The organism is Halorhodospira sp. M38 (genome assembly GCF_022227985.1).
GTDB classification, from domain to species: Bacteria; Pseudomonadota; Gammaproteobacteria; order Nitrococcales; family Halorhodospiraceae; genus Halorhodospira; species Halorhodospira halophila_A.
Genome location: NZ_JAJNQP010000003.1, coordinates 1 through 55,404, shown reverse-complemented (window position 1 = coordinate 55,404; position 55,404 = coordinate 1). Strand labels below are relative to the sequence as shown.

56 protein-coding genes and 1 riboswitch (1 of these 57 only partly in view) are annotated in these 55,404 nt (G+C 69.7%); of the genes, 24 read left to right on the top strand and 32 right to left on the bottom strand.

All coding sequences use genetic code 11. The features are described from left to right. The 5 genes in view from LRA98_RS03025 to LRA98_RS03005 are tightly spaced (at most 60 nt apart) and all read right to left on the bottom strand, a layout consistent with a single transcriptional unit that may run on beyond the window. Positions 1–1,166: the 5' portion of a cobyric acid synthase gene (locus LRA98_RS03025; protein WP_338018540.1), read on the bottom strand. The gene continues 283 nt to the left of window position 1, outside the view; only the first 1,166 of its 1,449 coding nucleotides appear in the window; its start codon is at positions 1,164–1,166; the stop codon falls past the left edge of the window. Next, positions 1,163–1,771: a cob(I)yrinic acid a,c-diamide adenosyltransferase gene (gene cobO / locus LRA98_RS03020; protein WP_201171838.1), complete on the bottom strand. Its 609-nt coding sequence runs from the start codon at positions 1,769–1,771 to the stop codon at positions 1,163–1,165. The genes LRA98_RS03025 and cobO overlap by 4 nt, the downstream gene beginning before the upstream one ends. Positions 1,772–1,831: 60 nt before the next feature. Continuing rightward, positions 1,832–3,112, bottom strand: coding sequence for a cobyrinate a,c-diamide synthase (locus LRA98_RS03015; RefSeq protein ID WP_238632737.1), 1,281 nt, complete (start codon positions 3,110–3,112; stop codon positions 1,832–1,834). 11 nt (positions 3,113–3,123) lie between these two features. Then, a complete protein-coding gene (locus LRA98_RS03010) occupies positions 3,124–3,975 on the bottom strand; it encodes a universal stress protein (protein ID WP_238632739.1) in 852 nt (283 codons plus the stop codon). Positions 3,976–3,997: 22 nt separating this feature from the next. Then, positions 3,998–5,491, bottom strand: coding sequence for a SulP family inorganic anion transporter (locus LRA98_RS03005; RefSeq protein WP_238632741.1), 1,494 nt, complete (start codon positions 5,489–5,491; stop codon positions 3,998–4,000). Positions 5,492–5,851: 360 nt separating this feature from the next. Here LRA98_RS03005 and LRA98_RS03000 point away from each other — a divergent pair, with 360 nt between their 5' ends. Beyond that, positions 5,852–6,643, top strand: coding sequence for a ParA family protein (locus LRA98_RS03000; RefSeq protein WP_238632743.1), 792 nt, complete (start codon positions 5,852–5,854; stop codon positions 6,641–6,643). A 14-nt stretch (positions 6,644–6,657) separates the two neighbouring features. On the opposite strand, the gene LRA98_RS02995 is transcribed toward LRA98_RS03000, so the two are convergent. The 14 genes from LRA98_RS02995 to LRA98_RS02930 all read right to left on the bottom strand — a co-directional run bounded on the left by LRA98_RS02995 (position 6,658) and on the right by LRA98_RS02930 (position 19,746). Continuing rightward, the gene (locus LRA98_RS02995) at positions 6,658–7,113 is read right to left on the bottom strand and encodes a YaiI/YqxD family protein (protein WP_238632745.1); all 456 of its coding nucleotides are present in this window, start codon (positions 7,111–7,113) and stop codon (positions 6,658–6,660) included. Beyond that, entirely contained in the window at positions 7,110–7,550 is a 441-nt protein-coding gene (locus LRA98_RS02990; protein WP_238632747.1) for a fluoride efflux transporter FluC, read from the bottom strand. The genes LRA98_RS02995 and LRA98_RS02990 overlap by 4 nt, the downstream gene beginning before the upstream one ends. After that, positions 7,547–7,954: a CrcB family protein gene (locus LRA98_RS02985; protein WP_238632749.1), complete on the bottom strand. Its 408-nt coding sequence runs from the start codon at positions 7,952–7,954 to the stop codon at positions 7,547–7,549. Before LRA98_RS02985 ends, LRA98_RS02990 begins: the two co-directional genes overlap by 4 nt. A gap of 170 nt (positions 7,955–8,124) precedes the next feature. Continuing rightward, positions 8,125–9,330: an efflux RND transporter periplasmic adaptor subunit gene (locus LRA98_RS02980; protein ID WP_238632750.1), complete on the bottom strand. Its 1,206-nt coding sequence runs from the start codon at positions 9,328–9,330 to the stop codon at positions 8,125–8,127. 1 nt (position 9,331) lies between these two features. After that, positions 9,332–11,695 (bottom strand): ABC transporter permease, encoded by a 2,364-nt coding sequence (locus LRA98_RS02975; protein WP_238632751.1) that lies wholly within the window; start codon positions 11,693–11,695, stop codon positions 9,332–9,334. Continuing rightward, positions 11,692–12,351, bottom strand: coding sequence for an ABC transporter ATP-binding protein (locus tag LRA98_RS02970; RefSeq protein ID WP_443134938.1), 660 nt, complete (start codon positions 12,349–12,351; stop codon positions 11,692–11,694). Before LRA98_RS02970 ends, LRA98_RS02975 begins: the two co-directional genes overlap by 4 nt. Positions 12,352–12,494: 143 nt before the next feature. Further along, complete coding sequence (locus LRA98_RS02965; protein WP_238632754.1) at positions 12,495–13,205, bottom strand: TVP38/TMEM64 family protein; 711 nt, start codon at positions 13,203–13,205, stop codon at positions 12,495–12,497. After that, complete coding sequence (locus LRA98_RS02960; RefSeq protein ID WP_238632757.1) at positions 13,202–13,777, bottom strand: methyltransferase domain-containing protein; 576 nt, start codon at positions 13,775–13,777, stop codon at positions 13,202–13,204. The genes LRA98_RS02965 and LRA98_RS02960 overlap by 4 nt, the downstream gene beginning before the upstream one ends. Beyond that, positions 13,768–14,544 carry an ABC transporter ATP-binding protein gene (locus LRA98_RS02955; RefSeq protein ID WP_238632759.1) on the bottom strand — a complete coding sequence of 259 codons (777 nt, stop codon included), beginning with the start codon at positions 14,542–14,544 and terminating at the stop codon, positions 13,768–13,770. The genes LRA98_RS02960 and LRA98_RS02955 overlap by 10 nt, the downstream gene beginning before the upstream one ends. Before the next feature lie 10 nt (positions 14,545–14,554). After that, on the bottom strand, positions 14,555–15,616 hold the full coding sequence (locus LRA98_RS02950; protein WP_238632761.1) for a FecCD family ABC transporter permease: 1,062 nt from the start codon (positions 15,614–15,616) through the stop codon (positions 14,555–14,557). Further along, positions 15,616–16,470 (bottom strand): cobalamin-binding protein, encoded by an 855-nt coding sequence (locus tag LRA98_RS02945; protein ID WP_238632763.1) that lies wholly within the window; start codon positions 16,468–16,470, stop codon positions 15,616–15,618. The genes LRA98_RS02950 and LRA98_RS02945 overlap by 1 nt, the downstream gene beginning before the upstream one ends. A 23-nt stretch (positions 16,471–16,493) precedes the next feature. After that, positions 16,494–17,069, bottom strand: coding sequence for a Uma2 family endonuclease (locus tag LRA98_RS02940; protein ID WP_238632764.1), 576 nt, complete (start codon positions 17,067–17,069; stop codon positions 16,494–16,496). Between the two features lie 158 nt (positions 17,070–17,227). Next, a complete protein-coding gene (locus tag LRA98_RS02935) occupies positions 17,228–17,797 on the bottom strand; it encodes a cob(I)yrinic acid a,c-diamide adenosyltransferase (protein WP_201171870.1) in 570 nt (189 codons plus the stop codon). 140 nt (positions 17,798–17,937) lie between these two features. Next, positions 17,938–19,746, bottom strand: a complete 1,809-nt coding sequence (locus tag LRA98_RS02930; RefSeq protein ID WP_238632766.1) for a TonB-dependent receptor domain-containing protein — start codon at positions 19,744–19,746, stop codon at positions 17,938–17,940. A 133-nt stretch (positions 19,747–19,879) separates the two neighbouring features. After that, positions 19,880–20,117, bottom strand: a riboswitch (cobalamin riboswitch). Positions 20,118–20,216: 99 nt separating this feature from the next. Here LRA98_RS02930 and LRA98_RS02925 point away from each other — a divergent pair. Beyond that, the gene (locus LRA98_RS02925) at positions 20,217–20,993 is read left to right on the top strand and encodes a cobalt-precorrin-6A reductase (protein ID WP_238632767.1); all 777 of its coding nucleotides are present in this window, start codon (positions 20,217–20,219) and stop codon (positions 20,991–20,993) included. Between the two features lie 9 nt (positions 20,994–21,002). Continuing rightward, entirely contained in the window at positions 21,003–22,124 is a 1,122-nt protein-coding gene (locus tag LRA98_RS02920; RefSeq protein WP_238632768.1) for a cobalt-precorrin-5B (C(1))-methyltransferase, read from the top strand. A gap of 3 nt (positions 22,125–22,127) precedes the next feature. On the opposite strand, the gene LRA98_RS02915 is transcribed toward LRA98_RS02920, so the two are convergent. Further along, entirely contained in the window at positions 22,128–22,823 is a 696-nt protein-coding gene (locus tag LRA98_RS02915; RefSeq protein ID WP_201171883.1) for a hypothetical protein, read from the bottom strand. Between the two features lie 188 nt (positions 22,824–23,011). Here LRA98_RS02915 and LRA98_RS02910 point away from each other — a divergent pair, with 188 nt between their 5' ends. The 3 genes from LRA98_RS02910 (at position 23,012) to cysG (ending at position 26,723) form a co-directional block, all read left to right on the top strand. After that, entirely contained in the window at positions 23,012–23,713 is a 702-nt protein-coding gene (locus LRA98_RS02910) for a ZapG family protein (protein WP_238632770.1), read from the top strand. A 210-nt stretch (positions 23,714–23,923) separates the two neighbouring features. Beyond that, positions 23,924–25,135 carry an MBL fold metallo-hydrolase gene (locus LRA98_RS02905; RefSeq protein ID WP_238632772.1) on the top strand — a complete coding sequence of 404 codons (1,212 nt, stop codon included), beginning with the start codon at positions 23,924–23,926 and terminating at the stop codon, positions 25,133–25,135. 100 nt (positions 25,136–25,235) lie between these two features. Next, on the top strand, positions 25,236–26,723 hold the full coding sequence (cysG, locus tag LRA98_RS02900) for a siroheme synthase CysG (protein ID WP_201171891.1): 1,488 nt from the start codon (positions 25,236–25,238) through the stop codon (positions 26,721–26,723). A gap of 106 nt (positions 26,724–26,829) precedes the next feature. On the opposite strand, the gene LRA98_RS02895 is transcribed toward cysG, so the two are convergent. From LRA98_RS02895 to LRA98_RS02875, 5 genes are all read right to left on the bottom strand, one after another. Beyond that, on the bottom strand, positions 26,830–27,765 hold the full coding sequence (locus LRA98_RS02895; RefSeq protein WP_238632774.1) for a dimethyl sulfoxide reductase anchor subunit family protein: 936 nt from the start codon (positions 27,763–27,765) through the stop codon (positions 26,830–26,832). 14 nt (positions 27,766–27,779) lie between these two features. Then, positions 27,780–28,493, bottom strand: a complete 714-nt coding sequence (locus LRA98_RS02890; protein ID WP_238632775.1) for a 4Fe-4S dicluster domain-containing protein — start codon at positions 28,491–28,493, stop codon at positions 27,780–27,782. Further along, the gene (locus tag LRA98_RS02885; protein WP_207189778.1) at positions 28,493–31,414 is read right to left on the bottom strand and encodes a molybdopterin oxidoreductase family protein; all 2,922 of its coding nucleotides are present in this window, start codon (positions 31,412–31,414) and stop codon (positions 28,493–28,495) included. Before LRA98_RS02885 ends, LRA98_RS02890 begins: the two co-directional genes overlap by 1 nt. 74 nt (positions 31,415–31,488) lie before the next feature. After that, on the bottom strand, positions 31,489–31,719 hold the full coding sequence (locus LRA98_RS02880; protein WP_201171901.1) for a sulfurtransferase TusA family protein: 231 nt from the start codon (positions 31,717–31,719) through the stop codon (positions 31,489–31,491). Between the two features lie 12 nt (positions 31,720–31,731). Further along, on the bottom strand, positions 31,732–31,923 hold the full coding sequence (locus LRA98_RS02875) for an Alvin_2107 family globule sulfur oxidation protein (protein ID WP_201171903.1): 192 nt from the start codon (positions 31,921–31,923) through the stop codon (positions 31,732–31,734). Positions 31,924–32,213: 290 nt separating this feature from the next. Here LRA98_RS02875 and soxB point away from each other — a divergent pair, with 290 nt between their 5' ends. Genes soxB through soxZ form a run of 4 tightly spaced genes read left to right on the top strand, consistent with a single transcriptional unit; the run spans position 32,214 to position 35,783 of the window. After that, on the top strand, positions 32,214–33,959 hold the full coding sequence (gene soxB, locus LRA98_RS02870; protein WP_238632777.1) for a thiosulfohydrolase SoxB: 1,746 nt from the start codon (positions 32,214–32,216) through the stop codon (positions 33,957–33,959). Further along, the gene (locus LRA98_RS02865; protein ID WP_238632779.1) at positions 33,934–34,890 is read left to right on the top strand and encodes an MBL fold metallo-hydrolase; all 957 of its coding nucleotides are present in this window, start codon (positions 33,934–33,936) and stop codon (positions 34,888–34,890) included. Before soxB ends, LRA98_RS02865 begins: the two co-directional genes overlap by 26 nt. Before the next feature lie 57 nt (positions 34,891–34,947). After that, a complete protein-coding gene (gene soxY, locus LRA98_RS02860; protein WP_201242247.1) occupies positions 34,948–35,433 on the top strand; it encodes a thiosulfate oxidation carrier protein SoxY in 486 nt (161 codons plus the stop codon). Positions 35,434–35,489: 56 nt separating this feature from the next. Further along, positions 35,490–35,783 carry a thiosulfate oxidation carrier complex protein SoxZ gene (gene soxZ / locus LRA98_RS02855; RefSeq protein WP_201242248.1) on the top strand — a complete coding sequence of 98 codons (294 nt, stop codon included), beginning with the start codon at positions 35,490–35,492 and terminating at the stop codon, positions 35,781–35,783. A 79-nt stretch (positions 35,784–35,862) separates the two neighbouring features. On the opposite strand, the gene LRA98_RS02850 is transcribed toward soxZ, so the two are convergent. Genes LRA98_RS02850 through LRA98_RS02830 form a run of 5 tightly spaced genes read right to left on the bottom strand, consistent with a single transcriptional unit; the run spans position 35,863 to position 39,809 of the window. Beyond that, positions 35,863–36,369, bottom strand: a complete 507-nt coding sequence (locus LRA98_RS02850) for a DsrE family protein (protein WP_201242249.1) — start codon at positions 36,367–36,369, stop codon at positions 35,863–35,865. A gap of 27 nt (positions 36,370–36,396) precedes the next feature. Next, positions 36,397–36,960, bottom strand: a complete 564-nt coding sequence (locus tag LRA98_RS02845) for a DsbC family protein (protein WP_238632781.1) — start codon at positions 36,958–36,960, stop codon at positions 36,397–36,399. A 14-nt stretch (positions 36,961–36,974) separates the two neighbouring features. Beyond that, positions 36,975–38,282 carry an NAD(P)/FAD-dependent oxidoreductase gene (locus LRA98_RS02840; protein WP_238632783.1) on the bottom strand — a complete coding sequence of 436 codons (1,308 nt, stop codon included), beginning with the start codon at positions 38,280–38,282 and terminating at the stop codon, positions 36,975–36,977. A 13-nt stretch (positions 38,283–38,295) separates the two neighbouring features. Next, complete coding sequence (locus LRA98_RS02835) at positions 38,296–38,622, bottom strand: c-type cytochrome (protein WP_201171919.1); 327 nt, start codon at positions 38,620–38,622, stop codon at positions 38,296–38,298. Between the two features lie 50 nt (positions 38,623–38,672). Continuing rightward, positions 38,673–39,809 carry a porin gene (locus tag LRA98_RS02830; protein ID WP_238632785.1) on the bottom strand — a complete coding sequence of 379 codons (1,137 nt, stop codon included), beginning with the start codon at positions 39,807–39,809 and terminating at the stop codon, positions 38,673–38,675. A gap of 312 nt (positions 39,810–40,121) precedes the next feature. On the opposite strand from LRA98_RS02830, the gene soxA reads away from it, so the two are divergent. Continuing rightward, positions 40,122–41,567, top strand: coding sequence for a sulfur oxidation c-type cytochrome SoxA (gene soxA / locus LRA98_RS02825; protein ID WP_238632786.1), 1,446 nt, complete (start codon positions 40,122–40,124; stop codon positions 41,565–41,567). Between the two features lie 109 nt (positions 41,568–41,676). Here the strand turns inward: soxA and LRA98_RS02820 are convergent, their stop codons facing one another. Further along, positions 41,677–42,255: a hypothetical protein gene (locus LRA98_RS02820; protein ID WP_238632787.1), complete on the bottom strand. Its 579-nt coding sequence runs from the start codon at positions 42,253–42,255 to the stop codon at positions 41,677–41,679. Positions 42,256–42,257: 2 nt separating this feature from the next. Next, entirely contained in the window at positions 42,258–42,914 is a 657-nt protein-coding gene (locus LRA98_RS02815) for a type I-MYXAN CRISPR-associated protein Cas6/Cmx6 (protein WP_238632788.1), read from the bottom strand. 212 nt (positions 42,915–43,126) lie between these two features. On the opposite strand from LRA98_RS02815, the gene dsrA reads away from it, so the two are divergent. From dsrA to LRA98_RS02750, 13 genes are all read left to right on the top strand, one after another. After that, complete coding sequence (gene dsrA, locus LRA98_RS02810; RefSeq protein ID WP_238632790.1) at positions 43,127–44,386, top strand: dissimilatory-type sulfite reductase subunit alpha; 1,260 nt, start codon at positions 43,127–43,129, stop codon at positions 44,384–44,386. Between the two features lie 48 nt (positions 44,387–44,434). Beyond that, a complete protein-coding gene (dsrB, locus tag LRA98_RS02805; RefSeq protein ID WP_201171949.1) occupies positions 44,435–45,523 on the top strand; it encodes a dissimilatory-type sulfite reductase subunit beta in 1,089 nt (362 codons plus the stop codon). 13 nt (positions 45,524–45,536) lie between these two features. Continuing rightward, positions 45,537–45,896 (top strand): sulfurtransferase complex subunit TusD, encoded by a 360-nt coding sequence (gene tusD, locus LRA98_RS02800; protein WP_201171952.1) that lies wholly within the window; start codon positions 45,537–45,539, stop codon positions 45,894–45,896. 49 nt (positions 45,897–45,945) lie between these two features. Then, entirely contained in the window at positions 45,946–46,326 is a 381-nt protein-coding gene (gene tusC / locus LRA98_RS02795; protein WP_201242286.1) for a sulfurtransferase complex subunit TusC, read from the top strand. An 11-nt stretch (positions 46,327–46,337) separates the two neighbouring features. After that, positions 46,338–46,637 carry a sulfurtransferase complex subunit TusB gene (gene tusB / locus LRA98_RS02790; protein ID WP_201171954.1) on the top strand — a complete coding sequence of 100 codons (300 nt, stop codon included), beginning with the start codon at positions 46,338–46,340 and terminating at the stop codon, positions 46,635–46,637. A gap of 66 nt (positions 46,638–46,703) precedes the next feature. Then, on the top strand, positions 46,704–47,036 hold the full coding sequence (locus LRA98_RS02785) for a TusE/DsrC/DsvC family sulfur relay protein (protein ID WP_011814742.1): 333 nt from the start codon (positions 46,704–46,706) through the stop codon (positions 47,034–47,036). A 49-nt stretch (positions 47,037–47,085) separates the two neighbouring features. Further along, the gene (locus tag LRA98_RS02780; protein WP_238632792.1) at positions 47,086–47,832 is read left to right on the top strand and encodes a respiratory nitrate reductase subunit gamma; all 747 of its coding nucleotides are present in this window, start codon (positions 47,086–47,088) and stop codon (positions 47,830–47,832) included. A 7-nt stretch (positions 47,833–47,839) separates the two neighbouring features. After that, complete coding sequence (gene dsrK / locus LRA98_RS02775) at positions 47,840–49,393, top strand: sulfate reduction electron transfer complex DsrMKJOP subunit DsrK (RefSeq protein WP_238632794.1); 1,554 nt, start codon at positions 47,840–47,842, stop codon at positions 49,391–49,393. 48 nt (positions 49,394–49,441) lie between these two features. Further along, a complete protein-coding gene (locus tag LRA98_RS02770) occupies positions 49,442–51,385 on the top strand; it encodes an NAD(P)-binding protein (RefSeq protein ID WP_238632796.1) in 1,944 nt (647 codons plus the stop codon). 12 nt (positions 51,386–51,397) lie between these two features. After that, positions 51,398–51,814, top strand: coding sequence for a sulfur reduction protein DsrJ (locus LRA98_RS02765; RefSeq protein ID WP_238632797.1), 417 nt, complete (start codon positions 51,398–51,400; stop codon positions 51,812–51,814). Next, positions 51,804–52,541 (top strand): sulfate reduction electron transfer complex DsrMKJOP subunit DsrO, encoded by a 738-nt coding sequence (gene dsrO / locus LRA98_RS02760; RefSeq protein ID WP_201171969.1) that lies wholly within the window; start codon positions 51,804–51,806, stop codon positions 52,539–52,541. The genes LRA98_RS02765 and dsrO overlap by 11 nt, the downstream gene beginning before the upstream one ends. Positions 52,542–52,554: 13 nt before the next feature. Beyond that, the gene (gene nrfD / locus LRA98_RS02755; protein WP_238632799.1) at positions 52,555–53,808 is read left to right on the top strand and encodes an NrfD/PsrC family molybdoenzyme membrane anchor subunit; all 1,254 of its coding nucleotides are present in this window, start codon (positions 52,555–52,557) and stop codon (positions 53,806–53,808) included. Between the two features lie 8 nt (positions 53,809–53,816). After that, positions 53,817–55,217: a cobyrinate a,c-diamide synthase gene (locus tag LRA98_RS02750; RefSeq protein ID WP_238632801.1), complete on the top strand. Its 1,401-nt coding sequence runs from the start codon at positions 53,817–53,819 to the stop codon at positions 55,215–55,217. Positions 55,218–55,404 lie beyond the last annotated feature (187 nt).

The window sequence follows — 55,404 nt, the reverse complement described above, 5'->3', positions numbered from 1 at the left end:
CCGGTGACGGCCACCGGCGCCGGCCACTCGGCGTGGCCGTGCACCTCGGCCAGCTGCTTGGTCGCCGCCAGGCGGGTGCGCACCGGCAGCAGGCCCAAGCCCGGGGCGCTGCCACCGCCCTCGACGCCCTCCGGGTCCTCGATGTGCTCGCCGAGCATCTGCAGCCCGCCACACAGCCCGACCACCCGGCCTCCATACCGACAGTGGCGCAGCAGCGCCTCGGCCACGCCGGATTCACGCAGCCAGGCCAGATCCGAGAAGACATGCTTGGAGCCGGGCAGGACGATCAGATCCGCCCCGTCGAGATCCCGCGGCTGCCGGGCGAAGCGGACGTGGACCCCGGACTCCGCATCCAGGGCATCGAGGTCGTCGTGGTTGCTCATCCGCGGATAGGCCACCGCCACCACCTGCAGGGCGCCGCCGGAGCCGCGCGGCCCGGCCATCCGGTAGGGGGCGTCCTCCTCGGGCAGGTGCAGATCGGGCACCGCCGGGACCACGCCGATCACCGGCACGCCGCCGCGCTCGGCGAGCTGCGCCGGCGCCTCGCCGAGCAGCTCGGGGCTGCCGCGGAAGCGGTTGATAATCAGTGCCTCGACCCGGCGCCGGTCGGCGGCGTCAAGCCACTCCAGGGTGCCGAGCAGGGAGGCGAAGACGCCGCCGCGGTCGATATCGCCCACCAGCCAGACCGGGACGTCGGCAACCTCGGCGAAGCCCATGTTGGCGATATCCCCCTGGCGGAGATTGGGCTCTGCCGGCGAGCCGGCCCCCTCGACCAGCACCACGTCGTAGGCGGCACGCAGGCGCTCGAAGGACTCGAGCACCGGCGGCAGCAGCGGCTGGCGGGCCTCGCGGAAGGCGCGCGCCTCGAGCCGCCCGGTGACCTGGCCCTGGAGCACCACCTGGGCGGTGCGCTCGGCCTCGGGCTTGAGCAGCACCGGGTTCATGTCGGTGTGCGCCGGCACCCCGGCGGCCAGGGCCTGGAGCCACTGGCCGCGGCCGATCTCGCCGCCGTCGCGGGTGACCGCCGCGTTGTTGCTCATGTTCTGCGGCTTGAACGGCGCCACGCGGACCCCGTGGCGGGCGAGCAGGCGGCAGAGACCGGCGACCAGCGCCGTCTTGCCGGCGCCGGAGCAGGTGCCCTGGAGCATGAGGGTGCGGGCGCTCACCACTCGATCCCCGGCTGGGCGCGCACCCCGGCCTCGAAGGCGTGCCGCACGGCGCCTACCTCGCTGACCGTATCCGCGGCGTCGATCAGCGGCTGCGGCGCGTGACGGCCGGTGACCACCACGTGCTGTTCGTAGGGCCGCCGGGACAGATCATCCAGGACCTCGCCCAGTTCCAGGTACTCGTAGCGCAGGACGATGCACAGCTCATCGAGCACCACCAGCGACGGCCCCTCCTCACACAGCCAGCCCCGGGCGGCGCGCCAGGCCTCGCGGGCAGCCGCCACATCCCGCTCGCGGTCGGCGGTCTCCCAGGTGAAGCCCTCGCCCATCACCTGCCAGTCGACCCCAGGCTGGTCGCGGAAGAAGGCCTCCTCGCCGGTGGCCCGGCCGCCCTTGATGAACTGCATCACCCCGGCACTGCGGCCGTGGCCCAGGGTCCGTGCCACCATGCCCAGCGCCGAGGAACTCTTGCCCTTGCCCGGGCCGGTGAGCACCAGCAGCACGCCGCGATCCTGCTGCGCGCGCGACCGGCGCTCCTCCATGACCGCCCTCTTGCGCTCCATGCGCGCCGCGTGCCGCTGCGGATCCTTCGCGTCTTCACGCATCGCTTCGCACACCTCGTTGTTCGGGAGAAATCGCTCCTGGGGGGAGCGGCGACGGGTAGCCTACCGACTCAGGAGCCCGGCGACGACCTCGGGCGCCGAGGGAAAATACGCGTGGAAGTAGGTCGCCGTCAGGCTGCCGACCCGGTAGACACCCTCGGCCGGGCTGCCGCTGCGCCGCACAGTGCGCTCCGTGGGCTCCAGGGCCGTCTCCAGCCGAGAGTGGTGGAAGGTGTGGCCGCGCAGCTCGCCCTCCGGGCGGGACAGGCTCTGCAGGCCGATGCCCGTCAGCCGCCCGGCCATCTCGGCACGCCCCGCCAGGAGGCCGAGCATCGGGTGCTCGACGCCGTCGCCATCGACCAGCGACTCGGCGCAGTACATCAGACCGCCGCACTCGGCGAGGATCGGCCGGCCCGCCGCGTGGTGCTCGCCGATGGCGGCCCGCATCCCGTCGTTGGCGGCCAGGGTGGCGGCGTGCAGTTCCGGGTAGCCACCGGGCAGCCAGAGGGCATCGCAGGGGGGCAGCGTCGCATCGCGAAGCGGCGAGAAGGGCACCACCTCGGCCCCCATCGCCTCCAGCAACTCGAGGTTGGCCCGGTAGGTAAAGGCAAAGGCGGCATCCCGGGCCACCGCGATCCGCTGCCCATGCAGCCGCCGGGGCGGAGCCGGCGGCGCCTCGCCGTGCAGGGCCACCGGGGGCGGCAGGCGGTCCAGGCCGGCCTCGGCGAGCACCGCTGCGGCCGCATCCAGGCGTGCATCCAGGTCGGCCACCTCGCCGGCCTGCACCAGTCCCAGGTGGCGATCGGGTACATGCAGGGCCTCGTCGCGGGGCACGGCCCCGAGCCATTCCACCCCCTCGGGCAAGCTGCCTGCGAGCATGCGCGCATGCCCCGGACTCCCCACCCGGTTGGCGATCGCCCCGATCACCCGCACGTCATCGCGGTGGCGGGCCAGCCCGCCGACCAGGGCCCCGAAGGTCTCGGCCATGGCCCGGGCGTCGATCACCACCGCCACCGGCAGGCCGGCCAAGGCGGCGAGATCGGCACTGGAGGGGTCGCCATCGAAGAGCCCCATGGAGCCCTCGACGAGGACCAGGTCGGCCCCGCCGGCGGCCTCGGCCAGGCGCCAGCGGCACTCGGCCTCGCCGGTCATCCACGGGTGGAGCTGGTAGACCGGCGCCCCGCTGGCCCGCTCCTGGACCATCGGATCCAGGTAATCCGGGCCGTGCTTGAACACCCGCACCCGGCGCCCGGCATTACGGTGCAGCCGGGCGAGCGCCGCGGTGATCATCGACTTGCCCTGGCCGGAGCCCGGGGCGGCGATCAGCAGCGCGGGGACCGTCATTGCCCGGAATCCTAGCGCAGGATGAGCAGCGGCGTGCTTGAGCGCATGATCATGTGGGTGGTCGTGCTGCCGACAAAGAACCGGCGCAACCGCGAGTGGCCGTAGGCGCCCATGGCCATCAGGTGGATATCCTGCTCCTTGCGGTAGTTGCACACCGTATCGTCGATTCCCCCGGGGCGGACCTCGGCGTGGACCGTGAGACCGGCCGCCTCCAGCTGCTGACGCGGGGCGAGCAACCGCTCGCGGTTGACTGCGGTGTCGGCGTCCACAAGCAGCAGGTGCGCCTCGAGCCCCTGGAGCAGCGGGCTCTCGGTGATGCGATCGACCACCCTCTGGGCCGCCGGGCTGCCGTCGTAGGCGATCAGGAAGCGTTCCGGCTCGCGGAAGGCCAGCGGAGCCACCAGGATCGGCTTCTGCACCCGGCGGATGGTGCTCTCCAGGTGGCTGCCGATATGCTGCTCGACGGCATCGCCGTCCTCGCCCTGCTTGCCGAGCACCAGCAGGCGCATCTCCTCCTGCGCCTTGTCCAGCACATCGGTGACCTCGCCGTTGCGCAGCAGCCGCCCGGGATTCTCGATGCCCTGTTCGCGGGCGCGGCTCATGGCGTCCTCGAGGATGGCGCGCGCCTGCTCGCGTGCGAGCCTACCCCGTTGCTCCTCAAGCTGCACCATCTCGTCGAGGAGATTCTCCCGCACCCCGAAGGTCAGATTGCCGCTGAGATCCGCCTCGCGCTCACCGTGCGGGTTGCGATAGGCGTGCAGGAACGTCAACGGCGCCTGCAGGCGCCGTGCGGCCCAGACCGCGTGATCGCAGACAGAGGGCGACGAGCGGGATCCGTCGACGCTGGCGATGATTTTGCTCATGGTCGTTGACTCCTTGCCCGGCTCAGTGACCCATCAACCGCTCGACGGCATCCGGCTCGTTGTGGACCGCGTAGCGATCGACGATGGTCGCCGTCGCCTCGTTCATGCCGACCACGTCCACCGCGACGCCTTCGCGGCGGAAGTTTATGACGACCCGATCCAGTGCGGCCACCGACGTGATGTCCCAGAAGTGGGCCCGGGTTAGATCGATGGTGACGGTGTCCAGGTCCTCATCGAAATCGAAGGACTTGCGGAAACGCTCCGCCGAGGCGAAAAAGACCTGCCCGACCACCTCGTAGCGGCGGTGCAGCGTCTGGTCGTCGGGCAGGCTCTGCACATCCGAGCGCACGTACATGAAGCGGCTGACCTTGTTGGCGAAGAACAGCGCCGCGAGCAGGACGCCGGTGAGCACGCCGATGGCCAGGTTGTGCGTGAACACCGTCACGGCCACGGTGCTGATCATGACAATGTTGGTGCTCATCGGGTGCTTGGGCAGATCCCGGATCGAGGCCCAGCTGAAGGTCCCGATGGAGACCATGATCATCACCGCCACCAGCGCCGCCATCGGGATCATCTCCAGCAGCGGGGTCAGGAAGACCACGAGGATCAGTAGCACCAGGCCGGCGACCAGCGACGACAGCCGCCCCCGCCCGCCGGATTTCACATTGATCACGGACTGGCCGATCATCGCACAGCCGGCCATGCCCCCCAGGCTGCCCGCGGCGATGTTGGCGATGCCCTGCCCCTTGCACTCGCGGTCGCGGTCGGTCTCGGTATCGGTCAGATTGTCCACGATCCCCTGGGTCATCATGGACTCCAGCAGCCCCACCACGGTCAACGCCAGCGCATAGGGGAGGATGATCCAGAGCGTCTCCAGGTTCAGCGGGACATCCGGCCAGAGAAACACCGGCAGGGTGTCCGGGAGCTTGCCCATATCCCCCACGGTGGGGATGTCCATGCCGAGGAACCAGGCCAGCGTGGTGAGAACGACGATGGTCACCAGCGGGGACGGCATCATCCGGGTCACATACGGGAACAGGTACAGGATCGCCAGACCACCGATCACCATCGGGTAGACCGTCCAGGGCACGTCGATCAGCTCCGGGATCTGCGCCATAAAGATGAGGATCGCCAGGGCGTTGACGAAGCCGGTCATCACCGAGTTCGAGATGAAGCGCATCAACTGCCCGACCCGCAGGTAGCCGGCGATGATCTGCAGCAGGCCGGTCAACAGGGTCGCCGCCAGCAGGTACTCCAGCCCGTGCTCCTTGACCAGCGTGACCATCAGCAGCGCCATCGCCGCGGTGGCCGCCGAGATCATCCCCGGCCGCCCCCCGGTGAAGGCGATCACGACCGCGATGCAGAAGGAGGCGTAGAGACCGACCTGCGGGTCCACACCGGCGATGATGGAGAAGGCGATGGCCTCGGGGATCAGGGCGAGTGCCACCACGATGCCGGCGAGCACGTCGCCCCGGATGTTGCCGAACCACTCCCGCTTGAGCCTGCTCCAGTCCATTCCGCTCCCCAAGTCACCAGACCATTACGCCCCCTTTCGGACCCGCTCCGGGACCGAGGGCTCGTACGCAATAAGAAACCGCGATGGTGCGCTCACGGGCCGAGTCCGGAGCCTGGATGCCGCGAATCACCGCAGACCCGGAAGGGCCCGCCACCAAGGAGGGCGCTGTTTGTGCCAATCGCGAAAGGAGGCGGATGCTACCAGCCATGGGGGGCGAATGACAGACCAGGCCCCCGTGAAGCGCACCGCACCCTCGCCGGCGGGCACACGGATTGACGGCACATGCCCTGCGGCCGGATACTTACCGGCAATTTGCCGGCGATCCGTCCAACCGGTGGCAACACGGAGCGGGAGGCAAGCGTGAACCGCGTGATCTTTAATCAAAAAGGCGGTGTGGGCAAGTCCACCATCACCTGCAACCTGGCCGCCATCAGCGCCGCCTCCGGGTTGCGGACCCTGGTGGTCGACTCGGACCCGCAGGGCAACTCCTCGCAGTATCTGCTCGGCGCCGATGCCGACGCGTGCGAGTCCACCATCGCCGACTTCTACGCCTCGACGCTCGGCTTCCGTCTCGGCCCCCGCAAGCCGGCGGATCTCGATCAGTTCATCACCGAGACCCCGTTCGAGAACCTCTCGATCCTGCCGGCCAACCGGGAGCTGGAGGCGCTGCAGAACAAGCTGGAGGCGCGCTACAAGATCTACAAGCTCCGCGACGCCCTCTCCGCCCTGCGGCAGCCGTTCGACGCCATCTACATCGATACCCCGCCGGCGCTGAACTTCTTCAGCCGCTCGGCGCTGATCGCCGCCAGCCGCTGTCTGATCCCCTTCGACTGCGACGACTTCTCCCGCCGGGCGCTCTACGAACTGGTCGAGCACCTGGAGGAGATCCGCGAGGATCACAACGAGGCGCTGCGGGTCGAGGGCATCGTGGTCAACCAGTTCCAGCCCAACGCCAACCTGCCGCGCAGCCTGGTCGAGGAGCTGATCAACGAGGAGCTGCCCATCCTCGCCCCGCACCTCAACAGCTCCGTGAAGGTCCGAGAGTCGCACCAGAACGCCCAGCCGCTGATCCACTGGGCGCCGAAGCACAAGCTCACCGGTCAGTTCCGCGAGCTCTACGAGAACCTCAACGGGGCGCCGGTCACCTCCTGAGGTCGCCCCGGCGATCAGCCCGGCGAGCCGCGCCGGGCCAGGATGCGGTCGAGCTGATTGGCGAAGGCCTGGCGATCGCGCTGGCTCATGGCCGCCGAGCCGCCGGTGTCCACGCCGCTGGCGCGCAGGGTATCCATGAAATCGCGCATGTTCAGCCGCTCACGGATGGTTTCGGGGGTATAGAGCTCGCCGCGCGGGTTGAGCGCCTGGGCGCCGGCCTCGATGACCTCGGCGGCCAGCGGGATGTCGCCGGTGATCACCAGATCCCCGGCCGTGACCTGACGGACGATCTCGTGATCGGCAACATCAAAACCGGGCGCCACCTGAACGGCACGGATATGCGTGGACGGCGGCACCCGGATCGGGTGGTTGGCCACCAGCGTCAACGGCACTTCCGTGCGCTGGGCGGCGCGAAAGAGGATCTCCTTGATCGCGCCCGGGCAGGCGTCGGCGTCGACCCAGATTCTCATGGCCCCTCCCGGGCGGATTCGTTTTGGTCTCCGGTAGCCGGCGCCCGGCGAGCGCGCAGCCACTGCGACGTCCCAGCGTAGCCGATTGCCACGGCCACCAGGCAAAGCACGGCGGTCGCAGCCATGTTGGCCGCAGCCAGAGCCGCCGAGCGCTCCAGGAGCGCCAGCGTCTCCAGGTTGAAGATGGAGAAGGTGGTGAACCCGCCGCAGAAGCCGTTCACGGCGAACTGCCGCCAGTGGGTGGGCAGCGTCCGCTCCGCCGGATCCGCCGCCGCCCAGGCCGCCACGGAACCGATGAGCAGCGAGCCGAAGGTGTTCGCCAGCAGAGTCCCCCAAGGGAAGGCCACCCAGCCGGCCACCTGCATCAACCCGTCCACGCCGTAACGGCTCAGCCCGCCGAGGGCACTGCCGGCGGCGACCCAGAGGGTGATCCTCACGGGCCACCTCCGGCGATCCACGCCCCCGCCTGCAACCCGGCCCAGGCGCCCGCCAGGGTCAGCGCCAGGGTGGCGGCGATGTTCCCCACGGCACGGACTCCGCTGCCCGTCCGGGCGAGGGTGTAGGTCTGCAGGGCGAAGGAGGAGACCGTGGTGTAGCTGCCGCAGAAGCCGATCAGCAGCAGCCCCTCCAGCGTGGCGAATCCACCGCCCGTGGCGGCGAGCACAGCGGCCAGCACCCCGGCGAGCAGCGCCCCGGTGACGTTGACCACCAGCGTCCCCCAGGGGAAGGCCTCGCCCAGGCGGCGGTTGACCGCCGCCGCCACCCAGAAACGGCCGACCCCGCCGAGGGCACTGCCCACGGCCACCGCCAGTGCACCGGCCATACCTGCCGAGGATGCCATGGCTCAGGCCGCCCTCAGGGTACGGATCCCGTACTGGCGGATCCGCTCAAGAGCTGGGACTTGGCCTCATGAATGTTGACCTGTTTCATCGCACACCGCCATTAGCTAAGTCCGGCTAGGCTAAACCCCTGGCCAGGGCTGTGCAACGCCGCTGCGCCCCGGCGGCCCGGTCAGCGGCGCACGCTCAGCCGACTCCCGTCGGCCAGTTCCCGGGGCGGGTGCACCACCACCTCGACGCCGGCCTCAAGGCCCGAGTGGATCCGGGTCAGACGGGCACCGCGTTCGCCGATGGTCACCGGCTGCAACCGCGCCCGCCCCTGCTCGACCACGAAGACCGCCCAGCCGTCGTCGTGGCGGAACAGGGCGCTGGTCGGCACGCGGAGCACATCCTCCGCCGACCAGAGCACGAAAACCGCGTTGACCCGGTAGCCATCGCCGAGGCGCGCCCACGCCTGCCGGGGCGAGGCGAGATCGGCGATCACGCGCACCCGCCGCTCCTCCACGCCGAGGGCGGTGATGTACTCGAAGCCGTAGGGCTCCACCCGGCGGACCACGGCCTCCAAGGGCTCGGCCTCACCCCAGCGTTCCAGGCGCACCGGCATGCCGGGGGCGATGCGCACCGCATCCGCCGAACGCACCTCGACCTCCACCTCCAGCCGGCCGAGATCGGCCAGCTCCAGGATCGGATCACCGGGCTGCACCACCCGGGCGCTCTCGAAGTGGCGCTGGAGGATCACGCCGTCGATGGGGGCACGCAGACGGATCGGCTCGGCAGCGCCGGCGTCCAGAGCCTCCTCCCCCTCCCAGCGCAGGACCGCCTGGGCCTGATCCCGCTGGGCCTCGGCGCTGGCCACCCGGAACTGCGCCGAGCGCCAGGCCGCCTGGGTCTGCCGGCGCTCGGCGTCGGCCCGCTCCACAGCTCGCTCCGAGACCGCCCCCTCCTCGCCCAGGGCCGCCAGACGGCGGTACTCATCGGCCGCCGATTCCGCCGCCGCCCGGGCCGCCTCGGCCTCCTCGCGGGCCGCCTCCAGCGCCGAGTGCGCCGCCTCCAGCTGGGCCCGGGCCTGTTCCCGGGCCCGGGCGTCGAGCACCGGGACGGCCATCGGGTCGAGGGTGGCGAGGACCTCACCGGCCTCCACCCGATCCCCGGGCTCGGGAGTGACCCGCCGGGCCTGGGCCGTCGCCGGGGCGGAGAGCAGATACCGATCGGCCACACGGGTCTTGCCCTCCTCCTCCAGGGTGACCTCCAGGGGGCCGCGGCTGACCGCCTCGGTATCCACGAGGATCGGCGCCGGCCGCAGCACCAGAATAAGCAGGCCGATGACCGCGACCCCGGCCAGTGTCCATGCGATGACCGATTTCCAGCGTGGCTGCATCTCATTCCCTCGATTTCAGGGCCTCGACCATGTCCAGGCGATCCAGCCGGCGCCGCACCACCCAGGCCGAGAGACCGGCGACGCCGAGCAGGACCAGGGTGGCCAGCGCCATGCCGGCCGCCGACGGGATCATGGGGACCCGGTAGAGCTCCGACTCCGCGGCCTGGACGATGATGGCGTAGAGGTAGTGGCCGATCACGAACCCGATGGGCAGGGCGGCGGCGATCAGCACCGCCTGCTCGCCGAGAAGCAGATAGGCGATCTCGCGCCGGGTGAAGCCGAGCACCCGCAGGCTGGCCAGCTCGCGCCCGCGCTCGGCCAGTGCGATCCGGGCGTTGTTGTAGACGACCCCGAAGGCGATGGCACCGGCGAGCAGCGTGGTCATCGCCGCGGTGGCCATCATGGTCCCGGCCACGTTCTCCTCGAAGTTGCGCATGGCGGCATCGGCCTCGGTTGCCCCAGCCACCCGCGGGCGGCGGTCGAGCTCGCGCAGCAGGGGGCCGCGCTCCTGCCCGGCGAGACCCAGCCAGGCCCCGGAGATCGCCTCGCCCTCGCCGAGGAGCCGATTGAGTGCGTCCAGCTCCATGTAGACCGACACCCCCAGGTACTCGGCGATCACCCCGCTGACCGGGACCTTCAGCGTCTGCCGCCGCCCCTCGAGCACGCGGATCTCCAGCGTATCCCCCGGCCCGACCCGCAGCTGTTCGGCCAGGTAGTCCGTCAGCAGCACCCCCTCCCCGGGCAGCGGCACCGCACGCAGGTCGGTATCGAGCAGCCGGCGCAGGTCCGCATCCCGCTCCAGGCCCAGCACCGCCATACGGTGGCTGCGGTGCCCGAAAGCGACCTCCGCCGCCACCTGGCGAAACGGCTCGGCGCGATCGACACCGGGCAACCCGGCAAGCTCGTGGACCGCCTTGCGCGAGGTCGGCTCGTAGAAGGAGACCGTCACATCATCGCGCTGAACCAGATTGAACTGGACGTCGATCATGGTGTTGAGCGCGTTGCGCTGATACGGGCCGATCATCAGGATCGCCACGGCCAGGGCGATCCCCACGGTGGCGAGCCCGGCGCGCAGGGGACGGCGCTCGAGACCGCGCAGGATCATCCGCGTCGGCTGGCTGAACCAGCGCTGCAGCCCAAGGCGCTCGATCAGTGTAGGCCGATAGGTCGGCGGCGGCTCCGGGCGCATCGCCTCGGCCGGCGGCAGCCGGGCGGCACGGCGGACCGCCAGCCACGTCCCGAGCAGCGCCGAGAGCGTGGTCACCGCCGCGGCGATGGCGACCACCGGCGGCTGGAGCCGGAACTCGAGGAAAGGGAAGCGGAAGAAGCCGGCGTAGATCTCGGCCAGCTGCACCCCCAGCCAGTACCCCGCGGCCACGCCGGCGAGCACCCCGAGCACGACAATGAGCAGCACCAGCCGGACGTAGTGCCCGGCGATGGCCAGCCGCGAGTAGCCGAAGGCCTTCAGGGCGCCGATGATCTCGCGCTGCGTGGCCACCAGGCGGCTGACCACCACATTGAGCAGGAAGGCGGCCACGCCGAGGAAGATCGCCGGGATCACATAGGCCAGGTTGGCCAGCTGGGTCAGTTCGTCCTCGAGCAGGGCGTGGGAGAGTTGATCCCCCCGGTCGTGGGCGCCGCGCCCACCCCAGGGCTCCAGCAGGCGGTCCACGGCCTCGATGACGTCACCGGGCCGGGCGCCATGCTGCAGGGTGAGAAGCAGGTCGTTGAAGGCCCCGTCCATGTCGTAGGCCGCGGCCAGGGCCCGGCGATTCATCCACAGGATGCCGTAGCGCTCGTAGTCGGGGAGGATCTCGCCCGGGCGGATCTGGTAGATGAACTCCGGCGAGACCGCCACGCCGACCACCTCCAGGCGCTGGTAGCGGCCGCGGATGATCGCCGCCAGATCATCGCCGGGACGCAGCCCATGGGCCTCGGCGAAGGCGTCACTGACCACCACCTCGGCCTCGCGGTCCGGCTCCGGCAGCCGCCCCTGGCGCAGGTGGAGGCGGTTCATGTCCGGCTGCCGACCCTCGGGCAGCGAGAGGATGCGCCCGGTCACTGGGTTGTCGTAGCCGGGGACGTCCAGGTTGGCCGCGGTGACCACGCGGTCCTCCACGCGCTGGACGCCGTCGATCCGTTCGATCTCCGCCACCAGACCCCGGGGGGCCCGCTCGGCGCTGGCGAAGAGATCCGCGAAGCGGTACCCCTGGTAGAAGGCGTCGCGGGTCTCGGTCAGGGCAAAGAGCGCGGTGAGGAACATCATCAGCGTCGCCACGCCGCCGGCGATGACCACAGCAATGGCGATCACCTGCCCGCGCAGGGTCACCAGCTCGCGCAGCAGCTTGCGGGTGAGCGCGCTCACCAGACCAGCTCCGCCGCCCGGCGCCGCTGGTCATTGATGTGCACCGAGTCGATCAGCCCGTCCTTGAAGTCGACCACCCGGTGGGCCATGGAGGCGATGTCCGCGTTGTGGGTGATCAGCGCGGTGGTGGTGCCCAGCTCCGCATTGATGCGCTCGAGGACCTCGAGCACCGCCACCCCGGTCTTCGAGTCCAGGGCGCCGGTGGGCTCGTCGCAGAGCAGGACCTGGGGGCGCTTGGCCACGGCGCGGGCGATGGCTACCCGCTGCTGCTCGCCGCCGGAGAGCTGCGAGGGGAAGTGGTCCAGTCGGCTGCCCAGCCCAACCAGCGCCAGCGCCTCCTCGGGGCGCATGGGGTCGCGGGCGATCTCGGTGACGATGGCCACGTTCTCGCGGGCGGTCAGACTGGGGATCAGGTTGTAGAACTGGAAGACGAAGCCGACGAAGTGGCGGCGAAAGGCGGTCAGCTCCGCCTCCCCGGCCCGGGTGAGATCGCGCCCCTGGACGATGACGCGACCGCTGGTGGGCGTATCGAGCCCACCCAGGATGTTGAGCAAGGTCGACTTGCCACTGCCCGAGGGCCCGAGCAGCACGACCAGCTCCCCGGCGTAGAGGACCAGGTCCACCCCGCGCAGGGCGTGCACGGCCACCTCGCCCATGCGGTAGACCTTGGTGATGCCCTCGGCGCGGAAGACTTCCTGGGCGGGCAACGTGGCGCCTCCCGTTCACTGGCAGGGATTACCGCCATTCTAGGCCGTGTGCCGACACCCGGAGCGGTGCCGGGCCAGCACCGGCGTGGCGCTCAGTCGCCGCCCCGGCGCCGATCCGCCCGAAGCCGGGCGGCGGCGAGGCTGGAAAGCAACGGGATGGCACCCAGGGCCACCAGCGAGGCGATCATCCCGGTGCTCATCAGCTCCGCCGGGGTGTGGACCGCCTCCAGCTGCGCGCCGGCGTTGGTGAGGATGGCCACGCCCGGGAACATCCCCAGCAGGCTGACCCAGAAGTAGGTCCGCGCCGGCATCCGCGTCAGCGCGAAGAGCGCGTTGATCAGGAAGGTAGGAAACGGCTCGGCGATGCGCAGCAAAAACAGCGCGCTCGGACCGTGGTCGGCACAGTGGCGGTCCACCCGCCGCAGCGCCTCCGGGAACCGACGGCGCACCGCGTCGTGGAGGGCGTAGCGGGTGAGCAGGAAGATCACCAGCGCGCCGGTGCTCACCGCCACCAGGACCAGCGCCAGCCCGGCCCAGAAGCCGAACATCACCCCACCGGCGACGGTCAGCACCCCACTGCCGGGGACCGAGACCACCGAGAAGAGAAAGCGCAGCGCCAGGAAGAGGAGCGCCGCCTGCACCGGCTGCGACTCGGCCACCTGCCGCAGCTGCTGCAGCTGGCCGTGCACCCACGCCCACTCCGGCGCGCTGCCGGCCAGCAGGGCGCCGAGCAGGGCCAGCACCAGGGCCGCGAGCACGGCGCGGGCACCGAGGGCCGTCCAGTTGAGGGTGGCTCCGCTCACGTCGTTTCCGGTGGCCGATGGAGATAGAGCGCGGTGCGGTCGAAGGTCGGCATCCCGTGCCGGCAGCTCCCGGCCGCCTTCTCGCCGTCCGGCGCAGCCCCGTACTGGCCCTCCAGCCCGGGCCGCGGCAGGCGAAAGAGGATACGGGCCGGCGCACGCTGGCGGCGGATGTTGGCAAGGATCGGCGTCCGCGGGCAAGCCTGCAGGGCGATCAGCGCCACATCCACCTCGGGCAGGGCGTCGGCCGCCGCATCGGCACAGAGGACCCGGACGCGCCCCGGTCCCTCACCGAGGAGGCCCAGGTGCGCCACCACCGACTGTGCCCCGGCCACGGCGGCGGCGGAGCGGTCCACGGCGATCACCCGAGCCCCGCCCAGACGCGCGGCCAGCACCGCAGTGAACGGCAGCGCCCCGCAGCCTACATGCAGCAGCCGCTCCCCCGGCACGACCCCGGCCAGGCGCAGCTCCCGGGCCACCAGCCGGCGGTACGGCCAGGCGTAGAGGTGGAAGAGGAGCGGCCAGCGCGCGCTCCAGCGCTCCAGGGCGGCGACGCCGGGGGCGATCAGCCGCACGGCACGCCGCCTGCGGGCACGAAGACGCGGGCCCCGTCGGCCTCGGCGGCGACCAGCCGCTGGCCGTACAGCGCCTCCAGCGCCTCGGTGACCAGCATCACCTCGGCGGGCCCCCAGCAGGCATCGCCGTTGGGGTAGAGCAGCAGGATGTGGGTACACCAGCGCGCCGCCACGTTGATGTCGTGCAGGCACAGGAAGACACCGCGCCCCTCCCGCGCCTGGCCGGCCAGCAGATCCATGACGGCCACCTGATGGCGCAGGTCCAGGTGGTTGGTGGGCTCGTCGGCCAGCCAGACCGCCGGGTCCTGGGCCAGCACGGTAGCCATCGCCAGGCGCTGACGCTCGCCGCCGGAGAGGGTACTGACCAGCCGCTCCTCGAGCCCGCCGAGCTCCAGCCGCTCCAGCGCCTGCCGGGCGCAGGCCAGATCCTCGGCGGTCTCCAGATCCCACGGCGTCAGGTAGGGGTGGCGACCGATGAGCGCGGTCTCCAGCACCGAGGCCGGGAAGCCGTCGTGGCGCTCCTGGAAGACCACCCCCAGGCGCCGGGCCAGCGCCTTGCGCCGCCAGCGGCGCAGGCTGGCGCCGTCGAGTTCGACCACACCGGCACGGGGCGCGCGCAGCCCGGCCAGGGTGTGCAGCAGCGTCGTCTTGCCCGCGCCGTTGGGCCCGAGCACGCCCCAGATCTCCCCGGGCTCGATGGTGAGGTTGAGCGGATAGCCGTCGGGCCGCTCGGGGATGTCGATGATCAGATCCTGGGCCTGGAGCATGCTTCCCCCCCTAACGACTGCGGTGCAGCAGGTAGAGGAACAGCGGCACGCCGAGCATCGCCGTGATCACGCCCACCGGGAGCTGCTCCGGGGCGATCAGCGTGCGCGCGAGGACATCGGCCAGCGCCAGCAGCGCCCCGCCGGCCAGCGCCGCGGCAGGCAGGATCAGCCGCTGGTCGTTGCCCAGCACCAGGCGCAGCATGTGCGGGACCACCAGCCCGACGAAGCCGATGCTCCCGGCGGTGGTCACGGCGACGGCGGTGAGCACGCTGGCCGCCACATAGACCCCCCACTCCAAAGGCCGCACGGCGACGCCGAGCGCCGCCGCCTGCAGAGGCCCGCGGGCGAGGACGTTGAGGCTGCGCCCGAGCGGCAACGCCACCAGCACGGCCACCGCCAGGGCGGCCAGGGCCAGCCACGGGCTGCGGGCGTAGGCCAGATCGCCCATGAGCCAGTAGAGCATGCCGGGCAGCTGCTCGGTGGGCCCGACAGCGAGCATGAAGGTGACCAGCGCCCCCCAGCCGGAGGCCACCACCACGCCGGTGAGCAGCAGCCGGGTCGGCGTCCAGCTGCCGGTGCCGTGGGCCAGGCCGAAGACCAGCAGGGTCGAGAAGAGCGCCCCGACGAAGGCCGCCCCGGAGACCAGGGCCATGCCCAGCCCGAGGAGCATCGCCGCCAGGGCGCCCACGGCGGCCCCGCCAGAGAGCCCGAGCACGTAGGGATCGGCCAGCGGGTTGCGCAGCAGCACCTGCATCAGCGCCCCAGCCACGGCCAGCAGCCCGCCGACGGCGAAGGCGGCCAGGGCGCGGGGCAGGCGCAGCTCCAGGACCAGGGTCTGGTGCAGCGGCTCGCCGCTGCCGGCCAGGACCGCGAGGACTTCGCCCGGGGTCAGGGGCACGCTGCCGATGGCCACCGCCGTGGCCACCGCCAGCAGTGCTGCCAGCGCCAGCACGCCCAGGGGCAAAAGGAAGCGCACCGGCGATCCGACCCCACTCGACTGGGCCAGCGCCCCGCCCTCCTCGCTCACGGCGCCGGAGCGGCCCCGCTGATCGGCTGTGCGCCCGATCCCCATCAGCGATTGCGCCGGGCCTGCTCGAGCTTGTCACACAGCGCCCGCGTCCCCTCGAGGATGCGCGGCGTCGGGCGCTGGATCGTCGAGGGCTGGACGAAGAAGAGGTTGTCCTTGGCGGTGGCCTCAAGGACGTCGTAGCGCCGCCACTCGTCCAGCCAGGCGTCGTCGGCCTCGCCCATCCCGCCGGCGACGATCGCCTCCGGGTCGGCCTCGAGGACGGACTCGGTATCCAGCCGCGGGGTCAGGCTGCCGAGATCGCCGAAGACGTTCTCGCCGCCGCAGATGCGGATCGACTCACTGATGATCTGCTCGTCGTTGATGGTCATCACCGGGTCCGGCCAGATCTGGTAAAAGACGCGCACCGGGTCGCGGCCGGCGTACTCGGCCTCGAGTTCCGTCACCGCGTCACGGAAACGGGCCGCCTCGGCCTCCGCGGTCTCCTCGCTGCCGGCCAGGGCCCCGAGCCGTTCCAGGGAGGTGGCGATCTCCTCGAGCTGGCGGGGATCACTGCGGTAGAGCGGCACGCCCAGCGACTCGATGCGCTCGAGCTGGCTGCTGGAGTTGCCGCTGGTCCAGCCGATGACCAGATCCGGCTCATGGGCGAGGATCGACTCCATATCGAGCCGGTCGTAGCTGCCCACCCGAGGCAGATCGGCGGCCTCCTCCGGGTAGTCGGCGTGGCTGACCGCAGCCACCACATGATCGCCGGCGCCGGCGGCGAAGAGCAGCTCCGTCGCCCCGGGCGACAGCGCCACAATCCGCTGCGCCGGGGCCTCCAGGCAGACCTCGTGGCCAGCGTCGTCCTCCACACAGCGCTCGCCGGCGTGCACCGGCGCCCACGCCGCCAGCGACACCAAGAACCCGGCTGCGATGCCCCCTAGCGCGGCTCGGGCCCCGGCGGGGCGTCCTCGAAGACCTGGGCCCCGACGAGTCGCGCCTCCAGGCTGGCCAGCACCACTTCTTCGTGGGCCTCGTGCGGGTACAACACCCAGTGGCCCTGACCGTCCGAGCGGTAGAGCTCCAGGCTCCCGATCTCCGGGTCGATGAGCAGATACTCCCGCAGCGAGGGGAGCTTGCGGTAAGCGGCAAACTTGGCGCCCCGATCGCAGGCCGCCGTGGAGGGGGACAGCACCTCCACCACGAGGCACGGCGCCTCCTTGTGTTCGGAGCGCTGATGATCGGTCGGATCGCAGGTGACCAGCACATCCGGATAGAAGAAGGCGTCGGCCGCCTCCACCCGGACCCTCATGTCGGCCATGAACGTACGGCATGGCCCCCCGCGCAGCTGCTGGCGCAGCGCGCTGGCCACATTGAGCGTCACGGTCAAGTGCCGGTCCGAAGCCCCGCCCATGGCGAAGATCTCTCCCGCCACGAACTCGTGCTTGAGGGGCTGCTCCGCCTCCCAGGCGAGGTACGCCTCGGCGGTCATCCCGGCTGGCTGCGGATCGGCCATGGCTGGAACCTCGGGATAAACAGTCGTCGCCAGTGTACCAGTGCCGCCACGCCTGCCCGATGCTCTTCAGCCGGCAGAGCCGCACCGCCAGCCGGCGCATCACGCACCCTGCTGCCATGACGTGCGACCACCTTGACGTCGCGCCCATCATCGACACCTTACGCACTCTCATCCGCCGCCCGCTGACCGGCCGGGCGCCAGAGCACCTCGCCGCCGTTCTCGTAGCGGGAGAGCACCCGGGCGACGACGAAGAGCAGGTCGGAAAGGCGGTTGAGGTAGGCCATGGACTCGGGCCGCACCGCCTCGTGGTGGCTCAGGGCCACGACCTTGCGTTCCGCACGCCGGCAAACCGCCCGGGCGACGTGGCAATCCGCCGTGGCCCGGCCGCCACCGGGGAGGATGAACTCCTTGAGATACGGCAGCGAGTCATTGAAGTAGGACAGCGCCGCATCCAGGCGATCCACGGCCCCCTCGGGGAACGCCTTGTGGCCGGGCACGGCCAGCTCGGCGCCCAGGTCGAAGAGCTCGTGCTGGACCTGTGCCAGCACCGGGGCCACGTCCTCGGGCAGCTCGTGGGCCAGCAGGCGCCCCAGGAAGCTGTTGAGCTCATCCACCTCGCCGAAGGCCTCGACGCGGTGGCTGTCCTTGTCCACCCGCGACCCGTCACCGAGGCCCGTGCGGCCCTCATCACCGGTGCAGGTGGCGATCTTGGAAAGTCGGTTTCCCATGGTTTCCTTCCTACTCCTCTAGCGGGGCGGGGCACCCGCACAGTAACGCGCCCGGTGCCCTGCGGCACCCTACGCCCCGTGCGGGTGCGCCGCGAATCGGGATCTGCAGTCGATGCATCCGCTCCATCGACACGCCCCGGTTAATGCTGATTGAAGTGCAGGGAGACGTAGACCGCCCGGCCCGGCTGGTTGTAGCCACTCACCGTCTCGTAGTCCTTATCCAGGGCGTTCTCCAGCGTCCCGCGCAGGGTCAATTCCGGGGTGATGGCGTAGCTGGTGCGCAGGTTCAGGAGGCCGTAGCCGGAGACCCTTTCCCCAGCATCAAAACTCCGGCCGCGTGCAATACCGGTCGCGCCAACTGAGAAGTCGCCAAGCTGTCGGTCCAAGTCCAGGCGGAGTGACTCGTTGGGGCGCCGGGCAAGCTCATCACCTGTCTCCCGGTCTTCGTGATCAAGGTAGGTGAAGGCGCCGGAGATCTGCCATTCCTGCCAGTGGGCACCCGCCTCCAGCTCGGCGCCGCGGATGCGGGCCTTATCATTGACGTTGACAGGAGGCCACCCCTGGATCAGATCGTCGATATCGGTCTGAAAAACAGCGGCGTCCAGGTACCCATCTCGCACCCGCCAGCGTGCACCCAGCTCTGCAGAGATGGACTCCTCGGGTGAAAGATCGGAATTCCCATTCGAAGGATCAAAAAGCTGATTGAATGTCGGCGCTTTGAAGGCCGTCCCATAACTCGAACGGAGCCGGAGTCGATCCGTCGCATCGAACCCCCAGGCGACCTGACCGGTCACATTGTCGCCGTAGGCCTCGTTGTCGTCGTAGCGCAGGCTGCTGCCAACATCGTGGCGACCCAGATCCAGCTCCAGCTGCGTGTAGGCGCCGGCGTTGTAGCGACTGGTCTCGTCGTAATCGTCGGCGGTATCGACTTGCTCATCTCGCCAGTCACCGCCGAAGGCCCAGATGTGCCCGGCGCCCCAATACAGCTCGTTCCGCCAACTCACCTCATGGCGCTCGGTGTAATACCAGGACTCACCGCGACTACTGTCGAAGGTGTCCTGCTCGTCCTTCGCCTGGGAGACCGCCAGCTCGCTAAACCATCGCTCGGTTAGGTCCCCGCGGACACCGCCCCGGAGAGCCTGGAAGACGTGGTCGGTCCAGCCCTCTTCACCATCGTTCGCATCGAATTCGGTCTCGCCTTGCGAGCGCATGCCCGTCGCGAAGAGTTCAGCACCACCGTTCAACCGATGGCTGAAACGGCCGCTGAAGCTGGTGTTCTCAAAGCCGTCGGGATCCTCATCCCCTGCGCCGTCCTGAACGTTGATCCCGTCCGTCTCGTAGTGGCTGGCCGAGAGCGCGTAGCGGCTCGCCGCGGTCCCGCCGGAGACGCCCACCCCGAATTCGTGGGTATTGAATGAGCCGGCGCCGCCAAAGGCGCGGAAACGCGGCGGCCCCTCCTCCCCCTGGCGCGTGAAGACCTGCACCACGCCGCCGATGGCATCGGCGCCGTAGACGCTGGTGCGCGGCCCGCGCACCACCTCGATGCGGTCGATCTCGGCCGGGGGCAGATACTGCCAGGCCGCCCCTCCAGAGGTTGCCGAATTCATCGGCACCCCATCGACCAGCAGCAGGGTGTGGTCCGATTCGGTGCCACGCATAAAGAGACTGGTGTCTTTCCCGAACGGGCCGTTGCTTGCCAGGCTCGTCCCCGCCCGCCCCTGCAGCAGGTCCGAGACCTGCCGCGGCTGCTGGCGGTCGATCTCGTCGCGGTCGATGACGGAGACGGAGGACAGGGATTCGTCGACGGTCTGGGTCATCCGGGTCGGCGTGACCACGAGGGGGGCGAGTTGTGCCGACTCGCCGTCGGTATCGGCCATGGCCGGGACACTGCCCACGATCAGGCCGGCCGCCACGCCCGCGGCGACCCGGCTGGTGGTGTTGCTGGACATATTTTCCTCCCTGCCGCGCGCCACCCGCACGCGCGTCGGTTCGGTACCACCGCAGGGAGGAAGACAGGGATGGGGGAGGGATCGCGCTTGCGCCCGGCAAACGGAGGCCTGCCCCGGTCTGCCGCCTCCCGCGGCACCTGGGTTCCCTCAGGCCGGTCTCCGGGCTTGTGGGTGGGGTCGGTGACCCCGGGCGGATCGCCTTCCCGCAGGGCCCGCCGCCGAACGACGGCGCCTTGCAGTGGCTTTGATGACCCGCCCCCCACCTACCGTTGCGGGGGCAGCGCCGGACTCGCCGCTGGGTGCGGCTGGACCGGTCTTCCCGTTTCACCCCGCCGCTGCTCGCGCGGGGCACCTGAGGAGCTTGGTACTCTAGGCAGCCTGAGCCTCGCCGTCAAACCGCCGCACCCCGGCGTCCAAAGGAGACGTGATGCACCGGCACCGACTGGCACAGACCACTGCCCCGGCCCGCCATGGCGCCTGAGCCGCTGCGTGTCCTGCTCCTTGGCGGTACCGGCGAGGCGCTGGCACTGGGCCAGGCGCTGGAGCAGGAGCCCGGCATCGCCGCGGTCTATTCGGTGGCCGGGGTAACCCGCCGCCCCCGCCTGCCCCGCTTGCCGGTCCATCGCGGCGGATTCGGGGGCGCCGGCGGCCTGGCCGCGTACCTGCAGCAGCACGGCGTGCACTGCCTGGTGGATGCCACCCACCCCTTCGCCGCCGGCATCTCGGCCAACGCGGCAGCAGCCGCCCGCCAGACGGGGACGGCCCTGCTGGCGGTGCGTCGGCCGGCGTGGCAACCGGGACCGGACGAGCAGTGGCACCGGGTGGCCGATATGGCCGCCGCCGCCCAGGCGCTGGGTCCGCAACCAGGCCGGGTACTGCTGACCATCGGCAATCAGGAGGTCCCGGCCTTCTGCGCCGCCCCCCACCACCACTACTGGATCCGCTGCCTGGAGCCGCCGGAGCGGGTGCCGCCCGGAGCCCGGATCCTCTTCCAACGCGGGCCGTTCCATTACGCCGACGAGTGCCGCCTGCTCCGCGAGCACGGCATCGACACCCTGGTCACCAAGAACGCCGGCGGGGCCGCCACCCGCAGCAAACTGGATGCGGCCCGGGACTGCGGAGTCCGCATCGTGATGGTCGAGCGCCCGCCGGACCCGCCGGAGGCGGAGGTGGCCATCGACGTCGAGCAGGCGCTGGCGTGGTTGCGGGGGCGACGCCCGGCGGCGGCGGACCCTCGTCTGGGTTAGGATCAGCGCATGGCGCAAGATCCCGAACCCTCCACCGAGACCGCTGCCGGCACCGCCCTGCGCCGCGGCTGGACCACCGGCGCCTGCGCCGCCGCCGCGGCGCGGGCGGCCTTCACGGGTCTGGTCAGCGGCGCCTTCCCCGATCCGGTCACCGTCCGCCTGCCGCGGGAACGGGCCCCGGCCTTCGCCCTGGCCGCTCAGGCCTGCGGCGACGGCTGGGCGCGGGCCGGCGTCATCAAGGACGCCGGTGACGACCCCGACGTCACCCACGGCGCCCTGGTCTCGGTGACCGCACGCCCTGGCACACCGGGCGGCGGGGTGCGGCTGCGCGCCGGCCCCGGCGTGGGCACGGTGCGCCGCAGCGGTCTGCCCGTCGCCGCCGGCGAGCCGGCGATCAACCCCGGTCCGCGGGGCTACATCGAGCAGGGCATCCGCGAGGCGGCGGCCGCGCTGTCGGTGCCGGCCGACGTCACCCTGGAGGTCGCCATCGAAGACGGGGAACGCCTGGCGGCGCAGACCCTCAACCCGCGATTGGGGATCGAGGGCGGACTGTCGGTGCTCGGCACCACCGGGGTGCTGGTGCCCTTCTCCTGCGCCGCCTGGATCGACGCCATCCAGCGCGGCATCGACGTGGCCCGGGCCGCCGGGCTCGGGCATGTGGCCGGGAGCACCGGACGCACCTCGGAGCAGGCGGTGCAGGCCTACCACGGGCTCCCGGACGAGGCGCTGATCGACATGGGCGATTTCGTGGGCGGGATGGTCAAGTACCTGCGCCGGCACCCGGTACCGCGGATCACCATCGCCGGCGGCATGGCCAAGATCACCAAGCTCGCCCAGGGCTTTCTCGACGTGCATTCGCGCCGCGGGCAGGCCGATCTGACGGCGCTGGCCGAGACCGCTGCACAACTCGGCGCGGTCGCCGCCTGCCAGGAGGGCATCTCCACCGCCAACACGGTTGCCGAGGCCTTCGATCTCGCGCAGGCCGCTGATCTCCCGCTGGGCGACGCGGTGGCGCGGGAGGCGCAGCGCACCGCCCTGGCCCTGGTGGATCCGGCAGCCAGCGAGTTGGAGGTGCTGATCTTCGATCGGCGCGGCCAGCCCGTGGGCCGGGCCGGCTGGGCACGGCACTGAGACCTACCAGCGGCGGGCCGCTGCCTCGGCCTCGGCATTGGTCGGCCGCGCGATCAGGCCACCGCGGGTGACCGCCACCCGGTACTCGGCGCCGTCGGCCATGGGCAGGTAGGTGGCGCTGCCGTAGGTGGCGTCCACCCAGGGGAGACGATCGCCGTGGCGCTGACCCAGCAACCAGGGGTCGATTCCCCGCTGCGGCGGGGCCAGGGGGTGCACGGTACGCAGCGCGGTGCGCTCGGCCTCGGGGTCGGCGTAACGACCACTGATCCGCTCCAGCCGGTAGCGGGTCTCCAGACCGAGCACCGTCGCGAAGCCACTCCAGCGCAGCACGCGGGCATCCACCTGCCACTGATCGCCGGCCAGCGGCACGGTCACACGCCGCCCGTCCGGGTAGATCAGCCGCGCCACATAGCGCTGTCCGGCCACCTCCTGGAAGCGCAGCGCCAGCACCGGGCGCTCCCGCTCCAGCCGCTCATAGGCCAGCAAACCCAGCCCGAGGGCGCCGGCGGTTCCCAGCCCGCCGAGCAGGATCAGCCCGGCGGCGAGCACGGACACCCCGCGGAGTAGGCGACCGCGCAGCAGCGCCCACCCACCCGTGACGGCCAACCCCAGGGCGAGGACCAGCAGCACCGCCGCCGCCATCAGCACCGCCCAACCGGCCCCGCTGATCTGAGCTGCCGTTTCAAGCCCCCCGTGCATGCGGCCTCCCGCGCCAACGCGCGACGCTGTACCCTGTGCGGGATGATACGCTGTACGATTGCGTATATGGTGTCCGGAGCGCTCGGCCGGGGCCGTCTCAGCCGGGCTCGCGGTGTAAGCGCGCACCCTGTTCCGCGCAATCAGTCGTTTGATACAAAGTAGCCGATGAACTAATCGGGAGGTCCGGTATGGAAGCGTTTGATCCAATCCTGCTACTTGTCGTCGGTGCCGTGGTCGGTGCCGCTGTGGGTGCCTACGTCGGGCGCGCCTCTTCGCCCAACACCCAGGAGATCCGCGACGCCGAGAGCGTGGCCCGCCGCAACCGCGAGGAAGTGCGCAACGTCCGCAGCGAGGTGGACCAGCACTTCGAGCAGACCGCCCAGATCATGGGCGAGGTCACCAAGGCGTACCGTCGCCTCTACGAGCACATGGCCACCAGCTCCCAGCGTCTGGCGCCCCGCCGCACGCAGGACCTGGTCAAGTCCCTGGGTGACCAGCGCCTGCTGTCCCAGGACGTGGTCGAGCAGTCCGCCCGGCGCATGAGCGAGATGAAGGCCAAGGAGCAGCGTGAGGCCCAGGCCCGCCGCCAGATCAGCCAGGAGCGTTCCGAGCGCTCTTCCGGCGACCGCTCCGCCAGCAGCAGCAGTGGCGGCAGCAGCCGCAGCGCCGGCAGCAGTCGGAGCAGCGGTTCCTCCGAGTCGGCCATCGGCTCCTCCAGCCGCTCCTCCGAGTCCGCCATCGGCCGTCGCCCGACGCGCAGCCGCTCCACCACCTCTTCCTCCCGGTCCCGCAGCAGTGCCCCGGAGCGTACCCGGAGCACGGCCACCGAGGAGCGCAGCAGCAGCAGCAGCGGTGAGAAGCGGCGTCGGCGCCCGAGCATCTTCAGCTGAAGAGCTGCCCGGGGACGTGAACGGTCCACCGACCGTTCATGGCGATACGGACCCCGGGGCCTGCCGGCCCCGGGGTTTTTTTGACCCATCGACCAATCCTGATTGGTTCCAGTTCTTATCTCTTTCGGGCTATAGCACCCCGACGCTGAGCCTCCATCCTTGGTGAAAGACCAGACATTTTGTCGCACCCAAGGAGTGAGGAGGCTGACCATGCTGGACACCCTGAAGACCGCCTGGACACCGGCCGTTGCCTGGGAGCACCTGCTCGGCGCCGAGCGGCTGTTCATCCTGGATGTGCGCAACCCCGACGAGTTCGAGCGCTGGCGCGTCGAGGGCCCGCACGACACCCCGACTATCAACGTCCCCTACTTCGAGCTGCTCGACCTCGATGAGGACGCCGACGACGTGGACGCGGCCGTACTGCGCGGCATCCGGGCGCAGCTGTCCGACCGGTTACCCACCGACCACACCATCCTGACGGTCTGCGGCGAGGGGCACACCTCGGAGCACCTGGCCCACGGCCTGCGCGAACTCGGCTACCCGGCCCTGAACCTGGAGGGCGGCATGGAGGCCTGGGGCGATTTCTACTACCACCGGGTAGTGGGCAACCACGAGCGCTACACCGTCTACCAGGTGATCCGCCCGGCCCGTGGCGACCTGAGCCACGTGATCATCAGCGACGGCGAGGCCGCTGTCATCGACCCCAATCGCCACGTGGACGTCTACGAGGAGCTGATCCATGCGCGGGGAGCCCGCATCACCCAGGTCCTCGACACCCACGCCCACGCCGACCACATCAGCGGCGGCCCGGAACTGGCCCGTCGCCACCGGGTCCCCTACCACCTGCATCCCTACGACGCCATCCACCCGATGGACATGCTGCCGGCCCGCATCGACTTCGCACCGCTGTATGCCGATCAGTCGGTGCGCGTCGGGGCGATCACGCTGCGCGCCCTGCACGTCCCCGGCCACACCCTGGGCATGGTGGCTTTCCTAGTCGACGAACAGTACCTGGTCTCGGGGGACAGCATCTTCCTGGAGTCCATCGCCCGCCCCGACTTGGGCGGCGCCGCCGAGGCTTGGACGCCGCTCTTCCATGACTCCCTGCAGCGGCTGCTGGCCCTGCCCGAGGACACCGTGGTCCTGCCCGGCCACGCCACCGACCCCAGCGTCGCCGATACCCGGGGCCGTTTCTGCGCCGAACTCGGTCCCCTGCGCCGCAGCAATCCGGGGCTGCGACAGGTGGATGCCGGTCCGGAGCCGTTCCGCAGCTATATCCTCGGCAGCCTGCCCCACTTTCCCAAGGCGTATATCGAGATCAAGCGGGTCAACATCGGCCTCGTCCAGCCCGACGAAGCAGAGGCCCGGCGCCTGGAGGTGGGCAAGAACGTCTGCGCCCTGAGTGAGGCCGCGGCCGCCTGATAGCGGCCCGGCCCGCGGTACCCCGTTGGAGATATTTGCATGACACATGCGCGCGTCATGATGGATGGCGCACCAGCCAAGACCAGCAGGGGACCCCGCGATGGACCACTACCCGATCTTCCTCAAGCTCCACGGCCGCAACTGTCTGGTGATCGGCGGCAATGAGACCGCCGCCCGCAAGGCCGAGGATCTGCTCGACAGCGGGGCGACCGTCACTCTGGTTGCCCGCGAACTCGGCGGGGACTGTGAGGAACTGCTGCAGCGCCATCCCGACCGGGCCCACCATCGGGCCGAGGACTACCGCCCCGGCATGGAAGAAGGGGCGGCGCTGGTGCTCAACGCCGCCAACCACGAGGCCACCGACCAGCTGGTCTACCGCCGATGCTGCGAATGGGGCATACCCGTCAACACCGTCGATCGGCCGGAGTACTGCAGCTACATCACCCCGGCGGTGGTGGACCGCTCCCCGCTGCAGGTGGCGATCACCAGCGGTGGCGCCGCGCCAGTGCTGGCCCGTCAGGTACGCAGCCAGATGGAGACCCTGCTGCCCACCGCCTACGGGCGGCTGGCCGCCCTTGCTGGCCGCCTGCGGGAGCGCGTAGCTGCCGCCCTCCCCACCGGGCGGCAGCGCCTGCGGTTCTGGGAACAGGTCTTCGAAGGCCCGGCGGCGGAGTCCATGCTCGCGGGTCGGGAGCGGGAGGCCGAACAGGCAATGCTCGAGCTGCTGCGCCAGGAACAGGCCCGCAGTGACGGGCGCGGCGAGGTCTACCTGGTGGGTGCCGGCCCAGGCGACCCCGACCTGCTCACCTTCCGCGCCCTGCGCCTGATGCAGCGTGCCGACGTAGTGCTCCACGACCACCTGGCGGCGCCCGCGCTGCTGCGCCTGGTGCGCAAGGACGCCGAGCGGATCCCCGTCGGCAAGCGCCGTGGCCGGCACACGCTGCCCCAGGAGGCGATCAACGACAAGCTCATCGAGTTGGCCGCTGCCGGCAAGCGGGTGCTGCGCCTCAAGGGCGGGGACCCGTTCATCTTCGGCCGCGGCGGCGAGGAGATCGAGGGGCTGATCGAGCACGGCATCCCGTTCCAGGTGGTGCCGGCGGTGAGCGCCGCCCAGGGTGCTGCGGCCTACGCCGGCATCCCCCTGACCCACCGGGATCACGCCCAGAGCTGCCGCTTCCTGACCGGGCACCGCCGCCACGGCGCCCTGGAACTCTCCCAGTGGGCCCCGTTCCGCCGCGACGAGACGCTGGTGGTCTACATGGGGCTCACCCATCTGGAGACGGTCTGCGCCCAGCTTCAGTCGGGCGGCCTGCCGCCGGACCAGCCCGCCGCAGTGATCGATCAGGCCACCACCCCGGCACAGCGTGTGATCACCGCCCCGCTCGGCGAGTTGCCCGGACAGGTGCGCAATGCGCGGCTCCAGGGCCCGGCGCTGATCGTCGTCGGCCCCACCGTGACGCTCCAGCCGCAACTGGGGTGGTACCACAGCTCACCCAACGCCGAGCCGGCCTTCCCGGAGCACGGCTGCCTGAACAGCGAACCGCGCCCCGTCCGCCGTCGCGTCCCGGCGGATACCGAACAGGCCTAAGCGGCCGTCCACCTCCTGCGCAATAACCGAGACCCGGGCCGAGCTGGCCCGGGCCTCGGCGGTTTAAGGCGGGGCGGCGCAGAGACCCCGCCGGGGCTTGCGCGCCTTACAGCCGCGCCTCGTGGTAATAAAGACGCACCGCGTGGCGGGCCTCGGCGAAGACCAGCCAGCGTTCGATGAGCGCGCCGAGCAGCGCCACCGCCACCGCCGCGTAGGCCCACACCGCCCCGGCCCCAAGGGCCACGGCGCTCAACGCGGCGATGGGGAAGGCGAACGTTGCGGCCAGTGCCAACCCACGGTAGACCTGCGCGCGCCCCTCGGGCAGGGGGTACTGGAACTCCCAGGTCAGGAAGTTGCCGGCGGTGTGACCGGCGTCGACCAGGCGCACCGGGGCGCTCAGCCCCAAGGCCGTCGTCTTGCTGGAACTGCCGGGACGGCGGTTCCACAGGTACCAGGCCGACTTGGTCACTGCGGCCACCGCCAGCAGCGCCACCCCCATGGCCGCCGCCGGGGCCGGATCGGCGCCGAAGAAACCGCGCACGGCGGCGAGCACGGCGGCGCCCAACCCCAGACCGATGAGCAGGTAGTTTACCGGGGTCAGCCCCTGGCTCCACTCGCGGATGGCGCGGACACAGGCGTAGATCATGCCCGTCGCCACGACCGTGGCCAGGGCCAGCACCGCCGTCAGCCCGGCGAACACGAGGGTCACGGCGTTGTGCTCCAGCCCGAGCAGGAAGTAGGGCCCGAAGTAGAGCAGGGCCACCGGGTAGAAGAGCACGGCGAGCACCGCCTCGCGGGACAGCCAGGAGGTCCGGAAGCGAGCGAAAGAACGCCAGGCATTGCGCGGATTGGCGAGGTGACCGGCGGACGACATCAGGCCGATGGTGATGAGCACGGCACCGATGGCGACCGCGGCCAGCAGCTCTCGCTGCCCGACCGCGCCACCAAGGGCGAGGATATCGGTCAGGGCGAACAGGGCGACGAAGCCGTAGCCGGCACCGGAGAGCACCGTGAAGAAGACAACGGACCAGGCGGGATGCATGGGTGAATCCTCCCTCAGCGGTGAACGACGCGGTTGGGCCAGTGCTGGACGCTGGCCGGATCGGTGCCCTGCCCCGGGGACGTACCGGTCGTTTCGGGCAGCGGACGGCTGGCTTCGGGCGGGCGCACCGGCAGGTAGTGGTTGACCGGCTGGCACCCCATCTCGGGGAGCATCACGAAGCCCCGCCGCTCGCGCACCAGCTGGCTGACCCGCGAGTCGGGGTCGTCGAGATCGCCGAAGTGCCGTGCCCGGGCCGGACAGGAGAGCACACAGGCGGGCTGGCGCTCGGCCTCGGGGAGGCGGTCGTCGTAGATCCGGTCGATGCACAGCGTGCACTTCTTCATGGTGCCGCTGGCGTGATCGAGTTCGCGGCAGCCGTAAGGGCACGCCCAGGCGCAGTAGTTGCAGCCCATGCACTTGGCCTCGTCGACCAGCACGATCCCGTCGGCGTCACGCTTGTAGGACGCGCCTGTGGGACAGACATCCACGCAGGGCGGCTCATCGCAGTGCATGCAGGAGACCGGCACGTTGACGGTCTTGCTGTTCGGGTACGTCCCTTCCTCGTAATGACGCACGCGGTTGAGCATGACCCCGCTGGGGGATCGACCGTAGGGGTGGTAATCGGTCAGCGGACCGACCGTCCCCGAGGTGTTCCACTGCTTGCACGCCACCACGCAGGCGTGACAGCCGACGCAGGTATCGAGATCGATGACCAGTCCCAGTCTCATCAACGCCCCCGGCTCAGAATGTCGCGCATGGAGCGGTGCAGGCGCACCGCCTGGTGGGTTGCGTAGCGCATGAGCCTCATCGGCCCGTTGTCGACGCCCGGCGGCGGGATCAGATCGGTGAACTGCGGTTGCGAGATCCCGCCCTCCCCGGGTGCCGCCCTGTGGATGCGCACCTGCAGGTCGTACCAGGCCGCCTGCCCGGTGATCGGATCGGAGTTGCTCAGCGGCTTCTCGTCATCCCGGCGTGGCAGGCGGTCATCGATCAGATGGTTGAGGAGGAACCCCCGGCTGGCCTCCGGCCCGCCGGGCTCCAACCCCCAGGCCCCGGAGCGCTTGCCCACCGCATTCCAGGTCCAGACGGTATCCGCCTGCACGCCCTCGACCAGCTGCAGCGGCACGCAGATGCGCCCATTGTGCGACTCGACCCAGACCCAGTCGCCATCGCTAAGGCCCAGCGCCTCGCCGCGTGCGCGGTTCATATAGAGGACGTTCTCGGCCATGATCTGGCGCAGCCAGGCATTCTGGCTGTCCCAGGCGTGGTAGTGGGTCATCGGCCGCTGGGTGATGGCGTGGAAGGTATACCCCTGCCCCTCGACGCGGCTCTGTTCCAGCGGCGCGTAGTGGAAGGGCAGCGGATCACAGTAGGTGCGCACCCGCTCGCGGTCCACGGGATCCTGGGGTTGCGGCCCGTCGTAGAGCCCCTCGGCGGCGAGTCGAAAGCGCTGCAGGGGCTCGGCGTAGACGCTCATGACCATCGGCTCGGCGGAGCCGTTGATCCCGGCCGCCTCGGCCCACTCCAGGTAGCCCTTGTTGGCGAACTTGTAGAACTGATGCGAGAGCGGCAACTCGTACTGGAAGAAACCGCCGTTCTCGATGTAGTGCTCCCACTGCCGGGGGTTGGGCTCGCCGCGCAGCGGCTTGCTGCCGTCCTCGCCCCGCCAGCCGGCCAGGAACCCGACCCCCGGCGCCTTCTCGAAGCGGACGATGAAGTCCTCATAGCCGCTGTACTTCGGACTGCCGTCCTCGTTGGTGAACGCCGGCAGCCCCAGGCGGGCGCCGAGTTCGATCATCACCTCCTGCCAGGGACGTGCCTCGCCCTCCGGCTCCAGGATCGGCTGACGGATGGCGTCCGCCGGCCCCTCGGCGGTGGAGATCGGCCGGTCGAGCATGGAGATGCAGTCGTGGCGCTCCAAGTAGGTGGTATCCGGGAGCACCAGATCCGCGTACTGCACGGTCTCGGAGTGGAAGGCGTCCACCACCACCAGGTAGGGGATGCGGTACGCGCCGGATTCGTCCCGGGCGCGCAGCATGTCCTGGATACTGGTGGTGTTCATGGTGGAATTCCAGGCCATGTTGGCCATGAACAGCATCAGGGTGTCGATGGGGTACGGATCCCCGTCGTGGGCGTTGCTGATGACCGTGTGCATCTTGCCATGGGGCGAGACCGGCGCCTCCCAGGAGAACGCCTTGTCGATGCGCAGCGGCCGGCCCTCGCCGTCGATGACCAGATCCTCGGGCGCCACCGGGAAACCCAGCGGCGAGGCCGCCAGCGGAGTATCCGGTGCGGTCTCCCGGGCGGGACGCAGCGGTGGCGGGATCGGCTTCGGGTACGGGGGCTTGGCCCGATGCCCACCGGGGCAATCCACCGAGCCGAGCAGCAGCTGCAGCAGGTGCAGCGCACGGGCCGCCTGGAAGCCGTTGGAGTGGGCTGAGACCCCCCGCATGGCGTGCATGGAGACCGGGCGGCCGATGAACCGGTCGTGCCGGCGTCCAGCCCAGTCGGTCCACTCGCACTCGATCTCGATGGTTTCCTGGAAGGCCACGTGGGCCATCTCGGCGGCCAGGCGCTCGATGGTCTCCGCCGGCACGCCGCAGACCTCGGCGGCCCGCTCCGGGGCGTACTGTGCGTCCAGGTAGCGCTCGGCGAGCAGGGTCATGGCCGTTTTCACCGGCCGCCCGTCAGGCGCCGTCCAAGCACCGAAGAGCGCCGGCGCAATCCCGGCCTGCGTGCCATCGACGAACGCCTCCTGCTGCAGATCCCGGACCAGCGGCGCGCCCTGCTCATCGCGCAGGAACAGCCCATCCCCGGCCTGCCCCGGGGTCTGAACCACCAGGTAGGGGGCGTTGGTGTAGCGGATGAGATAGTCCTGGTCGAACTGCCCGTCGCGCAGCAGGCAGTGGATCAGCGACATGGCGAGCATGCCGTCCGTGCCCGGACGGATGGGCACCCACTCGTCGGCGACGGCCTGGTAGCCGGTGCGCACCGGATTGATGGCGACGAAGCGCCCGCCGCGGCGCTTGAGGGTGTCGATGCCGAGCTTGAAGGGGTTGGAGGCGTGATCCTCCGCCGTCCCCCAAAGCAGGAAGTAGCGGGTCCGCTCGAAGTCCGGATCACCGAACTCCCAGAAGGCGTGCCCCAGGGTGTAGAGCCCCGCAGCGGCCATGTTCACGGAGCAGAAGCCGCCGTGGGCCGCCCAGTTGATGGTGCCGAACTGCGTGGCCCAGAGCCCGGTCAGCGCCTGCATCTGATCACGACCGGTGAAGTAGGCGAGCTTCTTCGGGTCTTCGGCGCGGATCCGGCGCAGCCGCTCGGTGAGCTCATCCAGGGCCTCGTCCCAGGAGATCTCCTCGAAGGCGCCTTCGCCGCGCTCCGTGCCCGGTTTGCGACGCAGCGGGCGGCGGAGTTTCGCCCTGGAGTTCTGCTTCATGATGCCGGCGTTGCCCTTGGCACAGAGCACGCCGCGGTTGACCGGGTGATCCGGGTTGCCCTGGATGAAGCGAACCTGGCCGTCCTCCAGGGTGACCTGAATACCGCAGCGGCAAGCGCACATGTAGCAGGTGGTGTAGCGGACTTCCTGGCGGTCCCGAGGCTCAAGACGAGCGGGGTCGTCCGCCACCTCGGCTTGCGGGGTGACGCGCATGGCTGCCTCCATGGCCGGCTTGCGGGTGTGGGATCGGGGCGGGGCCGCCAACCGGGGCCGGCCCCGCAGCCGGCTCAAGCGCGCTTGAGCCGGAAGTGGTAGGTCCCGTCCTCTTCCTTCTGCTCGAGCAGCTCGTGCCCCGTCTGCTTGCTGAAGGACTCGAAGTCCTTCACCGATCCCGGATCGGTGGCCATGACGTAGAGCACCTCGCCGGTGTTCATGGTGGCCAGGGTCTTCTTGGCCTTGAGAATAGGCAGCGGGCAATTCAGCCCGGTGGCATCGAGGGATTGATCAAACTCCGCCATCTCCGGTGCTCCTCAGTTGGACGCCACGATGTTGTCGGTACGACCCTCCAGGCCGTCGGCGTAACCCGCTTCATAGCGGTCATTGACGCGCTGCTCTTCACGCTTGGGGTTCTGCAGATAGCCGCCGATCCAACCGGCCATGTAGTCGGCATCGACCCCCTGTTCCTCCATCCGCCGGACGGCGTTGTAGTACTCCCGGTTCATCACCGCCTCTCCCCGCTGTCGTTGTGCGACGCTACGTTTCGCTGAAGAATGCCCATGTCCTGATATATGCAACAACCTGCCAAAGGGGAGACCGCACACGGGGCATCTATCCCCGAGGGGGTATTGCGACCAGCCCTCCGCCGCGCCGCCGCACGCCCCTCCCCAAAAGGGAATAGGCCGGCGCCCCGGCTGTCACCCACCAATGGGTATTCCGCCACTGCGCAGGCGGTCCTACGTTTGATTTTGATCGATCGCAATCAAACCAACGAACGCAACCGAGGAGCCTGGCGATGCGCTTATCCCGGCGCGACTTCCTGGAGCTGATGCTGGCCGCCGGCGCGGCCGGCGCGCTGGCCCGCCCCGGCAAGAGCCTGGCGGGCGGCAACGGCGCGGGCGACTGGCGGGCGATCCCGGAGAATTTCTACGACCTGCCGCGCAGGGGCAACGTCCACTTCCTCCACTTCTGCGACCTCCACGGTCAGCTCAAGCCGGTCTATTTCCGCGAGCCCAACATCAATCTGGGCCTCCACGACTTCAAGGGCAAGCCACCGCTGCTCGTTGGCGAGGAGCTCCTCCGCCACTACGAACTCGATCGCTTCAGCCCCGAGGCCCACGCCTTCACCCACCTCGACTTCCAGGCGGCGGCCGAGTATTACGGTCGTGTCGGCGGCGCCGCCTACCTGGCCACCGCGGTGAAGCGGGCCCGTGCCGAGCGCCCCGATGCCCTGCTGCTCGATTCCGGCGACACCTGGCACGGATCGGGTCCGGCCCTGTGGACCGAAGGCCGTGCCATGGTCGATTTCCAGAAGCAGCTCGGGGTCGACGCCTGCACCGGGCACTGGGAGTTCATCTACGGCGACGAGCGCGTCCAGGAGCTGGTCGCCGACCTCGACGACGCCGGGGTGCGCTTCCTCGCGCAGAACGTGCTTGACCGCGACTGGCTCGACCCGATCTTCGACGCCTACACCCTCCACGAGCAGGACGGCGTCCCCGTGGCGGTGGTCGGCCAGGCGTTCCCCTTCACCCCCATCGCCAACCCCGGGTACATGTTCCCGCAGTGGGAGATGGGTCACCGGCTCGACCGCCTTCAGGAGCAGGTGAACAAGGCACGCGGAGACGGCGCGCAAGTGGTGGTTCTGCTCTCCCACGCCGGCATGCTCACCGACATGGCCTACGCGCGGCAGCTGCGCGGGGTCGACGCCATCCTCGGCGGCCACACCCACGATCCGGTCCCCTACCCCGAGCGGGTCGAAGACCCCGACGGCGAACCGACGCTCGTCGTGAACAGCGGCTCCAACGGCAAGTACCTCTCCGTGCTGGACTTCGAGGTCCGCGACGGACGCATTCGCGACTTCCATTACCGCAACCTGCCGATCTTCTCCAACGCCCTCGACCCGGACCCGGAGATGCAGTCGCTGGTCGACGACATCCATGCCCCGTACGAGGAGAAGCTCTCCGAGGTGGTCGGCGAGGTCGATGGGGTGCTGTACCGGCGCGGCAACTTCAACGGCACTTTTGATGAGGTGCTCGCCCGGGCCCTGATCGAAGGACGCGACGCCGAGGTCGCCTTCACCCCGGGGTTCCGCTGGGGACCGAGCGTCCTGCCCGGCAAGGTCACCTTCGAGGACTGCATGAACCAGACCTGCAGCACCTACTCGGAGACCACCCGCAACGAGATGACCGGCGAGGCGATCAAACACGTCCTCGAGGACGTGGCCAACTCCATCTTCAACAAGAATCCGATGCTCCATCGCGGTGGCGACATGGTCCGCAGCGCCGGGCTGCGCTACGCCATCGATCCGACCCGGGAGATGGGCGATCGCATCAGCGACCTGGAGATCAACGGCGAGCCCATGGACCCCAAGCGCAAGTACGTCGTGGCCGGCTGGGCCGACGTCAACGAGCCCCAGGACGGACCGCAAGCCTGGGATGTGCTGGCGGACTACTTCCGCAACCACAACGCGCTGCGGGTCGAGGAGCCCTACGTGCCGAAGCTCAAGGGGGTCAGCGATGACAACCCGGGTCTCGCGCTCTAACACGTTGCCCGCCGGCGGGCTGGTGGCTGGGGCGATGCTCCTGTCACCGGCCCTCGCCGATGAGCTGTTCGTTCCGGAGGCCGAGCCGGTGACCGACGGGATCCACGCGATCATCGGCCCGACGGATGCCCGCACCTACGAGAACCACGGCATGAACGCCAACTACGGCATCGTCGAGACCGACGAGGGCGTCCTGCTCATCGACTCGGGGCCCACCGCCTTCAGCGCGGAGCTGATCGAGGAGGCGGTGGCCGAGGTGACCGACGCACCGATCCGCTGGGTTCTGAACATCGGGGTCCAGGACCACCGCTGGCTGGGCAATGACTATTTCCAGCGCGAGCACGACGCCGAGGTCATCGCCTTCGAAGAGACAGTCACCCAGCAGGAGGCGTTCGCCGACGATCACCTCGAGGGGCGCCTCAAGGAGGCCGTCGGGGACCGGCTCGAGGGGACCGAACCGGCCTTCGCCGAGCGCCGCCTGGAGGGCGAGGAGGCGACCCTGGAACTCGGCGGGGTGACCATCGAGATGCAGCGCACCGATGCCCACTTCCCCGGCGACGCCATGGCCCACCTGCCCGATGCGGACGTGGTGTTCACCGGCGATCTGGTCTACGTCGATCGCATGCTCGGCGTACACCCGTGGTCGAGTGTGAAGAACGGCTATGAGGCCTATCAGGAGCTCTCGGAACTGGACCCCGGAACAGTCGTCCCCGGCCACGGGCGGATTAGCGATATGGAGCGGGTCGAACAGGACACCGGCGCCTACTACGAATTCCTCGTCCACGAGGTCGGCACCGCCGCCGAGGAGCTCGAACCTCTCGACGAGGTGGTGGACCGGCACCGCGAAGAGCCGGCCTTCAAGCACCTGGAGCACTTCGACGGCTGGCATACCACCAACATCAATCGCGCCTACCTGGAGTTCGAGTGGTAGGACGCAGCAACCGAGTCGAGCAACCGGCCCAACGGGCCGCAACGGGAGGAATCCACCATGGATAAGCAACAAGTCGACACCCAACGCCGCAAGCTTCTCACTGGCGCCCTCGGCCTCGGCGGCGTAGGAACCGCTGTGGGCCTGGGCATGCTGGCCCCGTCCCAGGCCCTGGCCTCCTGGCGGGAGGAGTCGATCATGGCCACCAGCCTCGAGGACGGCCTCAACGCGGTACTCGGCGCCGCGGATTACGAGGAGAGCGACGAGATCCGCATCGACGCCCCGGAGGTAGCTGAGAACGGCGAGACGGTACCGATCACCATCGATACCTCGCTGCCGGACGTCGAGAGCATCACGGTCTACGTGCCGGAGAACAACGCGCCGGTCTCGGCGGTCTTCGAGCTCGGCGGCAAGACCAAGCCCAAGGTCTCGCAGCGGATCCAGATGGCCGACACCTCGGACGTCGTGGCGATCGCCAAGAGCAACGGCAAGCTCTACGGCACGAGCCGCCGCGTGCGGGTCACCATCGGCGGCTGCGGCGGCTGAGCTGCCGACCGGCGGCGTTCACGTCACACCCGCGAAAGATCACAAGGGAGCCAACCATGTCTTCGATTCGAGCACGCGCAACCCTGGTCGACGGAATGGCGGAGGTCCGCGCCCTGATCAGCCACCCGATGGACGCCCCCGACGAGGAGACGGGCGATGAGGGCCACTTCATCCAGGAGGTGATCGCCGAGATCAACGGCGAGAAGGTCCTCCACGCCCACTGGGGGCCGAGCATCTCGCCCAACCCACTGATCGAGTTCGAGACCGAGGCCGAGGCCGGCGACACCCTCAAGATCCGCTACACAGACAACCGCGGCGAGGGTGACAGCCACGAGATGGAGCTGGCCTGAAGCCCGACCGCGGGGCGCGGACGGTGATGCGGGGGGCGTCGGTCGCGACGCCCCCGCTGCCCATGCGCCGCCCCCTGCCTTACTGGATCTTGATGTAAGAGAAACCGCGGCGTTGCAGTTCCTCGAGCCGAGTAGCGCCGTAGTCGATCAGCTCGGCCTCCACCGCCAGGTCATCCGCCGCCAGGCCCGCCTCATCCATGGAGCTGGCGCAGACCTCCAGCTGCACGTCGTAGGTGTCGGCCAGCGAACGCAGCCGCTCGAGCAGCTCATCGCGTTCGGCCCGCTCGGCGTCATCGACCTCATAGGCGGTATCCGCCAGCCGGTCCTCGGTGACGTACTGCAGGCCGAACCCGTGCAGGACAATCCGCACATCGTAGTCGAGCAGCTGCCCCTCGTAGTGGCTGGCGGCGTTGTTGGCGTTGAAGATGGTGGAACTGACCCGTTGCGGCTCCTCCATATCCACGTGGAAGACCAACCGGGGCTCGGGGAATTCCTCCGCGGAGACCCCGCCCAGCGAGAACCCGAGTGCCACCAGGCCGGCGGCCAACACCCCCTGGCGGCCCCGTGAACGGCTCTGTACGGTCATGGTGATCCCTCCTGCGGGCCGACCCACCTACTGCGCTTCCTGCTCGAGCAGATCGGCAAGGTCCTCGGGCGTCAGGCGGAAGGAGAGCTCGCCCCCCGGGGTGGCCATGGTCGGTGTGCCGGGCACACCGATCTGCTGCGCCGTTTCCTGATGGCGATCCACCGGCGAGGCGTCGCAGGCCTCGGCCTCCGGCTGTTCACCGGATTTGGCCGACTCCAGCGCCTGGTGCCGATCCTCGCTACACCAGACCCGGTCCATCAGCTCCCGCGAGGCATCTGAGAGGGCGAAGGCGGCGTAGCGCACGCGGATACCCTGCTCCAGGTAATCATCCAGGTCGGCGTGGAGATCCTGACAGTGCGGGCAGGTCACGTCGGTGAAGACCGTGACGCTGTGCTGCGCCTCCCCCGCTTCGGGCTCGAAGATGATCAGATCCTCCTCCGGCATCGCCTCGAGGGTCTCGGCGATCTCCTCCGGCATGGCGCCGGAGGCGGCCATCGCCGCGCCCATACACCCCCCCAGCACCAGCCCCCGGACGGCGCCGCGGCCGGTCCGGGGGAACGGTGCCCGGGTTCTGGTCGGCTCCCTGCGCATGGCGTCCTCCCTCGCTAACCGAAGATGTCTCGGGTGATCGAGGCGTACCAGCCGGGGGCGTAGTCGGCCTCGCGCTTGCGGAACTCCCGCGAGGCGCCCTCGGGACTCAGGCCACCGGCCCCCTCCACCGAGCGCATCGCACCGTCCCGGTACTCGTAGACCGCTGCGACGGTTACACCCCAGTCCGGCGCGGCCAGGCTGTAGCAGGTATTCACCGTGGGGAAGCTGGGCACCTCGTGGCCGCGCAACTCACTGACGATGCTCGCCGCCACCAGCTTGGCCTGGTTGTTGGCGGCGTGGCCCGACTTGGGCATGTCGCCGGCGACGGCGGCGTCCCCGACCACGTAGACGTCGTCGTGACGGGTCGAGCGGAAGGTACGCTGGTCCACCGGGCACCAGCCGTCGTCGTCGGTCAGCCCGGCCCGCTCGGCGATGGCGCCAGCCTTCTGCGGCGGGATCACGTTGAGCACGTCGGCGCGGTGCTCGGCACCACCGCCATCGGTGAAGACCTTGCGATCACGCACCGAAATCCGGTCCGGCTTGCCGCCGTCCGCGGCCGGCACCCACTCGATCATATCGCCGTAGAGTTCCTCCCACGCCTCCTCGAACAGCCCCTGTTTGGAGAAGCTGTCCTTCGGATCCAGGGCGAGGACCTTGGCCCGCGGCTTGTGCTGCTTGAGGTAGTGGGCGATCAGACTCATGCGCTCATACGGCCCCGGGGGGCAGCGATACGGCCCGTCCGGCGGGCAGATGACCACGGTACCGCCGTCGTCCATGGCCTCGATCTGGCCGCGGAGGATGGAGTACTGCGCCCCGCCCCACCAGGCGTGGGGGACAGCAATGGTGTCGTCGCCGTCCATCCCCTCGACCCGGTCCCAGTCGAAGGCGATGCCCGGCGCCACCACCAGCCGGTCGTAGGCGATGGGGCCGTTCTCGGCGGTCTCCACCCGGTGACCATCCAGGTCAATGTCCCGGGCCCGATCGTGGATAACCTGGATGCCGTACTCGTCGCGCAGGGTGTGGTAGCCGTGGCGAAGGGTACGCAGCTCGCGGAAGCCACCCAGATACCAGTTGCCGGCGTAGCAGGTGTAGTAGCTCTCGTTGGGTTCGATGAGGGTCACCTCCAGCTCCGGCGCGTGGTGCTTGAGGTAGCGCGCGGCGGTGGCACCGCCCGAGCCGCCGCCGACCACCACCACGCGCCCCTCGACCCGGCCATTGACTTCCGGTTCTCTGGGGGCGCAGCCGGCCAGACCCAGTCCGGCACCCGCGGTCCCGAGACCCGCGAGGCGGATGAAATCCCTTCGCGTAAGACGTTTGCTCATGCCTGCCCTTCCCTTATTGATCCATCTCGGCGATATAGGCAGCCGCCGCGCGCAGCTGCTCATCGGTGTAGCCGGTGGCGTGCCGGTCCATGACCGTGGGGTCGCCCCGTCCCTCGCGGAACTCCTTCATCACCTCGACCAGGGCCTCCTCGTCCCAGCCGGCCAGTGGCGGCATGCTCTCCGCACCCTGTCCGCCGGGGCCGTGGCAGGCCAGGCAGCTGTTGGCGATCATCTCGCCCTCGGAGATCGCACCGTCACCGGCCGCTGCCGTGCTCCCCCCGAGCACCAGCCCCAGGGTGACGGCACCGCCGAGCAGTGCCCTGCGCGCTGATTGCTGCATGGATCCCCTCCTCCTTCTCACATGGTCGGGGGCGGCCACGGCCGCCCCGCTCAGAACGTGGCCCCAAAGTCGTACCGGGCGCCGACGGCATAGGTGGTCAGGTAATCATCCTCAGCATCACCGACCTGACCGATCCCCTCGTCGAAGGCCTGGTGCTGCACACCAGCGTAGACACGGAAATCCGCGTGGGGCCGGTGGACCAGCGCGCCGGTGACCGTGTCGACGTCCTCGTCGTCGGCGTCCGCATCGGCATGCCCCAGGGCCAGCACCCAGGTATTGTGCCCCTGTTCGTAGGTGCCGATCAGCGCGTGGTGGTCCACGGCGTCGGTGAAACGAGCCTCTCCCCCACCGACGCGATTCGACGGATCGTCCACCAAATTGTCGATCCGGCCAGTACCTGCCGGACCGCGGACAATCTCCACCGATTCGTACTGGTAGGCCAGGGAGAAACGCTCCGGCGCCCAACGCGCCCCCGCTTTCCAGTTGGTATCGCCGTCACCCACCTCGTCTACACCCGTGAACGGCTCGTCGAGGTGCACCACCGCAGCGATGAACTGCCAGTCGGGCAGGCCGGTGTAGTCCGCACCGAGGATGACATCGCCCTGCTGCAGATCCGAATCAAAATCATCATCGGGATCATCAGTGGTACGCACTTGGTTATCGTCCTCCACCCCGATCTGGGCATGCAGCTGCAATCCGGCCAACTCCGGACTGACGTACTGGATCGCCCGATTAACGTAGTCGTTCTGGCCAAACGACCCGCCGGCCATTCCCCCGGTGCGCCGCTGCTGCAGTTCGGTGGTCACCAGCGGATCCCAGCGGACGCCACCGAGAATCTTATAAGCCCCGTGAAGCAACCCGACCGCCACCTCACCGTAAGGACCGTCCACTCCAAGGAAACTAATCCGCCTACTCGACTCGGGTTCTCCCAAGTGCGTTTCGGCACCCCACTCCAGCTGGCCGATGACCCGCCAGTCCCCATCCAGGGGCTGGATCCCGGAAATCCCCCAGCGGGTTCGGCCCTGGTCGGTGAGCTTGGTCACGTCGGCGGCATGTTCGTAGTCGAAGTGATTCAGCCCCGCATGAATCTGTCCAAACAGGGTCAACTCACCGGCCTGCGCCACCCACGGCGCGCCAGCGAAACCCAGCAGTCCTGCCACCGCCGCCACGGTTCGTGTTCTGCTCATGCTGCCTGCCTCCGGTGCCTGATGGGGTTCCGGGCCGGAGACCGCGCCGCGTCCGCGCAGGACCTTCGCCGTCTCGCCAGCCCGCTCTCGCACCGGCCAGCCTGTTGCAACCCCACAGAGGCCACAATCGCCCAGTTGGGCAGCCCGGCCTGCCCGATGGGGATAGGGCTGTGAACGACAGCTCACCCTAAAAAGGGTATTCGCACCTCCACCCCCGCCCGCTAGCCTGCCAACACAGGCTACCCAGCCCACGATGTGACCAGAAATGGCCAATCGGACAATCCATATTCCGGATTTCAAGGAGGGGGTTCCATGAAAGCGCGCAGCCCGACACGCTCGGCACGAATCGCAGCCACCCTGGGGCTTTGCACCGGCGCGGCAGCCATCGGCCTGCTGGCCGTCCACGGCGCCGACGCCGGAGAGCAGGAGCGCAGCATCGAGCCGCGCCCGGCCCCCGACGGCATGGATCACCACACCAGCGAGACCTGGGAATCCCTTGCCACCGAACCGTCCGAGGGCCGGATCGTGGAAGAGGACGGCGAGACGCGACAGATCCGCTACGAGTTCGGCGGCTTCCCGGGCGAGGAGAACGAGGACTTCGGCGACTGGCCGACCCACTCCTACGCCGACGACACCGAATACCCGGAGCCGCAGGAGGCGGAGATCCCCGACGACCTTGAGGGTGATCCCGAACGTGGCCGCGAGCTCTTCGCCAAGGACGAGCTCGGCCCCTGCTCGGCCTGTCACCTGGTTCCCGAGGCGGGGATCGATTCGCCGGGTAATGTGGGCACCGACCTGCGCACCGTCGGCGAGTGGGCCGCGGACAAGGAGTGGCTCTATCAGGTGATCTACGATCCCCGGGTCTTTTACGGCGAGGACAGCCCCATGCCCCCCTTCGGCCTCAACGGCATGTGGTCCGAAGAGCAGATCATCGACGTGGTCGCCTATCTGATGACCCTCGAGAGCGACGAGGACGGCGAGCCGATCACTCCGGAGGGGGTGGATCGGCACTGGGATCCGAACACTCGTCCCCCGCTGCAACCCGCGGGCGACCACCTGGACCCATTCGACAACCCGGCGCTGATGGAGGCCGAGCAGGTCGCGGTGCCACTGTGGGACGAACCGGGTCCCAACGGCGAGTCCTGCGCCAGCTGCCACGGTGATCTGGAGCCGGCGGACGAGCGGCGTCCGGTCGGCGTCATCGAGGACCTGGAGGGCGTGGCCGCCGAGTACCCGAAGTGGTTCGATGAGTACGACCGGATGATGTCCATCGAGGACTTCCTGGCGGTGCACGCCAAGGAGGAGCAGGACATGGAACTGCCCACGCAATCCCAGGAAAACCTCTACATGTCGATCTTGGTACACAGCCAGTCCAACGGCATGGCCTACGACCTGGATGACGAGGATCCCAACGTCCAGGCGGCCATCGAGCGGGGCGAGGAACTCTTCCACCGCCCGGTGGGGCAGCGGGCCCACGCCTGCGCCAATTGCCATACCGACCGCGGCGGCGGCGATAAGTGGCTCAGCGGCCGAAAGCTGGCCAACATCGAGGCCGACGACACCATCATGACCAATCATCCCTACTGGCGCACGGCACAGAGCCGGGTGTGGGACCTGCGCACCCGCTTCCAGTGGTGCATGACACCGGTGGGTACCAACTACCTGCCGGGAGACGCGCCGGAGTACGCGGACCTGGAGACCTACATCATCTCCGAACAGCAGGGCGAGGAGGTGCTGGTCCCGCGCTACGCCCACTGACCGGCGCCCACCACCCTGGCGGCCCGCCACGGCCGCGGCCCCGAACATCGGGCCGCGGCCGTGTTGCGACCGGAGCCGCAAACAACGCCCCCGCCGGCGCGCGGGCCGATCAGGCCCGGGCTGGATGCTCACCCCCCGCACCGACCCCGAGATTGCCCAACAACCCACCAATGACCGGACGCAGATCGGCGACCATCTCGGGCCCCTCGACCTCGGTCAACCGCCCGTGTAACCACAGATCCCGCGGCCGGTCACTGGCGTCACACCCGCGCTGGCCGAGCAGGTTGTAGGCCGGGAAGCCCGGATCCTCGCCGGCGTAGGCGATGCGCGCGTACTCGTTGAGGCGCTCGCCGGCGCGGACCAGGAACGCCTGCCCCGCATCGGGGTTGCTGGCGTTATCGCGGATGCCGTCGGCCAGACGCTTGACCATCGCCTCGACCAGCCGGCGGCGCGACTCGTCGTCCAGCCCCCGTAACCACGCCAGCCGGTCGGTGTACTGCACGGCGAAGAGCAGTAGCTCCTCCACCAGGGCCAGATGCCCCCCGGTGCGATCGGTGATCGGGCCATCCTCGGAGAGGGTGCGCACCGCCGCGGTGGCGGCACGCCAGGCACGGATCGACGCCGCGGCACCCACCTCCTCGGGCTGCTGCTCATCGCGGGGACGGAACCAGTGGGTCTTGGTACGCATGCTCAGGTCACCGCCTTGTGGGGAATGAACAGCCCGCAGCCCCAGCAGCGGCCGGGACCCAGACCGCGGGCCTGGAGCCTGCGCCCGGCCTGGGACCCCATGCCGTCGACCAGCAGGCTGCGCGTAGCCACGGGCCCGTCTGGCGTCATGAGGGTCTCCTGGCGGCCGCAGAGCAGGCGCTTGGGGTGGATATCCATCTCGGCGAGCTCCTCACGCGCCGCCGCCAGCAGTGCAGTCTCCTCCACTGCGCCGCGCTGTGGCCCCAGAACCCGATGGGCGTAGACGGTAGCCGCGGCGGGGATCTCAAAGTTCTGGGCCTGCCCCAGCGCGAGGATCTCGCCGGCGACATCCAGCGTCGTCCCGGTCAGCCCGGCCACGGCCCCGGCGTGCTCGCGGGGCACGCGCAGCACCAGGCGGCTGCGCCGCGGCAAGAGGATCGGTTGATCCGGCGTGCGCCACCAACCGTGGCCGCTGGCAGGCAGGTGGGTGATGCGCACCCCCACCTCGTCGGGATCGAGCTGCGGCACCAGGCGCTGGGCCAGGGCATCCGCCAGGGGCGCGGCGTAGGCCTCGGGCAGTGCGCGACCGCTCAGCGCGAAGGCCACGTCCACCGCCTCAGCGGTCTCCTGTGCCTGCTCCTGCTCGGTTTCCCAGTACACCGCGGCCTCCACACCGTTCGGGCTGACCCGAGTACAACCGCGCACCGAGCAGCGCTCTATATCCCGAAAGGGATACGCCGTATTCCTATTCAGCTCCTTGAATGGATATTCCCTCGCCCCGGCCCTCTGGCTAGCTTGGTCACCAACCGAGACCGGGCCGCCTCCCGCGGCCCTGAGATCCGTCAGCCGCAGGCGAGGTGAGGATCAGCGCCATGACCGACAAGACGTACAACACCCCGAAACTCGACGAGCTGGAGAGCGGCCCGTGGCCGAGTTTCGTCACCGGGCTCAAGCGCCTGGCCGAGGACAAGCCCATGATCGCCGGCGTGCTCGGGCAGCTGGAGCACTCCTACACCGACCGCAAGGGGTACTGGAAGGGCGGCACCATCGGCGTCTATGGGTACGGCGGCGGCATCATTCCCCGCTTCACCGAGCTCAAGGACGAAGACGGCAACCCGATCTACCCGGAGGCCCAGGAGTTCCACACCATGCGCTTCATCCCGCCGGCCGGGATGCACTACTCCACGGAACTGCTACGCGACATCTGCGACATCTGGGAGAAGCACGGTTCGGGGCTGATCGCCCTGCACGGACAGACCGGCGACATCATGCTCCAGGGCATCACCGCGGACAACGTCCAGGCCTGCTTCGATGAGCTCAACGCCTACGGCCTCGATCTCGGCGGCGCCGGGCCGGCGGTGCGCACCGGCATGTCCTGCGTCGGCGCCGCCCGCTGCGAGCACTCGTGCTGCAACGAGCAGAAGATCCACCGCCTACTCGTCAACAACTTCCTCGACGACATGCACCGGCCCAGCCTGCCGTACAAGTTCAAGTTCAAGGTCTCGGGCTGCGCCAACGACTGCATGAACAGCATCGAGCGCTCGGACTTCGCGGTCATCGGCACCTGGCGCGACGACATCCAGGTGGATCAGGCCGAAGTCCAGGCCTTTGTCGAGACCAAGGGCCGCAAGCACACCATCGACAACGTGGTCAGCCGCTGCCCTTCCGGCTCCCTGAGCCTGAACGACGACAACACCCTGGAGATCGACAACGCCAGCTGCGTGCGCTGCATGCACTGCATCAACGTCATGACGCGGGCCCTGGCGCCGGGACAGGACCGGGGCGTCACCATCCTCGTCGGGGGCAAGCGCACCCTGCGCATCGGCGACCTCTTCGGCACGGTAGTGGTGCCCTTCCTGCCCCTGCGCAGCGACGCCGACTACCAGCGCATCCTCGAGATCGCCCAGGAGATCGTCGACTTCTTCGCCGAGAACGCCCTCGAGCACGAGCGGGTCGGCGAGATGATCGAGCGCATCGGCTTGGTCAACTTCCTCGAGGCGGTGGGCCTGGAGGTCGACCCGAACATGATCCACGAGCCGCGCTCGATCTCCTACGTCCGCACCGACGACTGGGACGAAGAGGCCGAGAAGTGGTACCGGCGCCAGCACATGCAGTCCGAGCAAGCCTCGTGAGGCACGCGTCAACGCCCCGGGCGCTCAGCAGCGGAGGAAGAGCGAATCATGGCTGAAGCAAGCACCACCAACCAACCGCGGTCCCCCGTCGAGAGCGGGACCCCGGATCCGTTCCCGCACATGCACGCCACGCTGCGCCGCAACTTCGGGCTGTGGCGCCACCACGACCGGCCGCAGCCGGGCGTGCTCCACCACGTCTCGGAGACCGGCGAGGAGGTCTGGACGGTGCGCGCCGGCACCCAGCGGCAGATGGACCTGGCCACGGTGCGTAAGCTCTGCGACATCGCCGACGAATACGCCGACGGCTACCTGCGCTTCACCATCCGCTCCAACGCCGAGATCACCGTCGACCGCGAAGAGAAGGTCCAGCCGCTGATCGACGCCCTACGCGGCGCCGGTTTCCCGGTGGGCGGCACCGGCCCGTCGGTGACCATGATCTCGCACACCCAGGGCTGGCTACACTGCGACATCCCCGCCACCGACGCCTCCGGCGTGGTCAAGGCGCTCATGGACGAACTGCACCAGGAGTTCGTCCGCGAGGAGATGCCCAACCGCGTGCACATCACCACCTCGTGCTGCCAGATCAACTGCGGCGGCCAGGGCGATATCGCCATCAACATCCAGCACACCAAGCCGCCGAAGATCCAGCACGACCTGGTCGGACAGGTCTGCGAGCGCCCCTCGGTGGTGGCCCGCTGCCCGGTGGCCGCCATCCGCCCGGCGGTGGTCGACGGCAAACCCTCGCTGGAGGTGGACGAGAGCAAGTGCGTCGCCTGCGGCGCCTGCTACCCGCCCTGCCCGCCGATGCAGATCAACGACCCGGAGCACTCGCGCCTGGCTATCTGGGTGGGCGGCAACCACTCCAACGCCCGCGGCGTGCCGACGTTCCACAAGCTGGTGGTGGCCGGCCTGCCCAACAACCCGCCGCGCTGGCCCGAGGTCGCCGAGCACGTGAAGAAGATCCTCTACACCTACCGCGACAACGCTCGGGACTACGAACGCGTCGGCGAGTGGATCGAGCGCATTGGCTGGAAGCGCTTCTTCGAGCTCACCGGCCTGCCCTTCACCAAGCACCACATCGAGAACTGGCAGGGCTCGCGGCACAAGCTCAACGCCTCGGCCCATCTGCGCTTCTAGGCAAGGAGGACCCATGCAATTCGGAATCCTGGTCAACGAGGGGCCGTACCAGCACCAGGCATCGGACAGCGCCTACCAGTTCGCCGTCGCAGCCTTGGAACAGGGCCACGAGGTGCCCCGCGTCTTTTTCTACATGGACGGGGTGCACAACGCCAACCGGCTCCAGGAGCCGCAGCAGGACGACCGCAACATGGTCCGACGCTGGTCCGAGCTCGCCGAGCGCCATCACACCGATCTGGTGGTCTGCGTCGCTGCCGCCCTGCGTCGCGGCATCAAGGACGAGATCCTGGCCCCGGGCTTCCGCATCTCCGGGCTCGGTCAACTGGTCGAGGTGGGCATCCAGGCGGACCGGCTGGTGACCTTCGGCGACTAGCGACGCCGGCGCAGGCAATTCGACAGGAGGCGAGACCGTGAGCGAGGCAATGGATCTGGAACAGGAAGGCGATATCAAGCGGTTCATGTTCATTAACCGCAAGGCGCCGCACGGGAGCATCTACGCCCTGGAGGCACTGGAGGTCGTGCTGATCGCCGCCGCCTTCGACCAGGACGTCAGCCTGGCGTTCCTGGACGACGGGGTCTTCCAGCTGCGCCAGGGGCAGAACGCGAAGGCCATCGACATGAAGAACTTCGCACCCACCTTCCGCGCCCTGGAGGACTACGACATCGAGAAGCTTTACGTCGAGCGCGAGTCCCTCGACGAGCGAGGGCTCACGGAAGCGGACCTGATCGTCCCCGTCGAAGTCGTCGATCGGGCGCGCATGGGCGCGCTGATGGCCGACCAGGATGTCGTGCTGTCGTTCTAGGAGGAATCGTCGTGCTGCACACCGTCAACAAATCCCCCTGGCAGACCCCCAACCTCGACGCCTGCCTGGCCCATCTCGGCAACGAGCGTCTGCTGCTGATCGAGGACGGGGTCTACGCCGCCGTGGCACGCAGTGACGCGGCCGGCAAGCTCGACACCCCGGCCCGCGACGGGCGGGTCTACGTCCTCGGCCCCGATCTGGAGGCCCGCGGCATCGACCCCGAGCAGATCGCCGAGGGTATCGAGGTGGTCGATTACACCGGCTTCGTGCAACTGGTTGCCGAGCACGGGCCGCACCAGGCCTGGCTCTGAGCACCGGAGGCAAGGCCGCACCGGCTCCACGAGAAGAGAGACGACCGCAGAAGAGGAGAGCGAACCATGGCAATCCAGGTCAACGGCACCACCATCCCCACCGACGAGGAAGGCTACATCGAGGACCTGAGCCTCTGGAGCCCCGAGGTGGCCGAGATCATGGCGCAGGAAGATGGCCAGGAGCTGACCGAGCAGCACTGGGAGGTCATCAACTTCCTGCGCGAGTACTACGACGAGTACCAGATCGCACCAGCGGTGCGGGTGCTGACCAAGCAGATCGGCAAGCGCCTGGGCCCGGAGAAGGGCAACAGCAAATACCTCTACGAACTCTTCCCTTACGGCCCGGCCAAGCAGGCCTGCCGCTACGCCGGCCTGCCCAAGCCCACCGGCTGCGTCTAGGCCCACGGCAACAGCGCCGCCCCGGGGAGCGACAGGGAGAGCGAGTACCGTGCTGACAGCAACCTTTGCCGTGCTGTTCTACACAGCCACCGTGGTGCTGGTGCTCGGCCTGGCGGCGCGGGTCTACCTCTACGCCCGCACGCCAGCGCCGCTGCGCATCCCCACCACGCCCGCCCCGACTTCCCGGGGCGGCGCCGCCCTATGCGTGACCGGCGAGGTGGTGGCCTTCCGCAGCCTCTTCCGCGGCGAGAAGCTGCTCTGGCTGCTCAGCTGGGCCTTCCACGTGGCCCTGCTGCTGGTCATCCTGCGCCACCTGCGCTACTTCCTCGATCCGGTGCCGCAATGGCTGGTCTGGATCCAGCCGCTCGGGCTGTATGCCGCCTACGTACTCGCGGCAGCCCTGATCGGCCTGTGGCTGCGGCGCCTGTGGATCGAGCGGGTGCGCCACATCAGCACCCCCTCCGATCACGCCGCCTTGGCCCTGTTGCTGGCCATCGGCTTCACCGGGCTGGGCCTGCAGCACTTCCAGCCCACCGATATCGTGGCGGTGAAGGCGTTCTTCATCGGACTGATGCAGTTCAGCTGGCAGCCGCTGCCCGCCGAACCGCTCCTGCTCCTCCACCTGGCGCTGGTCGCCCTACTGATGATGGTCTTCCCGTTCAGCAAGCTGCTGCACGCCGCCGGGGTGTTCTTCAGCCCCACCCGCAATCAGCCGGACAACCCGCGGGAGCGCCGGCATACCGCCCCGTGGGCACGCGCCCTGGAGCAGGAAGCCACCCACCAACCGCACGAGTGAGGATGCCGTGAGCCAGGATCCCTTCCAAGTGCCGCCCCTTGCCGCGGACCCCGAGGCCAACGGCCCGCCGCGCATGGAGAACGAGGCGACCGGGCACGTGCGCCCGCACCCGGCAAGCAGCGATCACCAGGAGGCGCTCGGCTTCCCGGGCGAGATCCCGGAGGACTGGCAGGAGCGCGCCCTGGCGCGCATGGAGAGCCTGCTCGAGCGCAACCGCTCGCTGCGCGTCTACATGGACGCCTGCGTGCGCTGCGGTGCCTGCACCGACAAATGCCACTTCTACCTGGGCACCACCGATCCGCGGAATATGCCAGTGGCACGCCAGGACCTGATGCGCGATGTCTACCGCCGCCACTTCACGGCGGCCGGCCGCAACTTCCCGGGTCTGGTCCGCGGCCGCGAGCTCACCCGCGAGGTCATGGAGGCGTGGTTCACCTACTTCCATCAGTGCTCGCAGTGCCGGCGCTGCTCGGTCTTCTGCCCCTACGGCATCGACACCGCGGAGATCTCCATGGCGGCCCGGGAGATCCTCGACGCCGCCGGCTTCGGCCAGAAGTACACCAACGAGATCATCGGCAAGGTCCACAAGGTCGGCAACAACCTCGGCCTCCCCGGCCCAGCCCTCGAGGACACCCTCGAGGGCCTGGAGGAGGATCTCAAGGACGACACCGGTCACGACATCCGCATCCCGCTCGATCAGGAGGGCGCGGACATCCTCCTGGTCACACCGTCGGCGGACTTCTTCGCCGAGCCCCACGTCGACGGCCTGATGGGCTACGCGAAGGTCCTTCACCAGGCCGGCCTCTCCTGGACGCTGAGTTCCTACGCCTCGGAGGCGGCCAACTTCGGCATGTTCATCGGCAGCTACGAGCAGATGAAGCAGATCGCCGAGCGCATCCGCAAGGCCGCCGTGGACCTGGGTGTCAAACGCATCGTGGTCGGCGAGTGCGGCCACGCCTGGCGCGTTGCGTACAGCTTCTGGAACACCCTGGCTGGCATCGGCCGCGGGGCGGATGCCGACGACACCTACGCGCGGGCGCTGCAGCGCCAGCTCGATCCGCGCTACCCGGTACCGCAGCACATCTGCGAGCTGACCCAGGACCTGGTAGACAGCGGCGCCATCCGCCTCGACCCGGAGGCCAACAGCCACTACGGCGGCGTCACCTTCCACGACTCCTGCAACGTCGCCCGGGCCTCCCGCATGGGTCAGCGCCCCGGGGGGCAGCTGGAGATCCCCCGCCGTCTGCTGCGCGCCAGCGTGCACAACTTCCGGGACATGGCCGACGCCACCATCGGCGACGAGACCTTCTGCTGCGGCGGCGGGGGCGGGCTGCTCACCGATGAACTCATGGAGCTGCGCGTCAAGGGCGCGCAGCCCCGCGTCTCCGCACTGCGCGAGACCATGGACGAGCACGGGGTCGACCGCATGGTGGCCATCTGCGCCATCTGCAAGGCCCAGTTCAGCAAGGTCCTGCCGTATTACGACATCCCGCGCGAGACCGTCATCAGCCTCCACGAGGTGGTGGGCAACGCGGTGCGGCTGGACCGCAGCGAGGCTTAAGCCGGCGCTGGGCCCGCGGGCCCCGGCCGAATAACGAGGGAGAGAGTCATGGCGACCCACGCGGAAGAGATCCCCTTTACGTTCCGTCGCTACCGCGACGGCGACGACCGGCAGCGCGCCTGGCGCGAGCAGATCTTCAAGGCGGACACGTCCCATAAATGCCCGACGTACGTCCACCGCACACCGCCGTGCCAGGCCAACTGCCCGGCCGGCGAAGAGATCCGCGGCTGGCTGCACGCCGCCCGCGGCCTGGAGAAACCCGCCGAAGGCGAGGCCTGGCAGGCGCTCGCCTTCCGCCGCCTGGCCGCCGCCAACCCCTTCCCCGCGGTGATGGGGCGCGTCTGCCCCGCGCCCTGCCAGCAGGGTTGCAACCGGCGGGTCGTCGACGACCACATCGCCATCAACGCCATCGAGCACACGATCGGCGACTACGCCCGCGATCACGGCCTGGACCTCGGCGAGCCCGGAGCGGACACCGGGCACCACGTGGCCGTCATTGGCGGTGGCCCGGCAGGGCTGTCCGCCGCCTACCAGCTGCGCAAGCGCGGCCACCGCTGCACCCTGTTCGAGGCGCAGCCAGAGCTCGGCGGCATGATGCGCTACGGGATCCCCGGCTACCGCGTTCCGCGCGAGGTCGTCGACACCGAGATCCAGCGCATCCTCGACCTCGGCGTCAACGTCCGCACCGGCTACCGGGTCGGCGAGCAGGTCACCCTTGAACAGCTCGAAAGCAACTACGACGCCGTACTCTGGGCCGTGGGCACCCACGAGGGGCGTCCCCTGCCGGTAGACGGCTGGGACGAGGCGTCCAACTGCCTGACCGGCGTCGAGTTCCTGCGCGCCTTCAACGAGGGCCGTCTAGGTGCGGTCAGCGACCGGATCCTGGTCATCGGCGGCGGCGACACCTCCATCGATGTGGCCTCCGTGGCCCGGCGCCTGGGCTACAGTGCCGAGCTGCCCGACGAGGACCGGCCGGAGCACGCCGTGCTCGGTTACACCGCCCACGACGCCGCCAACCTGGCGATCCGCGAGGGAGCGGAGGTGGTTCTCACCTCCCTGTTTCCCCGTGAGGAGATGGCCGCCTCGGAGCAGGAGATCGAGGACGCGCTGCGCGAGGGGGTGACCATCCGCGACGGGGTGATGCCCCTGGCCGTCGAGCGCGACGCCGACGGCCGCGCCTGCGCGGTGCGCTTCGCCGAGTGCCGCATGGAGGGCAACACCCCGCACCCGATCGAAGGCACGGAGTTCCGGGTCGAAACCGACCTGGTCATCGCCGCCATCGGCCAGCGGGGCAACCTCGAGGGGCTCGAGGCGCTGGATAACGGCCACGGATTCATGGATGCGGACCAGTCCTACCAGCTCAGCGGCCGTCCGGGCCACTTCGTCGCCGGCGACATCATCCAGCCGCACCTGCTGACCACAGCCATCGGCCAGGCGGCCACGGCAGTGCAGGGCATCGACGCCTACCTCCAGGGCCGCGAGCCGTCCCGGCCGCCCAAGGTCAATGCCCACCATTTCCGACTGCTCGACGCGCTGCGGCGGGCAGGCCGCGAACCCGAACCCTATGAGCCGGCAGCGGTGCGCGGCACCGATACGAGCGGCTTCGCCATCCACAACTTCGAGGACCGCGCCACCCACGAGGTGATTCGCCACGACCGGCTCTACCTCGGCCACTTCACCCCCGGGGAACGCCCCGAGCGCGAACGCCGAGCCATCGACCCGGAAGGCGTGATCGGCGACTTCAGCGAACGCATCCAGCCGCTGCCCGCCGAGACGGCCGTTGGCGAGGCTCGCCGGTGCATGAGCTGTGGGCTCTGCTTCGAGTGCGACAACTGCCTCGTCTACTGCCCACAGACCGCCGTGCAGCGCGTGCCCAAAACTGAGCGGGCCATCGGCCGCTACGTGCAGACCGACTACAGCCGCTGCGTGGGCTGCCACATCTGCCGAGACGTCTGCCCCACGGGGTACATCGAGATGGGCTTGGGCGAGTAGGGGGAACCGGCCATGCGGCGGAGACATCGACTGGCGTGGATCGGCTCCGGGGCCGCACTGGTGCTGGTGGCCACCGGCCTTGCCCTGGCCATCGGCGGCCTGCCCGGCAACGGTGGCGAGCCGTCAGCCCTCGCCGACCGTCCCGAGCCCCGGGGCGACGCTTGCATCCACGACGATGCCGGCACCATGCGCCGCGAGCACATTGACCTGCTCCGGGCGCACAAGGATGAGTCAGTGCGCGAGGGCCGGCGAGACGCCGACAAGAGCCTGCAGGGGTGCGTGAACTGCCACACCACCCCTGCCGAGCAGCAGGCGCAGGGCGTCCCGGAGATGGCCTTCTGCACCAGCTGCCACGAGTACACCGCCGTGGAGATGGCGTGCTTCCAATGCCACAGCAGCGACGACACGGAGGGGCACGATGAGCGATAGGGATCCGGGCGGCATCAGCCGCCGGCGGCTGCTCGGCAGCGCCGCGGCGCTTGCCGGCGCCGCGCTCGCCCCCGGGCTTTTCCTAGTCCAGGCACACCCGGATGGCGGGGCCGATGCCGGGGCCCGCTGGGGACTGCTGGTGGATACCAACCGCTGCCGCCGGGATTGCCGGGCCTGCGTGGACGCCTGCCGCGAGGAGAACGGCTGGCCCGCCGCCGACAACGCGGGCGGCGACATCCACTGGATCCGCAAGGTGGACCTGCAGCCGGCCGAGGCAGACGGTCCCGGCCACTCTGCGCCGGTGATGTGCCAGCACTGCGCCGAACCGCCCTGCGTCAGTGTCTGCCCCACACGGGCCTCGTTCCGGCGCGCCGACGGCATCGTGTTGGTCGACAAGCATCGCTGCATCGGCTGTCGCTACTGCATGGTGGCCTGCCCCTTCCACGCCCGCGCCTTCGTCCATGCGCCGGTCGACGAACGCTCGCCCAACCACCCACGGGGCAAGGGTACCGTGGAGTCATGCACCCTCTGCGTCCACCGCATCGACCGGGGCGAGGCCCCGGCCTGCGTGGCACGCTGCGCCGAGGCGGGGCACGCGGCCCTCGTCTTCGGCGATCTCAACGACCCCGACAGCGAGATACGCCACGCCCTGCGCGAGCGCAGCGCCGAATCTCTGCGGCCGGACCTGGCGCTGGATGCCGGCGTGCGCTACCACGGACTGTCCTGAGGGAGCATCAGTCATGGCGACACGGATTCGCTATCAACACCTGGGCACGCGCTACCCACTGCGCTGGGCTGCCGCCATGGCTGGCGCCGGCGTGCTGGCGCTGATCGGGGCGGCAACAGGCCTCTATCTCATCGTGGCCGGCCACCACCTGACCGGCATGGGCCAGCAGGTGGTCTGGGGGTGGCCACACGTCGTCGCCATCGGCCTGATCCTCGCCGGCGCCGGGGCCTTCGCCTTGGCGGCACTGGCCCCCGGCGCCCTGGGGCAATCCGGCGAGCCGTGGGCCCGCCTGGGCACGGCGTCCGCGGCGGCACTGCTGGTCGGCGGGCTGGCGGTCCTCAGCCTGGATCTGGGCAGCCCGCAGCGCATCCTTCCGCCGCTGGAACTCAACCTGATGTCGAGCTTCAGCCGCAACCTCTTCCTGTACACGGCGTTTCTGGCCGTCGCCCTGCTCTACCTGGCCACCCTGATCGAGCCGCACATGCGTCGCTACACGGTGACCGCCGGCGCCCTGGCCGCGGTGGTAGCGGTCCTGCTGGCGCTGAACGTCGGCTCGATCTTCGCCATGCTCGCCGCCCGTCCGGTCTACGGCGGCGCCATCATGATGCCGCTTTTCCTCGCCGCCGCACTCACCCTGGGCACGGCGGCCCTCTCCCTGATCTGGCTGGCGGTGCTGCGCGCCCAGGGCCAGGCGCCGCCGCCCCGGGCCACGGAGCGGCTCGGCAGCATCCTGCTCGTCGCACTGCTGGCCCTGGCCACCCTGCTGGCGCTGCACTTCGTGACCCTTGCCTACCAGCCGGGCCATAGGGACATTGCCCGTTTCCTCCTCGTCGACGGCGGCGTCTACCCGATCGTGTTCTGGCTCGGGGCAGTCGCCGTCGGCATCATCACGCCCACTCTCCTCCTGCTGCGGAAGGCGGCCCGCGCTCGTGGTCAGGCCCTCGCCTGGGCCTCGGGGGTTGCCCTGATCGGCGGGTTCGCCCATCTTTTCGTGATGATCGTCGGTGCCCAGGCCTTTCCGCTGCAGATCTTTCCGGGGCGCGAGGTCCAGGGCGCCGTCTTCGACGGGGAGGCTGCCTCCTACCTCCCCAGCGCCTGGGAGGCCCTGCTGAGCTTGGCCGGCCCCGGGCTGGCCCTGCTCATCCTCCTGCTGGCGCTGCGCGCGCTGCCCCTGGCAGCGGTGCACCCCCCGGAGGAGCGAACGGCGGCGGAAGACCCGCCAGCAGCCGACTCCGAAACCCGGGCAAACGCCGAGCCGGGCCAGTGACCCGCGGCATGACCGGACACCCAGCCAGGCTCTACCTCTCGGCCCTGCACAAGGGCTCCGGCAAGACCTCCCTGAGCGTCGGCCTGGCCGCAGCCCTGATCCGCCAGGGGGTCGGGGTGCGACCCTACAAGCGCGGGCCGGACTATATCGACCCCGGCTGGCTGACGCTGGCCAGCGGCCACCCGTGCCGCAACCTCGACCACCACACCATGGCGCGCGACGAGATCCGCGCCGAGGTGGCCGGGGCCGGCGACAGCCTGGCGCTGATCGAGGGCAACAAGGGCCTGCACGATGGCGTCGACCCCGGCGGCCGGGACAGCAACGCCGCACTGGCCGCAGAGCTGCAGGCACCGATCGTGCTCATCGTCGACACCCGGGGCATGACCCGCGGGATCGCCCCCACGGTCCTCGGCCACGCCGGCTTCGACCCGCAGGCCCCGGTCGCCGGGGTGATCCTCAACCGCGTCGGCGGCTCCCGCCACGAACGCAAGCTACGCCAGGCCCTGGAGACCTACACCGATCTGCCCGTGTTCGGGGCCGTTCCCGACGACCGCACGCTGCACATCGACGCCCCGTATCTGGGGCTGATCCCGGCGGCGGAGCAGGCGCAGGCCCAGCGGGTGATCGATCGCTGGGCCGACCGGGCCGAGACGCACCTCGATCTTGACGGCCTACAGGCTCTGGCGGCGACGGCCCCGCCACTACCAGCCCCAGCCCGACCCGCGGCCCTGGGGCGGGCGGCGGATGTGGACATCGGGATCGCCCACGACCGGGCGTTCAACTTCTACTACCCCGGGGACCTGGAGGCCCTCGAACGGGCCGGTGCCCGGCTTCACTGGATCGACCTGATCTCCGACACGCGCCTTCCAGCGCTCGACGGGCTCATCCTCGGTGGCGGATTCCCTGAGCGTCACGCCGCCGAACTCGCTGCCAACCAGGCCATGAGGCGAGCGGTTGCCCGGCTTGCGGCGGCGGGACTGCCCGTCTACGCCGAGTGTGGCGGACTGCTCTACCTGTGCCGGCAGCTCCACACCCACGATGGCTATCACGCCATGGCTGGTGTTTTCCCGGTGGACGCCGAGATGACCGACCGGCCCCAGGGGCACGGATACATGACGCTGCACGCCTCGCCGCAGGCCCCGTGGAACCCGGGGGCCGGGACGGCCGGGATCCCGGCCCACGAATTCCATTACTCCCGACTCCGCGCGCCTCTGCCACAGGAACTGCCGTGCGCCTACCTCGTTGATCGCGGCCAGGGCCTGGGCGGGGGCCGGGACGGCCTGGTCACCGGCAACACCCTGGCCTCGTACGCCCACCTGCGCCATACGTGGGCCACGCCATGGGCCGAGCGCTTCGTGGACTTCGTCCGCGCGCAGCGGTCCGGTGCAGCATGCGCCGCCCCAGGGTGACGTTTGCGTCAGATCAATTTTTTCGCCTTCCCCCCCTTTATTCCGGACGTGCTGATGAATATAGTCTGAATATATGAGGCAGATAGCCGCGGACTTTCTGCGGCGAAAAAAACAGCAACGGCCCTAATAAAAACAAGGAATTACGTCCCAAAGGGCCCCCGGTTGAACGTCAGGAGGAGACATGTAC

What these genes read in the sequence shown, in the direction of transcription:
- cobO (WP_201171838.1), bottom strand. Translation starts at nt 1,771, where the DNA reads ATGCGTGAAGACGCGAAGGATCCGCAGCGGCACGCGGCGCGCATGGAG.
- LRA98_RS03015 (WP_238632737.1), bottom strand. Translation starts at nt 3,112, where the DNA reads ATGACGGTCCCCGCGCTGCTGATCGCCGCCCCGGGCTCCGGCCAGGGC.
- LRA98_RS03010 (WP_238632739.1), bottom strand. Translation starts at nt 3,975, where the DNA reads ATGAGCAAAATCATCGCCAGCGTCGACGGATCCCGCTCGTCGCCCTCT.
- LRA98_RS03005 (WP_238632741.1), bottom strand. Translation starts at nt 5,491, where the DNA reads ATGGACTGGAGCAGGCTCAAGCGGGAGTGGTTCGGCAACATCCGGGGC.
- LRA98_RS02995 (WP_238632745.1), bottom strand. Translation starts at nt 7,113, where the DNA reads ATGAGAATCTGGGTCGACGCCGACGCCTGCCCGGGCGCGATCAAGGAG.
- LRA98_RS02985 (WP_238632749.1), bottom strand. Translation starts at nt 7,954, where the DNA reads ATGGCATCCTCGGCAGGTATGGCCGGTGCACTGGCGGTGGCCGTGGGC.
- LRA98_RS02980 (WP_238632750.1), bottom strand. Translation starts at nt 9,330, where the DNA reads ATGCAGCCACGCTGGAAATCGGTCATCGCATGGACACTGGCCGGGGTC.
- LRA98_RS02970 (WP_443134938.1), bottom strand. Translation starts at nt 12,351, where the DNA reads ATGGGCGAGGTGGCCGTGCACGCCCTGCGCGGGGTGGACCTGGTCCTC.
- LRA98_RS02955 (WP_238632759.1), bottom strand. Translation starts at nt 14,544, where the DNA reads ATGCTCCAGGCCCAGGATCTGATCATCGACATCCCCGAGCGGCCCGAC.
- LRA98_RS02950 (WP_238632761.1), bottom strand. Translation starts at nt 15,616, where the DNA reads ATGGGGATCGGGCGCACAGCCGATCAGCGGGGCCGCTCCGGCGCCGTG.
- LRA98_RS02940 (WP_238632764.1), bottom strand. Translation starts at nt 17,069, where the DNA reads ATGGCCGATCCGCAGCCAGCCGGGATGACCGCCGAGGCGTACCTCGCC.
- LRA98_RS02935 (WP_201171870.1), bottom strand. Translation starts at nt 17,797, where the DNA reads ATGGGAAACCGACTTTCCAAGATCGCCACCTGCACCGGTGATGAGGGC.
- LRA98_RS02930 (WP_238632766.1), bottom strand. Translation starts at nt 19,746, where the DNA reads ATGTCCAGCAACACCACCAGCCGGGTCGCCGCGGGCGTGGCGGCCGGC.
- LRA98_RS02925 (WP_238632767.1), top strand. Translation starts at nt 20,217, where the DNA reads ATGGCGCCTGAGCCGCTGCGTGTCCTGCTCCTTGGCGGTACCGGCGAG.
- LRA98_RS02920 (WP_238632768.1), top strand. Translation starts at nt 21,003, where the DNA reads ATGGCGCAAGATCCCGAACCCTCCACCGAGACCGCTGCCGGCACCGCC.
- LRA98_RS02915 (WP_201171883.1), bottom strand. Translation starts at nt 22,823, where the DNA reads ATGCACGGGGGGCTTGAAACGGCAGCTCAGATCAGCGGGGCCGGTTGG.
- LRA98_RS02910 (WP_238632770.1), top strand. Translation starts at nt 23,012, where the DNA reads ATGGAAGCGTTTGATCCAATCCTGCTACTTGTCGTCGGTGCCGTGGTC.
- LRA98_RS02905 (WP_238632772.1), top strand. Translation starts at nt 23,924, where the DNA reads ATGCTGGACACCCTGAAGACCGCCTGGACACCGGCCGTTGCCTGGGAG.
- cysG (WP_201171891.1), top strand. Translation starts at nt 25,236, where the DNA reads ATGGACCACTACCCGATCTTCCTCAAGCTCCACGGCCGCAACTGTCTG.
- LRA98_RS02895 (WP_238632774.1), bottom strand. Translation starts at nt 27,765, where the DNA reads ATGCATCCCGCCTGGTCCGTTGTCTTCTTCACGGTGCTCTCCGGTGCC.
- LRA98_RS02890 (WP_238632775.1), bottom strand. Translation starts at nt 28,493, where the DNA reads ATGAGACTGGGACTGGTCATCGATCTCGATACCTGCGTCGGCTGTCAC.
- LRA98_RS02885 (WP_207189778.1), bottom strand. Translation starts at nt 31,414, where the DNA reads ATGCGCGTCACCCCGCAAGCCGAGGTGGCGGACGACCCCGCTCGTCTT.
- LRA98_RS02880 (WP_201171901.1), bottom strand. Translation starts at nt 31,719, where the DNA reads ATGGCGGAGTTTGATCAATCCCTCGATGCCACCGGGCTGAATTGCCCG.
- LRA98_RS02875 (WP_201171903.1), bottom strand. Translation starts at nt 31,923, where the DNA reads ATGAACCGGGAGTACTACAACGCCGTCCGGCGGATGGAGGAACAGGGG.
- soxB (WP_238632777.1), top strand. Translation starts at nt 32,214, where the DNA reads ATGCGCTTATCCCGGCGCGACTTCCTGGAGCTGATGCTGGCCGCCGGC.
- LRA98_RS02865 (WP_238632779.1), top strand. Translation starts at nt 33,934, where the DNA reads ATGACAACCCGGGTCTCGCGCTCTAACACGTTGCCCGCCGGCGGGCTG.
- soxY (WP_201242247.1), top strand. Translation starts at nt 34,948, where the DNA reads ATGGATAAGCAACAAGTCGACACCCAACGCCGCAAGCTTCTCACTGGC.
- soxZ (WP_201242248.1), top strand. Translation starts at nt 35,490, where the DNA reads ATGTCTTCGATTCGAGCACGCGCAACCCTGGTCGACGGAATGGCGGAG.
- LRA98_RS02850 (WP_201242249.1), bottom strand. Translation starts at nt 36,369, where the DNA reads ATGACCGTACAGAGCCGTTCACGGGGCCGCCAGGGGGTGTTGGCCGCC.
- LRA98_RS02845 (WP_238632781.1), bottom strand. Translation starts at nt 36,960, where the DNA reads ATGCGCAGGGAGCCGACCAGAACCCGGGCACCGTTCCCCCGGACCGGC.
- LRA98_RS02840 (WP_238632783.1), bottom strand. Translation starts at nt 38,282, where the DNA reads ATGAGCAAACGTCTTACGCGAAGGGATTTCATCCGCCTCGCGGGTCTC.
- LRA98_RS02835 (WP_201171919.1), bottom strand. Translation starts at nt 38,622, where the DNA reads ATGCAGCAATCAGCGCGCAGGGCACTGCTCGGCGGTGCCGTCACCCTG.
- LRA98_RS02830 (WP_238632785.1), bottom strand. Translation starts at nt 39,809, where the DNA reads ATGAGCAGAACACGAACCGTGGCGGCGGTGGCAGGACTGCTGGGTTTC.
- soxA (WP_238632786.1), top strand. Translation starts at nt 40,122, where the DNA reads ATGAAAGCGCGCAGCCCGACACGCTCGGCACGAATCGCAGCCACCCTG.
- LRA98_RS02820 (WP_238632787.1), bottom strand. Translation starts at nt 42,255, where the DNA reads ATGCGTACCAAGACCCACTGGTTCCGTCCCCGCGATGAGCAGCAGCCC.
- dsrA (WP_238632790.1), top strand. Translation starts at nt 43,127, where the DNA reads ATGACCGACAAGACGTACAACACCCCGAAACTCGACGAGCTGGAGAGC.
- dsrB (WP_201171949.1), top strand. Translation starts at nt 44,435, where the DNA reads ATGGCTGAAGCAAGCACCACCAACCAACCGCGGTCCCCCGTCGAGAGC.
- tusD (WP_201171952.1), top strand. Translation starts at nt 45,537, where the DNA reads ATGCAATTCGGAATCCTGGTCAACGAGGGGCCGTACCAGCACCAGGCA.
- tusC (WP_201242286.1), top strand. Translation starts at nt 45,946, where the DNA reads ATGGATCTGGAACAGGAAGGCGATATCAAGCGGTTCATGTTCATTAAC.
- LRA98_RS02785 (WP_011814742.1), top strand. Translation starts at nt 46,704, where the DNA reads ATGGCAATCCAGGTCAACGGCACCACCATCCCCACCGACGAGGAAGGC.
- LRA98_RS02770 (WP_238632796.1), top strand. Translation starts at nt 49,442, where the DNA reads ATGGCGACCCACGCGGAAGAGATCCCCTTTACGTTCCGTCGCTACCGC.
- LRA98_RS02765 (WP_238632797.1), top strand. Translation starts at nt 51,398, where the DNA reads ATGCGGCGGAGACATCGACTGGCGTGGATCGGCTCCGGGGCCGCACTG.
- dsrO (WP_201171969.1), top strand. Translation starts at nt 51,804, where the DNA reads ATGAGCGATAGGGATCCGGGCGGCATCAGCCGCCGGCGGCTGCTCGGC.
- nrfD (WP_238632799.1), top strand. Translation starts at nt 52,555, where the DNA reads ATGGCGACACGGATTCGCTATCAACACCTGGGCACGCGCTACCCACTG.
- LRA98_RS02750 (WP_238632801.1), top strand. Translation starts at nt 53,817, where the DNA reads ATGACCGGACACCCAGCCAGGCTCTACCTCTCGGCCCTGCACAAGGGC.